Origin of the sequence: Burkholderia sp. MSMB1072, from assembly GCF_001524725.1 — a bacterium.
Taxonomy (GTDB): Bacteria; Pseudomonadota; Gammaproteobacteria; order Burkholderiales; family Burkholderiaceae; genus Burkholderia.
Genome location: NZ_LOYC01000047.1, coordinates 1 through 57082, shown reverse-complemented (window position 1 = coordinate 57082; position 57082 = coordinate 1). Strand labels below are relative to the sequence as shown.

Here is a 57082-nt window from a genome sequence, read left to right as displayed (position 1 = left end):
CGCAGGCATCATCAGCCGGGCAAACCGGCGGTTGAGGGCCGCACCGCGCGCGCCACGCGCCGCGAACGACCGCAGGGAGGCATGCCATCTCCGCAGGCTGCGATTGTACGCGACGCCGCGCCACGCACGCAATGCAGACGCCGGCGCGCCGCGAAACGACGGCGCGTGGCCGGTGCGCCGTCAGTCGCGCGGCGCGAGCGCGATCCGCGCGATCAACTGCGGCGCGATCTGTTCGAGCGGCAGGATCGCCGACGCCGCGCCGATCGCCGCGGCCGCCTTCGGCATCCCGTACACGGCGCTGGTCGCTTCGTCCTGCGCGATCGTATAGCAGCCCTTCGCGCGCATCGCCTTCAGGCCGAGCGCGCCGTCGCGTCCCATGCCCGTCAGCAGCACGCCCAGCGCATCGCCCTGCCAGCCGTCCGCGACACTGTTGAAAAACACGTCGATCGACGGCCGGTACGGCGTTTCGGCCGGATGCCGCGTATAGCCGAGCACGCCGCGCGGCGACAGCATCAGATGGTCGTTGGTCGCCGCGAGCAGCACCTCGCCCGCTTCCGGCACGCTGCCCTGTCGCGCGACGCGCACCGGCAGCCGCGTATAGCCGTCGAGCCATTCGGCCATGCCGTACGCGAATGCCTGGTCGACGTGCTGGACGATCACGATCGCGGCCGGAAAGTCGGCCGGCAGCGCGCGCAGCAGCGCGGTGAGCGCGGTCGGCCCGCCCGCCGACGCACCGATCGCGACGAGCGTCGGCTGTCCGCGCGCGGGCGCCGGCCCCGGCGGCACGAGCGCCGCGGTGCGGCTTTCGAGCAGCCGGCCGATCTGGTCGATCTTCGCGAGCAGCGCCTGCGGCGACGCATCGGTCGACAGCCCGAGCGCGAGCGTCGGCGTATCGACCGCGTCGAGCGCGCCGGCGCCCATCGCCTCGTACACCGACGACGTGTTCGCGCTGACGCTCGCCGTCACGATCAGGATCGCGCACGGCGCGCGCGCCATGATCCGGCGCGTCGCGGCGACGCCGTCGACCTTCGGCATCACGAGATCCATCAGGACGACGTCGGGCGGATGCGCGACGCAGAAATCCACGGCCTCGTCGCCATCGGTCGCCACCCACAGCACGCGATGGTCCGCGCGCAGCGCGATCACGCGGCGCAGCGCCTCCACGGCCAGCGGCAGATCGTTGACGATGCCGATGTTCATCGGTGCGCGTCCCCGATCAGGTCGTGCACGGCATCGAGCAGCGCCTCGTCGTGGAAGCTGCTCTTCGCGAGATAGTAATCGGCGCCGGCATCGAGCCCGCGCCGGCGATCCTCGTCGCGATCCTTGTACGACACGATCATCACCGGCACGCGCTTGAGCATCGGGTCGCTCTTGATCAGCGTGACGAGTTCGATGCCGTCCATGCGCGGCATGTCGACGTCGGTCACGACGAGATCGAACGCATCGCTGCGCACCGCGTTCCACCCTTCCATCCCGTCGACCGCCACCGTCACGTCGTAGCCGCGCTTTTCCAGGAGCTTGCGTTCGAGCTCGCGCACCGTCAGCGAATCGTCGACGACGAGCACGCGGCGACGCCGGTCGGCGAGCGCGAGTTGCGGATCGCGCGTGAGCCGCGCGAGCTGGCCGCCGCGCACGAGCTTGTCGACCGAGCGGATCAGGTCCTCGACGTCGACGATCAGCACCGGGTCGCCGTTCTCGAGCAACGCGCCGGCCGCGATGTTCTGGATCTTGTTCAGGCGGCTGTCGAGCGGCTGCACCACGAGCATCCGTTCGCCGAGGAAGCGGTCGACCGCGACGCCGTACAGCTCGGGTTCGCCGCCGACGACCACCACCGCGGTGGTGGCGCGCGCGACATCGGGCTCGCCCGCGTCGAGCAACTGGTGCGCGGCGACGAGGCCCGCGCGCCGGCCGTCGAACGGAAAATGCGGCTGCCCTTCGAGCACGTCGATGTCGTCGTGCGCGAGTTCGAGCGTGCGTCGCACATGCGCGAGCGGGAACGCATACGGCTCGCCGCCGACCTCGACGAGCAGGCTGCGGATCACCGACAGCGTGAGCGGCAACTGCAGCACGAAGCGCATGCCGGCGCCCGGCTCGTTGAAGATCCGCACAGCGCCGCGCACGCCGCGCACCATCTCCTGCACCGCGTCGAGGCCGACGCCGCGCCCCGACACGTCGGTCACCGCATCGCGCATCGAGAAGCCCGGCAGCAGCAGGAATTCGAGCAGTTCGGGATCGGACAACCGCGCGGCCGTCTCGTCGTCGGTCAGGCGCTGGCGCACGACGGCCGCGCGCAGCGCATCCATGTCGACGCCCGGCCCGTCGTCGATCACGCTGACGAGCAGCGAGCCGGCGCTGTGGCGCGCCTCGAGCGTGACGCTCGCCTCGGCCGGCTTGCCGCGCGCCTGGCGCGCGTCGGGCGAATCGACGCCGTGGTCGATCGCGTTGCGCAACAGGTGGCCGAGCGGCGCGTCCAGCAGGTCGAGGATGTCGCGATCGACCTGCGTGCCTTCGCCGACGATCGAGAAACGCACCTGCTTGCCGAGCGAGCGCGCGAGATCGCGGACGATGCGCGGATACGCGCGCGTCGCGTCGCCGAACGGCCGCATCCGGCATTGCAGCGCCTCGTCGTACAGTTGCTCGGCGATATGCGTGCTGCGCCGCTCGAAGCGGTCGAATTCGTCCATGCGCTCGGCGAGCGAGCGCTGCAGGTCGTTGAGCATGTGCCGCACTTCGTTCATCGACGCGAGCATGCCGGCGTCGAGATCGTCGGCGTACTGTTCGTACATCAGGTCGAGCGAACGGGCCGCGTCGCGCTGCGCGCGCTTCACGCGCAGCATCGATTCGGCGAACGGCTTGAGCCAGCGCGATTCGACCAGCGATTCGCCGGACAGACTCAACAGCCGATTCAGCGTATCGGCGCGCACGCGGCGCATCGCACCGGCGCCCGCCACGCGGCCGGCCTGGACCGGATCGGGCGCCGTGCCCGACACGGCGAGCGGCGGCACCGCGGCACTTGCCCCGACCGGCTCGTTCGCGGCGCCGTCGTGTTCGCGATACGGCACCAACGACGGCGGCACCGGCGGCGGCACGGCGGCCGGCGCCTGCATCGTCTGCGCGCCGTCGGCACCTGTCAGCGCCGCCGCGAACCCGTCGATCTCGGTCTGGGACACGGGCTGCCCCTGCGGATCGCCGACGCGCACCAGCAAATCGACACCGGCCAGCAGCACGTCGACGTGCGTGGCCGTCAGCGCGATCGTGCCGGCCTGCGCGGCGACGAAGCATTCCTCCATCCGCCCGGCGATCTCGACGCCGAGCGGCACGCCGACGATGCGCGCGGCGCCCTTCAGCGAATGCGCGGCGCGCATGCACGCTTCGAGCGCGACGGAATCGGGCTCGCCCGATTCGAGCGCGAGCAGCCGCTCCGACAGCGCCTGGGTCTGCGTGCGCGTCTCCTCGCGATACAGCTCGAGCAGCGACAGGTGGCTCAGGTCGTCATCGCCGCTCATCGCATGCTCCGTGTCACGGCGTCGAACAGACGATCGTCGTCGAGCAGCCCCACCGACTTGCCGCGCCACGACAGCACGCCGCGCGACAGGCCGGCGCTCGCGCGCCCGACCGTGGCCGGCACCGGCACCCAGTCGGAGGCGCCGAAGCGCAGCACGCCCTCGACCTCGTCGACCGGAAACACGACCGGTTCGCCCTGGTGCGCGGCCACCAGCAGCCGCGTGAAACGGCCGTCGCCGCCACTGCCGCTGCCGGTCTTGCCGGCATCGAGGCCGAGCAGCGCACCGATCGAGATCGCGATGCGCAGCGTGCCGCGGATGTTGACCACCCCGCGCACGGCCGAATGGCGGCGATGCGGCAGGGAATGGATCGGGCGCGTGCCGGCGATCTCGCGCAGCACGCCGATCGGCAGCGCGAGCCATTCGTCGGCCACCCGGAACGCGAGCGCCGCATGGCGCGTATCGCCGTCGTCGTCGCGCGCATGCGCGGTGCCGGACGCGCTCATCCGGCGCGTGACGTCCGTCATCTCGGCAACGTCGAGCGGACGCTCGAGCAGCTTCGCCGCGTGACTGGCGTAGACCGGGCAGTTCAGGCAGCGCAGGCAGTCGTTCAGCCGCTCGCACGAGCGGTCGCCGCGCGTGCCGATCCGGTTCCAGCAATCGTCGACGTCGAGCGTCGCGTCGTCAGTGGCAGCGGCGGCGCGGTTCATGAATTCCTCTGGTCATCGCGGTGTCGGTCCCATTCCCGTCGTCGTGTCAGCCGGCCGAACGCCGGGCGCGTTCGAGCAGCCATTGCGCGCCCGCACGATCGCCGCCGACGTCGAGCAGCGTCGCGAGATGCGTCAGCGCCTCGTGATGCGTGGGGCGCAGGTACAGCGCCTTCCGGTAGAAGTCGCTCGCCTCCGCGGCGCGCCCGCGCGCATCCGCGATCAGTCCGTTCAGGTAGAACGCGTCGGCATGCGGGCCGACGCGCGCCGAGAACTCCGCGAGCACGCGCTCGGCCTCGTCGAACGCACCCGCGTTCGCCAGGGCCTGTGCATCCTCCAGCGTCGGCGCATCCTCCCGCCTCAGCGCGTCGTCGATCGTCGGCGCGATGCCGTCGTAGGCCGGCGCGGCCGCCACGGCGGTTGCCACGGCAAGCTCGGCCCGTGCGTCGATTGCGGCCGTCGGCACGGCCGGCGCCGCCGCGAACGGCTGACGCACGTCGCCAAGCCAGGCGGGCGGCTCGACGGCCGCCACCGGGTGCAGCGCGGCGAGCGATGCGACCGTGACGCGCTCCGCGCGCCGGTACGGCACCGCCGCGGACAGCGACGCTGCCGGCCGGGCCGCGCATGCATCGGCCGCCGCCGCGCCGGCCGACTCGCGATGAAACGCGAACGCCAGCGGCACGCGCGCCGAGCGCATCCCGTGCCGCATCGCGACGCCCGTCTCCGCCGGCCCGACGAACAACATGCCGTCGTCGGCGAGACGCGCGTCGAGCGAGCGGATCACGCGATCCTGCGCGTCGCGGTCGAAATAGATCAGCACGTTGCGGCAGAACACGAAGTCGTAGCGAATGCCGTTGTCGGCAACCGGTTCGACGAGGTTCGCGTGACTGAACTGCACGCACGCGCGCACGCGCTCGTCGAGCAGCCAGCCGTCGCGGGTCGGCGTGAAATACCGCGTACGAAACTCCGTCGCCGTCCCGCGAAACGCATTGCGTCCGTAACAGCCGAGCCGCGCCTGCTCGATCGCGCGCGCGCTCAGGTCGATCGCGTCGATCGCGAAGCTGGACGGCTCGAGCCCCGCATCCAGCAACGCCATCGCCACCGAATACGGCTCCTCGCCCGTCGAGCACGGCGCGCTCAGCACGCGGATCACGCGGCCCGGCATCGCGGCGAGCCGTTCGGCGGCCTGCCGCGCGAGCGTGGCGAAGGCTTCGCGGTCGCGGAAGAACCACGTCTCCGGGACGACGAACAGCTCGATCAGCGCGCGCCGTTCGTCAGCCGACGCGTTGAGGTGCTGCCAGTACGCGTCGAGCGCTTCCGGCGTCACGGTCGGCCGCGCCGCCGACGGCACGCGCTCGCCGTCCGCCTGCAACGCATGCACGCGATCCGTCAGCGCCCGCATCAGGAAATCGTTGCCGAGCGAATCGGGGTCGATGCCGGTCTCGCGCAGCAGCCAGCCGCGAAATCGCGATTCGGACGCGTTCATGCGGATTCCTCCCCGTGGCCCGACAGGCCGTCGAACAGATACAGGCGGGCAACGTCGTCGATCAGGTCGGACACGGAGATCTGCTGCACGACGCCGTCGGGCGTGTTCGCGACCTGCCCGAGCCAGCGCGTGCGCGCGGTCGAGACGCCGCTGGCGCGGAACGCCGCGCGGTCGATCCGCATCGTCTGCGTCGCACGCTCGACGATCAGGCCGATCGTGCGCTCGCCATCGGCGTGACCGGCGCGATGGCGGACCATCACGAGCCGCGTCGAGCGCAGCGCCTGCGCGCGCCGCCCGAGCGCCAGCATCGGCACGTCGATCACCGGCACCGGCTGGCCGCCGCGCATCAGCAGCCCGGCGATCCAGTCGGGCGCGCCGGGCACCGCCTTCGTGACGGCGAGCGGCAGCACCTCTTCGATGCCGGCCGCGTCGAGCGCATAACGCTCGCCGTCGAGCTCGAACATCAGGAACAGCGCATGGGCGCCGTGCTGCGGATCGGCGCGCGTCACGCGTCGACCTTGAAGCGCGACACGCTGGTGCGCAACTGGTTGGCGACGAGCGTCAGGTCGTCGATCGCCTGCGACGACTGGCGCAGCGACTCGGCCGTCTGCTGCGCGGCCTCCGACAGTTGCGACAGCGCTTGCGTGATCTGCTCGGCGCCGTTCGCCTGCGTCTGCATCCCTTCGTTGACCATCTGGAAGCGCGGCGCGAGCGTCTGCACCTCGGCGATGATCTGCGACAGTTGCCCGCCGACCTGCTGCACGTCGAGCATCCCGCGCCGCACTTCCTCGGAGAACTTGTCCATCCCCATCACGCCCGCCGACACCGCCGACTGGATCTCCTTCACCGTCTGCTCGATGTCGTAGGTCGCCACCGCCGTCTGGTCGGCCAGGCGGCGGATCTCGGTCGCGACGACCGCGAAGCCGCGACCGTATTCGCCGGCCTTCTCGGCCTCGATCGCCGCGTTCAGCGACAGCAGGTTGGTCTGGTCGGCCACCTTGGTGATCGTCGCGACCACCTGGTTGATGTTCAGCGCCTTCTCGTTGAGGATCGCGAGCTTCGCGTTCACCGAGCCGGCCGCGTCCATCACGCTGCGCATCGTCTCGCCCATCCGCGTGAGCCCGCTCTGGCTCACGCCCGCAAGCGTCGCCGACTGCTCGGCCACGCCGGCCACCTCGTTCATCGTGCGCAGCAGGTCGCGCGACGTCGCGAAGATCTCGCGCGAGGTCGCGCCGATCTCGGTGGTCGTCGCCGCGGTCTCGTTCGCGGTGGCCTGCTGCTCGCGCGACGTCGCGGCGATCTCGGCCACCGACGTCGTCACCTGCATCGACGACTGCTGCGCGCGCGCGACCAGCTCGGTCAATTCGTCGGCCATCCGGTTGAAGCCCGTCTCGAGCGTGCCGAATTCGTCGCGACGGCGCAGGTCGAGGCGACGCGTCAGGTTGCCGGTGCGCATCACGTCGTGCACTTCGACGAGCCGCGCCATCGGTACGGTGACCGAACGGTACAGCACGTAGCCGAGCCCGAGCGCGGACAGCAGCACGAACGCCAGCGCGGTCGCGAGCACGATCTCGGTGTCCTGCACCGATTCGCGGATCAGCTTCGCGGATTGCTCGGCGAACTTGCGGTTCTCCTGCACCAGCACGTTCGCGTTGCGCACGACCTCGGTCCACGCGGGCTGCACCTTCGCGTAGGCGGCGACCGCTTCGTCTCGCGACGCGCGGCTCTTCCGTACCGCTTCGTTCAGCAGCGGCACGTAGTGATCGTAGGCGCCGCGGAACGCCGCGAAGCGCTGCCGGTCGTCGTCGCGGAACGTCGTGTTCTGGTAGTCCACCGACAGCGACTCGATGTCCTTCAGCACGTCGGGAATCCTGGCGAGATCGCGCTGCACGGCTTCGGGTTCGGTATCGACGAAGGTCGCCTGCTGCAGCAGCGTGAACGATTCGTTGACCGAGCCGCGCAGCGTCGACGCGAGGTAGACGCCGGGCAGCGAGTCGCGCTCGATGCTGACGGCTTCGGCGTTGATCGCGCGCAGTCGCTCGTACGACACGCCGGCTGTCACCAGCATCAGCACGAACAGCACGCCGAAGCTGAGCAGGATGCGATTGCCGAGCGTCAGCCGGGCAGCGCCGATCGTCGGATGCAGGCTTTCATTGGTCGTGCGGGGCGTCACGGTGGCCATGTTCGTTATGGGCTTTCTAAATTCAGCGTTGAAAAAATCCGCGCCCGCCTGCGCGCCGGGTGGCGCGCCACGAGCGCATCGGGGTCTCGCGGGCGGCGCGGCGCCGGCAGGCCGCGCCGCGAAATCACCGCTCCGCTTGCGCCGGCAGCCGAAGCGCGACCATGAAGCCGCGCGCCGTATTGCGCATCAGGATCTGGCCGCGATGCCGCGCCGCCGTCGCGCGGACGAACGCGAGGCCGAGGCCGAAACCGCTGCGCGCCGCGCCGTGCGCGGATTCGAGCTGCACGAACGACTCGGTCGCGGCCGTGCGCTGTTCCGGCGCGATGCCGGCGCCGGCATCCTCGACGCCGATCAGCCAGGCGCCGTCGTCGCCGCTCAGCGTGCAATGTACGTCCATCCCGGCCGGGCCGTACTTCAGCCCGTTGTCGATCAGGTTCGCGACCGCGCGCGTCAGCATCATGCGGTCGCCCATCGTCACGCACTCGGTATCGGGCACGTGCGCGATCACCCGGCAGCCGAGCCCGGCCGCCTTCTCCCACAGCTGGTCGACGGCGTCGAGCACGATCTCGTTGAGACTCACGACCTCGGGCGCGCGGCGCTCGGACTGCGCGCGGGTGAGGTGGATGAAGCCGTCGGCGAGCGCGAGCGCGCGCCGCGCGTGGCCGGCGATGCGCTCCATGATCGCCGGCATGTCGCCGTGTTCGGCCCGGTAGACGTCGAGCAGCGCGAGGATCGACGTCTGCGGCGAGCGCATGTCGTGCGACAGGAAATCGAGCGCCTCGTCGCGCTGCCGCGACATCAGGTACGAATTCGAGTGATAGCGGATGCGCGCGGTCAGCTCCATCGCGTCGGGAAGCTTCACCAGATAGTCGTTCGCGCCGGCGATGAACGCCTCGCGCTTGACGATCGGCTCCTCCTTCGCGGACAGCACGATGATCGGCACGCGTGCGGTGCCGGCGTCCGCGCGCCACGCGCGCACGAGATCGAGGCCGTCGATCTCCGGCATCACGAGATCCTGCAGGATGACCGTCGGCTTCACGTCGCGCGCGACCGCCATCGCCCGATGTGCGTCGGTGCACACGTGCAGGTCGATGTCGTGCTCGCTGCGCAACGCGCGACGGATCACCTCGCCGACGAACGGCTGGTCGTCGACGAGGAGGACCGATAACCCCGATTCGAGGCAATCCGAGGCATTATCACTGCTCGATTCTTTCATAAATACAGTTTCAAACGCCGAATCTCCAATCGATTCTTTCATAGGAGTTGTTTATCCGACTTGGACACTATCTTATATTGGCAGTTGTAAAACCCGCCTGATTTCGCCGATTTGGCCTGTCGGCACTGCCTTGCAGGGCTTCGGACGTCGCTTGTTTCCCCGTCGACGACCGTATTACCTCTGCATTCTTTCTCTCAATAAACATAACCGGCTGATTCTAAATGAAATTAGAACACAGCATCTATCTCCTTCCGGTTTAGTTTTGCCAAATATGCAGAAAGAGACGGAAACAGATAAATCAGATCATTTCCGGATTCGAAGGACGATAACGTTTGCGGGACCGCCACGACGAGGTTTGCATGCGCTGCAAGGCTCGGAGTCGGTCATATTGAGGGCCGGATTCGAATGCACCGAATCGGCGGATGGGAGGGAAAAATCGCGCGACGGGTGGCTCGACCCGCACGCGTTTCGGGGCCGGCACAACGCCGACCCGTGCGATGCGTGAGTTGACCGCCCTAGCCGCGCGCGTGCTGCGCGGACACTTCCTGCAGGTCGAGATCGCGTTCGAGCGTGTGCAGCATCTCGTCGTGGATGCGCCCGGACCGGTGCAGGCGCAACAGTTCGGCGCGCCCGGCCCGGATCGCGGCCAGCACCACGTCGTAGTGCGCGGCGCGCACTTCCGCCGGATACGCGGGCTCGTTCTTCGTGCGTTCGGTCAGCTCGGCGCGATACGTGTATTGCTCGAGCAGGCGCGGATGGATCACGACGCCGTTCTCGTCGCGCACGAGCGGCTGGATCGCCGCGAGTTGCGCGGCCTCGACGTACGCCCACGTCTGCGGCTCGCTCAGGTGGTGCGCGGCACGCTCGTCGCGCTGCGGCATGCGCAGCAGCCGGATCAGCGGCCCGATCGTCGTGCCCTGCAGCAGCACGGTGACGAGAATCACCGCGAACGATGCGACCAGGATCACGTCGCGGCCGGGCAGCGCCTCGGGCAGCGACAACGCGATCGCCAGCGTCACCACGCCGCGCATGCCGGCCCAGCTCATGACCGTCGCGGCCTTCCAGTCGGGCGCCGGCCCGCGCCGTGCGAAGCCGCGCACCGGCCACTTCAGCGCCTCGACCGCATAGATCCACACGAAGCGCGACACGATCACCGCCGCCAGCACCGCGAGCACGGGCGGCACCATCGTGCCGAGCACCTGCTCGAAGCCGCCGAGCCGATGGATCGCGCCGCGCAGCGACAGCCCGATCAGCACGAACACCATCGCCTCGAGCAGAAACACGATGACCTGCCAGAACGCGGTGCCGCGCGTGCGCACGGCCGCCGAGAACACCTCGTGCTGATGCCAGCCGACGATCATGCCGGCCGTCACCGTCGCGATCACGCCCGACACCTCGACCATTTCGCCCGCGATGTACGCGATCCATCCGGCAATCACCGCGACGGTGATCACGAGGTAGTCGTCATCGAGCAGCTTCAGGAACCACACGACGAGCTTGCCGATCACGAAGCCGACCACCACGCCGCCGAGCCCGAGCTCCGCGAAGCGCACGACCGCGTGCTCGAGGCTGAACGCGCCGGTGAGCGCGGCCGCGACCGCGAAGCGGAACAGCACGAGGCCGGCCGCGTCGTTCAGCAGGCTTTCGCCTTCGAGCAGCACCATCAGCCGGCGCGGCAGCGCGACGCGTTCGAGCACGGCCTTCGCGGCGACCGCGTCGGGCGGCGACACGATCGCGCCGAGCGCGAAGCACGCGGCCCACGGCAGCGCCGGCACCACCCAGTGCACGGCGAAGCCGACCGCGAACGTCGTAAACACGACCGCGCCGATCGCCAGCATCAGAATGCCGCCGACGTTGCGCTTGAATTCTTCCCACACGGAGAAGTACGCACCGTCCATCAACAGCGGCGGCAGGAACACCAGCAGCACCAGTTCCGGATCGAGGTTGATCGGCGGCAGACCGGGGATGAACGCGATGCCGATGCCACCGATCAGCAGCGCGGCCGCGGGCGGCAGCCGCAGCCGCTTGGCGATGCATTCGAGCGCGACGATCGCGAGGAATGACAACAGAACCAGCTTGAATGCCGAGACGGGGGACATGAATCGACCTCGTGAAGAATGAATTCGCGCGTTCCGGCGTCGTACCCCGGTCGGCAGTTTCGCGCGATTACATCACGAGGCGACGCCCGTAGTCGAGCCTGTTTCGGGCGGCCGCGCAGCGCACGCGCGGTACCGTGCCGCCCCGCGCGCCGCCATGAAAAACGGCACGCGGGCCGGCCCGATCGCCCGCCCGCGTGCCGTCGCGGCGCCGCGCCGCCTGCCGCGCGTTACCGACGCCGCACCACCATCAGCCGCGGCTCGGTCATGTCTTCGATCGCGTAGCGGACGCCTTCGCGGCCGAGGCCCGAATCCTTCACGCCGCCGTACGGCATGTTGTCGACGCGGAACGACGGCACGTCGTTGATCACGACGCCGCCGACCTCCAGTTCGTCCCACGCGCGCTGCGCATGCGTGAGCGAATCGGTGAACACGCCGGCCTGCAGCCCGAAGTCGCTGTCGTTCACGCGTGCCAGCGCGTCGTCGAAGCGGTCGAACTTCTCGAGGATCGCGACCGGGCCGAACGCCTCCTTCCGGTACAGGTCCTGCTCGCGGCCGACGTTTTCCAGCAGCGTCGCCTCGAACATCGCGCCGTCGACCTTGCCGCCCGCGACGATCTTCGCCCCCGCCGCGACGGCCGCGTCCATCCAGCCCGACAGCCGGCGCGACTCGGATTCGGAGATCATCGGGCCGACGAACGTCGACGGATCCTTCGGATCGCCCATCTTCAGCGAACGCGTCTTCGCGATCAGCTTCTCGCGCAACGCGTCGTAAAGGTCGGCATGCACGAGGATCCGCTGCACGCCGATGCAGCTCTGGCCCGACTGGTAGTACGCGCCGAACGCGAGCCGCTCGACCACGTAGTCGAGCCGCTCGCGCTGGTCGGCATCGACGATCGCGGCCGCGTTGCCGCCGAGCTCCAGCACGACTTTCTTCTTGCCGGCCTTCTCCTTCAGCGCCCAGCCGACGGCAGGCGAACCGGTGAACGACAGCAGCTTGAAGCGCTCGTCGGTCGTGAACAGGTCGGCGCCGTCGCGATGCGCGGGCAGCACCGAGAACGCGCCCTTCGGCAGGTCGGTTTCCGCGAGCACCTCGCCGATGATCAGCGCGCCGATCGGCGTGCGGCTCGCCGGCTTCAGCACGAACGGACAGCCGGCCGCGAGCGCGGGCGCGACCTTGTGCGCGGCGAGGTTCAACGGGAAGTTGAATGGCGAGATGAACGAGCACGGGCCGATCGGCACGCGCTTCGTGTAGCCCGTATAGCCCTGCGCACGCGCGGAGATCTCGAGGTTGACGATCTCGCCGTCGATGCGCACCGATTCCTCGGACGCGACGCGGAACGTATCGATCAGCCGCGTGACTTCGCCCTTCGAATCGTTGATCGGCTTGCCGGCCTCGATGCACAGCGCCTCGGCCAGCTCGTCGAAACGTTCGCGAAATCGCGCGACGCAATGATCGAGCACGGCCTGCCGCCGGTAGGCGGGCATCTCGCGCATCGGCTTCGTGGCGTCGACGGCCGCGGCGATCGCCGCATCGATCGCCTTCGCGTCGGCCAGCGCGACGCGCGTGGCGACCTTGCCGCTGAACTTGTCTGTCACCTCCAGATCGGTGTTCGCGTAGACGGCTTCGTTGGCGAGGTAGTACGGATAGGTTTCCTTCAACATGAAACGACTCCTTCCTGTGAACGGGGCATTCAGAGTTGCGCCGACAGGCGCTTGATCTCGCGGTTCAGCACGCGCTCGTTGTCGGAGTAGTCGATCGGCACGTCGATCACGTGCACGCCCGGCGACGAGAAGCACTCGCGCAGCAACGGCTCGAGATCGTCGGCCGATTCGACGCGATGCCCGTGCGCGCCGTAGCTCTGCGCGTACGACACGAAGTCGGGATTCTTCAGCGTCATCGCGAAATCGGGGAAATTCATGTTCTCCTGCTTCCAGCGGATCATCCCGAACGCATCGTCGCGCAGGATCATCACGACGATGTCGAGCTTCAGCCGCACGGCCGTTTCGAGCTCCTGCGAATTCATCATGAAGCCGCCGTCGCCGCACACGGCGATCACCTTGCGCTGCGGATGCACGATCTTCGTCGCGATCGCCGACGGCAGGCCCGCGCCCATCGACGCGAGCGCGTTGTCGAGCAGCAGCGAATTCGGCTCGTGCGCACGCCAGTAGCGCGCGAACCAGATCTTGTACATCCCGTTGTCGAGGCAGACGATGCCGTCGAGCGGCAGCGCGTTGTACAGGTCGTTCACGATCCGCACCGGATACATCGGAAAGCGCGGATCGTGCTGGCCCTTTTCCAGATGCGCGTCGAAATGCGTCTTGATCATCGCGAAGCGCTCGAAATCCCAATGCGGTTGCGGCCTCACCGCTTCCTTCATCTGCCACACCGCGTTCGCGATGTCGCCGACCACCTCGATCTGCGGAAAATAGACGGGGTCGACCTGCGCGCCGAGGAAGTTCACGTGGATCACGGTCTTGTCGTCGGTGCGCATGAAGAACGGCGGCTTCTCGATCACGTCGTGGCCGACGTTGATGATGCAATCCGCATGCTCGATCGCGCGATGCACGAAGTCGCCGTCGGACAGCGTCGCGTTGCCGAGCCACAGCGGGTGCGTCTCGTCGATCACGCCCTTGCCCATCTGCGTCGTGAAGAACGGGATGCCCGTCTTGTCGACGAATTCGAGCAGCATCTTGCAGGTGGTCTTGCGGTTGCCGCCCGCGCCGATCATCAGCAGCGGATGGCGCGCGGCCTGGATCGCGTCGACCGCGTGCGCGACCGCCTTCTCCTCCGCCACCGGCCGCCGGCTGTAGCTGCGCGGAATCGGCTTGCCGTCGCCCTCTTCGTGCGCGATGTCTTCGGGCAGCTCGAGGTGCGCGGCGCCCGGGCGCTCTTCCTCCGCGCGGCGGAACGCTTCGCGCACGGCCGACGGAATGTTGCCGATCGACACGATTTGCCGCGTGAACTTCGTGAGCGGCTGCATCATGTCGACCACGTCGACGATCTGGAAATGGCCCTGCTTGCTGGACTTGATCGGCTTCTGCCCGGTGATCATCAGCATCGGCATCCCGCCGAGCTGCGCATACGCGGCGGCCGTCACGAAGTTCGTCGCGCCCGGCCCGAGCGTCGCGAGACACACGCCGGTGCGCCCCGTGAGGCGGCCGTAGGTGGCGGCCATGAACCCGGCGGCTTGCTCGTGCCGGGTCAGCACGAGCTTGATCTTCGATCGCCGCAGCGATTCGAGCAGATCGAGGTTTTCTTCGCCTGGAATGCCGAACACGTACTCGACGCCTTCGGCTTCCAGCGCCTTCACGAACAGATCCGATGCTTTCATGGGGACTCTCGGTTATGCCGCCTGCCCGGCCTACGGACACGCGGCGTTCAGGACGCGCGCCGGCCTACGGCACGCGGACGCCTTACCTACTGGACACAGACCACGGCACTGCTCGCCGCGCAAGACGCAATACCAGATGCGTGCTGCGCGGCGGCGCCTCCGGATGCCGGAGGACGAACGGACCCGCCCGCGCGCGGCAAGCACGCACGGACGGCAAAGACGTTTTCGATTGTAGACGGATTCGCGAAATTCCGGCTTCGGCCGGATGGCCGACTCCGGCAGCGGAAAGATCGGCCGGACGGCCGGGAAACGTCCGGCGATGCCCCCGGCCGGGCTGTAATGGCAACGATGTTCAATTCGACAGACATGTGAACCATGGTTTACACATTGCCATTCATGCCCTACAGTTGCCCGGCATTCAGCATCCGGACCACCGACGCCTTCGACGCCTGGTTTGCCGGCCTGCCCGATCGCATCGCCAAGCGCCGCATCCAGGCGCGCATCGACCGCCTGTCGATGGGCAATCCCGGCGACTGGAAATCCGCCGGCGCGCCCCGTCGTCGAAATGCGCATCGATCATGGGCCCGGCTACCGCGTCTACTACGTCCGGCGCGCGACGATCCGGGTCATCCTGCTTGGCGGCGGCGATGAATCGACGCAACAGGCCGACATACGCGCCGCGCACGCAATGCTCGCGCACCTCGACATGGAGTGATCGATGGACAAGATCAAGACGCGGCCATGGGATTCGGCCGAACACCTGAAAACCGAAGACGACATGGCCGACTACTTCGACGCATGCCTGCAGGAAGCCGGCGACGATCCGGCCTTCATCGCGCACGCGCTCGGCGTGATCGCCCGCGCACGCGGCATGTCGCAGGTCGCGCGCGATGCGGGCCTGTCGCGCGAAGGGCTGTACAAGGCGCTGTCGCACGACGGCAATCCGAGCTTCGGCACGATCCTGAAAGTCATCAAGGCGCTCGGCCTGCAATTGCACGGCGCCAAGGCTGCCGCGTGACCTGGCGGCGCACGGCGTCGCGCTGCCCGCGCAACGTCCGTGCCCGCGTCAATGCAGCCAGCCGGCCGCCCAGCGCGGTGCGAGCGACACCCGATACGACCCTTGCCCGATCAGCCCGCCGGCCTGCGTGCCGTCGATGCGTCCGGTCGTCCGAATGGCATATCGGCCCCTTAAAGGCATCGAACGCCTCCATACTCGTCGGAACGACAGAAACCGGTGGGCACGCATCGGCGACGCCTGTCGTCACGCGTCGACCTCCATTGATTTCCAATCTGGTAGGTCTCCTGTTGTTCATCTCACGCGACAACGCTTCGGCGCGCGCATCGCCGAAGTCACTTCATTCCCATTGACGTATTACGCTAAACGTAATACTCTGACCGTAATGATCGATTCGTTCCGATGCAAAGACACGCAGTTGCTTTTCGCAGGAGAAACGCCCAAGCGCTTCCGCGCGATCGAAACGGTTGCCACCCGGAAACTGCAAATGATTGCCGCAGCGAAGGAACTGCGCGATTTGCGGGCGCCTCCCGGCAACAGGCTCGAGGCGTTGCAAGGCGATCGGGAAGGTCAGCACAGCATCCGCATCAACGAGCGATGGCGGATTTGTTTCGTATGGAGCGACGATGGCCCCGCCCAGGTCGAGATCGTCGACTATCACTGACTGGAGCTTCGCATGCTCAAGAACGGAATGCGCCCGATTCATCCGGGCGAAATCCTTCGGGAAGAATTCCTCGTTCCGCTGGAACTGAGCGTCAACGCGCTGGCGCTCGCGTTGAACGTGCCGGCAACGCGGTTGCACGAAATCGTCAAGGAACGGCGCGGAATCACGGCCGATACGGCCTACCGGCTCGGGCGCTACTTCGATACGTCGCCGGAATTCTGGCTGAACCTGCAAGCCACGTACGACCTCAAGACGCTGCCGACGCGCAGCGAGATCGACCGCAAGGTCGAACCGCGCGAACGCACGCACGCGTAGGCACGCAGTCCGCCGTTCGTTCGCGTGCCCGCGTCAATGCAGCCAGCCGGCCGCCCAGCGCGGCGCGAGCGACACCAGATACAACCCGAGCCCGATCAGCCCGCCGACCAGCGTGCCGTTGATGCGGATGTACTGGAGATCCTTGCCGATGTTCAGCTCGATCTGCCGCGACATCTCGCGCGCATCCCAGTTGCGCACCGTGTCGCGAATGTGACGCATCAGGAAATCGGCGAAATCGGGCGCCATCTCGTGCACGGCCTTCTCGACGTGCTCGTTCAGCGACGCACGCAGCGCCGGGCTCTCGGCGAGCCGCGCACCGAGCCAGCCGCCGAGCGTCGCGGCCTGCCGGTGCAGCGCCGAATCGGGGCGCGCGAGATCGGCCTTCAGCCACGCGCGCAACTGGTCCCACAAGTCGCGCACATACTCGTTGAACGCATCGCCGTCGCGAATATAGCGCTTGATCTCCTCGCCCTTCGCGATGAACGCGGGGTCGTGCTTCAGCCGTTCGGTCAGCCGCACGACCGTCCGGTCGAAGCGTTGCCGCAGCTCGTGCCCGGGATCGGCGGCGACGCCTTCGAGCACGCGGCTCACCGCGCTCGCGAGCATTCGCGCGCCGTTCTCGCCGAACCACTGCGTCGGCATGATCTTCTCGACTTTCGGGTATTGCGTCTTCAGCCATTCGACGATGAAGCCTGCGATCACCTCGCGGTTCTCTTCCTTGTCGAGCACGTCGACCACCTGTTCGATCGCGTCGTCGAGCAGCGCCTGGTGACGGCCGTCCTTCGTCAGCGTGTCGAGGATCGCGCCGGCGGATTGCGACAGGTCGACCCGGTCGATCACCGCGCGGAACGCATCGTGGACGAACGACTGGATCCGCGCGTCGTCGGTCATGTCCAGCGCGAAGCTCGTCAGCTTCGTCACGTAGCCGCCGAGCGCGTCGGTATTCGCCGGCTCGCCGAGCCACACGCCGAGCTTCTGCGCGGGATCGTGCTGGCGGATCTGCGCGGCGAGCGCGTCGGGGCCGAGGAATTTCTCGCGCACGAACACCGCGAGGTTGTCGGCGATCTTGTCCTTGTTCTTCGGAATGATTTCGGTATGGCGCGACACGAACGGGATCGGCACGCGGCGGAACAACGCGACGACCGCGAACCAGTCGGCGAGCGCACCGACCATCGCGGCTTCGGCCACCGCCTTGAAGCCGTCGACCCACGGGCCGCGCGGCAGCAGGATGGTGGCGACGAACACCGCGACGGCCGCCAGCAGCAGCCACAGCGCACGGCGCTTGCTTCGTTTCAGTTCGAGGGCTTTGTCTGGCGTCATGGAGGACGGGCGAATCGGCGATGCCGCTAATATCCCCGATTTCGCCGCAACCGACAAACCCGCCGCCGCGCCCGGCACGCCCGGCTCACCCAGCGCACACGCGCCGCGCGCGCCGCCGCTACATGAACGTCTTCAGATTGACCGCCGGATCGGCCAGCTTCGCCGGATCGGGCACCGCGCCCGCCGCGATCAACCGCCGCGACGCACCGATGTCGCGCCCGAGGTTCGCCGCGGCCACCGCGACGATCCTGCCGTCGTCGCCGAGCCCGAACACCGTGAACGGCCCGCTCGCGGGATCGCCGCGCACGACGGTCGTGCGTTCGCTGCCGAACAGCCCGAGCATCTGCAGGTTGCAATCGTACTGATCGGACCACAGCCACGGCAGTTCGGCATAGCGCTCGTCGGCGCCGAGCAGGTTCGCGGCCGCGACGGCCGGCTGGTTTTCGGCCACCTGCCACGATTCGATCCGTACGTGGCGCCCAAGCAGCGGATTGAAGTGCATCGTCACCTCGCCCGCCGCGAAGATCGCGGCATCGGCCGTGCGGCAGCCCGCGTCGACGCGTATCCCGTTGTCGACGTCGAGCCCGGCGGCCTGCGCCAGCTCGACGTTGGGCACGACGCCGATACCGACCACGACGATGTCGGCCGGCACGTCGCCGCGATCGGTCTCGACGACGGCGCCGCCGTCCGGCGCGCGGCGAATCGCGCGCGGCAGCGTCGCCATCCGGAAACGCACACCGCGCGCATCGTGCAATTGCCGCGCATACGCGCCGACGGCTTCCGGTAACGCACGCTGCAGCAGGCGCGCGGCCGGGTCGATCACCGTCACGTCGCAGCCGAGCTGGCGTGCGGCCGCCGCGACCTCGAGGCCGATGAAGCCGCCGCCGAGCACCGCCACGCGGCGTCCGGGCGCAAGTTGCGCACGCAACGCACGCGCATCCGCCACGGTACGCACGTAATGCGGCACGATACCTGCGTCGACCGGGCCGCCGAACGTCCGCACGCGCGAGCCCGTCGCGAGCACGAGCTTCGCGTACGGCAACGTCGCACCGTCGTCGAGCCGCACGCGCCGTGCGTCCCGCTCGATCGCTTCGACGCGCGCGCCGAGCCGCAGCTCGATGCGCTGCGCGTCGTACCACGCGGCATCGCGGATGAACGCACGCTGCTCGCCGCCGTCGCTCAGCAGCGCATCCTTCGACAGCGCCGGCCGGTCGTACGGCAACTCGCGCTCCGCGCCGATCATCACGATGCGCGCCGCGGCGTCGCGCTCGCGCAGCGCCTCGGCCGTGCGCCGCGCCGCATGGCCGGCGCCGACGATCACGAACGGATCAGCCGACATTGACTTCCACCTGTCCGTCGACGATCCGGATCGGATAGGTCCGCACCGGCTCGGTGATCGGCGCGCATTTCGGCGCGCCGGTGCGAATGTCGATCAGCCCCTGGTGCAGCGGGCATTCGACGCAGCCGTCCTCCACATAGCCTTCGGACAGCCGCGCATGCCCGTGCGTGCAGAGGTCGTGCATCGCGAACAGTTCGTCGCCGATCCGGAACACGGCGATCGGCTTCTGGCCGGCGACGCGCGCCGCCGGTTCGTCTTCGGAGAATTCGTCGAAAGCGCCGAGCGGATGCCACTCGGCCAGCGTTGCTTCGGTCATGTCGATTCCTTGCTTCTTCAGATCGGTCGGATCGGTCAGATCGGCGTCGCGAGCAGCGTCTGCACGCGCGACGTGTCGTAGATCACGCGCTTGGTCTTGTAGCGCAACCCCTCGGGCGTGCGCACGACCGTGTCGTAGTACTTGCCGGCCTGGTACACGTTCGATTCGCCGTTGCTGCGGGTCTGCACGACCACGTAGTTGCTCTCGGTGTCGATTTCGCCGTCGCGCTCGGCAACGATCGTCAGGCCCGACGTCATGTGCCGGTACGTATGCGCTTCGTAGATGTTCGCGTGCCGCAGCGACACCACGCGGTCGCGCAGCATCCGCTGGTTCGTGCAGTGCACGATCCCGACCGGCAGCCCGAGATCGGCGTTCTCCTTCGGCACGATTTCGTACGTGCAGTCCTCGGTGAACATTTCCGGCCAGTGTTCGAGCCGATCATTGTCGAGATGCCCGATGTAGCGGTTCTGGAGCATGTAAATCTCGAACCACGTCTTCATGTCTTCCGTCATTTTCTGCTCCTGCCTCAATAGCCCATCAGCTTCTGGTAGCCGACCCAGAACTTGCGGATCAGGCTCTCGGTGATCACCGTGTCCTGCTGGTCCGGATTGCCGCGCGACATCTCGATCACCGACGTCGCATCCGCGTCGCGCACCGTGCCGCGCTGCACGAGCTCGGTCGCTTCCGTGTCCTCCATCGAGATATAGCCGGCCGGCCCGACGAGGTTCGCCTGCTTGATGCGCAGCGCGCGCAGCTCGGGCGTGTCGTCCGTATAACCGAAGAAGTGGAAGATCAGCTCGAAGTTGTCCCGCCCCTTCGGCAGGATCTGGCGCGCGACCAGCGTGTTGTGGATCTGCTGGATCACGAGCTGCGGGAAGATCGGCTGGATATGGTTCGTGCAGTCCTCGTCGTATTCCGACACGAGATCGAGAATCGATTCGTCCTCCAGATGAAAGCCCTCGTCGAACGAACGGATGTTCTGCTGCTTGTATGCCGCCGACGTATCGTCGCCCGTCTTCGTCACCGTGATGATGCTGTGCAGCCCGTGGTTCGCGTCCGGAATCGAGCGCGCCTTCATCCCGACGCGGAAGATGTTGAAGGTCGTATGGAACAGGTGCAGCATGCTCGCGTGATACGGGTCCTTCACGTTCTCCATGTATAGCTTCCAGTTCGACTTCGAATACTGGCGCGTGCAGCCGAGATACTCGATCGGCTTGTGGAAGATCCGGTCGATCCACGGGCGCATCTGCTCGCCGAGATACTCGGGCAGCGGCGCGACCTCGTCGCTGAAGGTCGCGAACACGAGCCCGCGATAGCTGTCGACGCGCAGCTTGCGCAGCCCGTGCTGCTTCGGATCGAAGTCGCCCGGCATCCCGGTCATGCCCTTCTGGCCGCGCCGGAACGGCACGCCGAGCAGGTTGCCCTGGCTGTCGAAGCTCCACTGGTGATAAACGCACGTGTGCGAGCTCGCGTTGCCGCGCGACTTGCGGCACACCTGCGCGCCGCGGTGCGCGCAGCGGTTCACCCACGCGGACAGCGCGCCGTCCTCGGTGCGGGTGACGACCACCGGCGTATCGCCGACGAACGTGCTCTTGAAGTCGCCTGCGTTCGGGATTTCCGCTTCGAGCGCGACGAAATTCCACGTCGGCCCGCGAAAGATGCGTTCCTGCTCGCGTTCGTAGACCGCCTGCGAGCTGAACACCTTGTACGGCACGCGCGAGCCGTCGTCGTGCGGGAAGATCACGTCGGATGCGTCGCCGCGCGCGGCGAAAACGACGGGCGATTCTGTCTGCTCCATGTCAGACTCCTTGTCGATCCGTTGCGTTGAATGCATGGAGCCGATTTTTGAAACGCTAATATTCGGCGTCTATCCGGAAAGTGCGATTGCGGCGGCGCAATATCCACTTTCGGCGGATTTCTGCGCTAGCATGACGGCACACGCGACCGGCGCACGAGCGCGGCCCATTCGTCGGATCGAAGCGCGCGTCGTCCATACCAAGGCTGAGGCCCATGTCCCCAACGTCGTTCGAGCCGCTCGCGCTGCGTGCGCACCGGCTGTTCGAATCCCGCGATCTCGACGAGACGCGCGAGCGGATCTCGCGTGTGATGCAGCCGCACGCGCTGCTGCCGAACGGCCGCGTGCACGGTGCGTCGCACATGGATTTCGTCAGGCTGGGCGGCCTCGGGATCGGCACGATCGCGTTCGGCGACGCGATGCGCGTGCAGGTCGACGCCGTCGACGGCTACTACCTGCTGATGTTCTGCCTGTCCGGTCAGGCACAAGTGCGCGCGATGGGGCGGCAGCTCGGCGTCGACGGGCAGACCGGCGTGCTGTGCGCGCCCGGCGAGCGCTTCGACGCGATGCTGTCGGCCGATTGCGAGCAGTTCGTGCTGCGCATCGACGCGGCGACCGTCGGTTCGCTGACCGGCGATCCGCGCGCGACGCTCGACCCCGTGCTGCACATCAGCGACGCCGCGCTCGCCGCGTGGCGCCAGCAACTGATGCTCGTCGCGCGGTCGCCCGAGCTGCTCGAACGCGCGAACGCGAACCCGCGGGTCGCATCGCAGCTCGAGCATCTGCTGATCGACCTGCTGATCGAAGGTCACCCGCCGTCCGCGCTGCAGGCGTCGCATCGCGACCCAGCGCCGGGCTTCGTCCGGCGCGCGCAGGAATTCGTCGATGCGCACTATGCGCAGCCGCTGCAGCTCGCCGATATCGTCCAGGCCGCCAACGTGCCCGAACGAACGCTGCGCGACGCGTTCCTGCAATTCCGCGGCATGAGCCCGATGCAATACCTGCGCGCGACGCGGCTCGCGCACGCGCGCGAACTGCTGCGCGGCGCGGCGTCCGACCGGCGGATCGCCGATATCGCGCTCGATTGCGGATTTACACACCTCGGCCGGTTCGCCATGGCGTATCGGGAGAAGTTCGGCGAATCGCCGTCGGACACGCTCGACGGGAAGCGGTAGCCCGGACGCGCGGGCTTGCCGACCTTCCCGATCTGCCTGCCCTGCCCGGGCCGTCCGATCTCCCCGGCCTTCCCGGCCTTCCCGGCGTGCCCGACCCTCCGATGTGCCTGCCGCCTCGCCCGCAGTAGCCGCATGCCGATGCCCACCGACATCGCCGCGCAACGGACCCCGCACATGCGTCCGCTCGCCGCCGCCGGGCCGGACCGTTAGTTACAGTCGAGAGGCGGGCGGCTTCGCTATGCGGCCGGCACGATCATCTCCCGCGCAATCGCGCAGAACGCCGCCGTGGCAGCGCTTTCGCCGTGCAGCCGGCGGCTCATGATGATCGGCGACGTCGCGCCCGGCTCTGGCAGCCGCCGATAGACGACGCCCTTCACGCGCACGCCCTCCACGCTCTCCGGCACCAGCGACACGCCCACCTGGGCGGCGACGAGCCCGAGCGCCGTCTGCAGTTCGCGCACCTCGTGCACGGCCGCCGGCACGACCGCCCCGTCGCGCAGCGCCGACAACTGCTGATCGGCGAAGCTCGGCCGCGGCGTGCTCGGATAGACGATCATCGTCTCGTTCGCGAGATCCGCGAGCGTCAGCGGCCGGGCCGGATCGGCGAGCCGATGCCCGACCGGCAGCGCCGCGATCAGCTTCTCCTCGATCAGCGCCTCGCGCACCAGTTGGTCGTCGTCGAAGCGCAAGCGGCCGAACCCCACGTCGATCCGCCCGCCCTTCAGCGCGCCCAGTTGTTCGAGCGTGAACATCTCGATCAGCGACAGCTCGACGTCCGGCTGCGCCTCGCGAAACGCACGGATCACGTCCGGCAGCGCGCCGTACAGCGTCGACGGCACGAAACCGATCACGATCCGCTCCGACAGTTGCGCGAGCCGCCGCGTCAGCGGCCCGAGCTCGTCGGCCTGGTCGACCAGACGTTTCGCCTGGGCATAGAACACGCGCCCGGCATCGGTCAGTTTCAGCGGCCGCGCGCCGCGCTCGAACAGCGGCAACCCGATCTCGTCCTCGATCGCCTGGAGCTGGCGGCTCAGCGGCGGCTGCGTCATGTGCAGCCGCTCCGCGGCCCGCGTGATGTTCATTTCCTCGGCGACGGCGATGAAGTAACGGAGCTGACGCAATTCCATTTCATGCCTCAAAGGTATGGAAGTAGTCGGAAAGAGTGTTGGACGACGCGGGGCGGGAATTCCTACCATGTGCACCAACAGGAGGAATCGCATGATAGCAACCGCCGCCGCCATCGAGCGCATCGAGACGTTGCTGGTCGATGTACCGACGATCAGGCCCCACAAATTGTCGGTCGCCACGATGAATTGCCAGACGCTCGTATTGGTCCGAATTCGATGCACGGACGGTATCGAAGGCGTCGGCGAGGCGACGACCATCGGCGGCCTCGCCTATGGCGAGGAAAGCCCCGAAAGCATCAAGATCAACCTCGACGCCTATTTCGCGCCGCTGCTGCAAGGCATGGACGCGACGCGCCCCGGCGCCGCGATGGCGCGGGTGCGCAAGCTGTTTCAGGGCAACCGCTTCGCGAAGTGCGCGATCGAGACCGCGCTGTTCGACGCGCAGGCGCAGCGTCTGGGCGTGCCGCTGTCCGAGCTGTTTGGCGGGCGGCGGACCGATGCGGTCGATGTCGCATGGACGCTCGCGAGCGGCGACACGCAGCGCGACATCGCGGAAGCCGAAGCGATGCTCGAAGCCCGCCGCCATCGTGCGTTCAAGCTGAAGATCGGCGCGAACGCGGTCGCCGACGACGTGGCGCACGTCGTCGCGATCAAGCGCGCGCTCGGCGAGCGCGGCGACGTGCGGGTCGACGTGAACCAGGCCTGGAGCGAAACCGAGGCGATCTGGGCCGGCGCGCGGCTCGCCGACGCCGGCGTGAGCCTCGTCGAGCAGCCGATCGCCGCGACCAACCGTGCGGGGCTGAAACGCCTCACGCAGCTCGCGCAGGTGCCGATCATGGCCGACGAGGCGCTGCACGGCCCCGTCGACGCGTTCGCGCTCGCGCAGGATCGCGCGGCCGACGTGTTCGCGGTGAAGATCGCGCAATCGGGCGGCCTGCAGGGCGCGGCGAGCGTCGCGTCGATCGCCGCGGCGGCCGGCATCGAACTGTACGGCGGCACGATGCTCGAAGGCGCGGCCGGGACGATGGCGTCCGCGCAACTGTTCAGCACGTTCGACTCGCTGAAATGGGGCACCGAACTGTTCGGCCCGCTGCTGCTCACCGAGGAGATCCTCGTCGAGCCGCTGCGCTACCAGGACTTCAAGCTGCATCTGCCGGCAGCGCCCGGCCTCGGCCTCACCTTCGACTGGGCCCGCATCGAACGGATGCGGCGCGACGCCCGCTGATCCCCACACGACAACCGAAACCGGAGACACAGATGAACAAGCAAGCCATCGACGCACTGCTGAAGACCTTCGACGACGCCGCCGAGAAGCCCGGCAACCCGCGCGTGCGCGCGATCGTCAACCGGATCGTGAAGGACATCTGCTACACGATCGAGGACTTCGACGTGCAGCCGAGCGAATTCTGGACGGCCCTGAACTTCCTGAACGAAGCCGGCCGCGAATTCGGGCTGATCGCCGCGGGCCTCGGCCTCGAACGCTTCCTCGACGTGCGGATGGACGAAGCCGAGGAAAAGGCCGGCATCCACGGCGGCACGCCGCGCACGATCGAAGGGCCGCTGTATGTCGCCGGCGCGCCGGAATCGGTCGGCCATGCACGGCTCGACGACGGCACCGATCCGGGCCAGACGCTGATCATGCGCGGCCGGGTGCTCGGCCAGGACGGCGCACCGCTCGCGAACGCGCTGGTCGAGGTGTGGCATGCGAACCACCTGGGCAATTACTCGTACTTCGACCCGTCGCAGCCCGCGTTCAATCTGCGCCGCTCGATCCGCACCGATGCCGAAGGCCGTTACAGCTTCCGCAGCGTGCTGCCGGTCGGCTACAGCGTGCCGCCGGGCAGCAAGACCGAGCAACTGCTCGACCAGCTCGGCCGCCACGGCCATCGTCCGGCGCACATCCATTTTTTCGTTTCCGCGGACGGGTATCGTAAGCTGACGACGCAGATCAACATCGATGGCGATCCGCATCTGTGGGACGACTTCGCGTTCGCGACGCGCGATGGGCTGATCCCGCCGGTCAGGCAGGCGGAGGGCGCGGAAGGCAAGCCATACGGCGTCGACGGGCAGTTCGCGCTGATTGACTTCGATTTCTCGCTGCTCAAGGACAAGCAGGACGTGCCGGGGAGCGAAGTCGAGCGGCCCCGCGCGCAGGCGTGAGCGCCCGTCCCGTTCGACGAATCGACAACGTAAGGAGTGCAGGATGCTGTTTCATGTGGAAATGACCGTTCGCCTGCCGGCGGACATGGATCCGGTCAAGGCGGCGACGCTGAAGGCGGAAGAAAAGGCGATGTGCCAGCGGTTGATGAACGAAGGCGTGTGGCGGCATCTGTGGCGGATCGCCGGACAGTATGCGAACGTCAGTATCTTCGAAGTCGAAAGCGTGCAGCAACTGCACGACGTGCTGAGTCAGTTGCCGCTGTTTCCGTATATGGAGATGGAGGTGCGGGCGCTGTGCCGGCATCCTTCGTCGGTGCGGGAAGACGATCGGTAAGCAACGATGCAGCGCGACCGTGACCGACGGCCGCGAGATGCACGCCCCGGGCGGCCGGCGATGTCACGCAGGCCGCCCGGGGCGTTTTGCATTCGGCGACGGTGACCCGCATCGCCGCGCATCGACGTGCGCAGCTCCTGTCACGCGGCCAGATGCGCGGCGAACCCCACCGTCCCCGGCGCGATCTCCTCCTTCAGCGTCAGCGCCGGAATCTCGTAGTCGCCCGCGTTCTGGCGGCGGAACGGAATCGGCGGCGTGGTCCACAGATCGTCGAGACGCTGGCCGAGCGCCGTACACGTTTCGTCGAAGCGCGCGGCGTTCATCTTGCCCGTCCGATAGATCACGAACGGCGGCAGCACGTCGAACCCCGGGTAATACAGCACGCCGTGCTGGATCGGGAACAGCAAGTCGTCGATCGGTCCGTTGATGCCGCGCGGGCTGTAGTGCGGCTCCCATCCGCCCGTCGTGACGACGATCATCGCCCGCTTGCCGGCCAGCGAGCCTTCGCCGTAGCGATCGCCCCAGTGCGTATCGGAATGCTCGCCGACGCCGTACGCAAAGCCGTACGCATACACGCGCTCGAACCAGCCCTTCATGATCGCCGGCATCGAGAACCACCACAGCGGAAACTGCAGGATCACCGCGTCGGCCCACTTCAGCTTGTCCTGCTCCCGCGCGATGTCTTCGCTTTGCGTACCTGCCGCGAACGCGCGCTTCGAATCGAGCGACGGATCGAACCGCTCGTCATGCGTGCGATCGGTCACGTCATTCGCATCGAGTACCGCCTTCCAGTTCATCGCATACAGGTCGCTCACCTGCACCGCGTGACCGGCCGCTTCGAGATGGCCGACGGCGAAGTCGCGCAGCGCGCCGTTCAGCGACCGCGGTTCGGGATGGGCATACACGATCAGCACATTCATGCTCGTCACTCCGTGGATTGAATGACTGCAGGATGCCGCCTTCGACGGTATATTTGAAATGAATTTCGGATATTCCAGCTATAGCCATGAATAATCTCAGAAGGCTCGACCTGAACCTGCTCGTCACGCTGGACGTGCTGCTCGCCGAGCACAACGTCACGCGCGCGGCCGAGCGGCTGAACATGTCGCAGCCGTCGGTCAGCGTGCAGCTGCAGAAACTGCGCGACGTGTTCGGCGATCCGCTGCTGCTGCCGGGGCCGCGCGGGATGCGGCCGACCGCACGCGCGGAAGCGCTGCGCGAGCCGTTGCGCGACGCGCTCGAAGCGGTCGAGCGCACGGTGCTCCCGGCCGCGCCGTTCGATCCCGCGACCGCGACGAACACGTGGCGCGTGGCCGCGACCGACTACGGCGAATCGACGATCGTGCTGCCCGCGCTGCACACGCTGCGGTCGACCGCGCCCGGCACGCGGCTGGCCGTCATCGAGCTCGTACCGCCGCGCATCGAGCAGGATGCCGAACGAAACGGTGTCGACCTCGCGTTCCATACGACCGAAGGGTCGCCGCCCGGCATGCGGCGCCTGCCGCTGTTCGTCGAGCGCTACGTGCTGATCGGCCGTGCCGGCCACCCGAAGCTGAAGCGGCGCCCCACGCTCGCGCAGTTCGGCACGCTCGAGCACGTGATCGTGTCGCCCGACGGCGGCGGCTTTTTCGGCGTGACCGACGAAGCGCTCGCGAAAGTCGGCGCCGCACGGCGCGTCGTGCTGTCGGTACCGCACTTCCTGTTCGTGATGTCGGCCGTCGCGAGCACCGACCTCGTCGCGATGCTGCCCGAGCGGCTGGTGCGCGGCGTGCCCGCGCTGCGCGTGGTGGACGCACCGGTCGAGGTGCCCGGCTATGAAATGTCGATGCTGTGGCACGAGCGCATGCATCGCGATCCGGCGCATCGATGGCTGCGGGAAACGATCGCGGCGGCGGTGTAGATCGTTCGCCCGATCGACGCGATTCGCCGCGTCGATCGCCGACGCACGGAATCCTGCATTCGGGACTTGAAACCGCATCGAACACTGTATATATTTACAGTGCTTTTGCACCATTTGACCCGAATTCCGTCATCCACAGACGAACGGACTTTTGTGAGGCGACCATGTTCCAGGCTTCCGCATTCGATCCCGAGCAACCCGGCTTCAATCCCGTCCACTTCGAGCGCGCCGCGCAGCGAGCGGTCGTCGATCTGCAGCGTGTCGTCGGCGGCCCCGCGCAGCGGGCGCTCGGCCTGCGCCGCCGCACCCACCCGGCGGCCGTGCGCACGATGAGCTGGCAGGCGCTGCTGAACGTCGAAGAGCTGGCGTTCTCGAATCCCGGTTTCCTGAACCGCAACGATCCGGCCGTCGTCGACGCGTTCATCCGGCTGCGCGACAGCCGGCTGGTCGCCGCGGACGTCGAGGAGCCGGTCGACTGGCGCCGCGACGACGACGATCTGCCGGCCGTCTATCTGATCGTCAAGGCGATGCTCGAAGCGGAAGAGGAAGAGCGGGCCGAAGCGGCCTGAGCCGCGCCGGCGATCGCGGCCACCGTCGGCCGAGTTCGCGTCGCCGCCTTGCGCGGCCGTGCGGTCGGCACTGCGGCTCGCCGCAGTTCCGCACCGGCGAATCGGCGCATCGGGCGGCAAGCCGCGAACCGTCGCGCAGGCTGATCGTCGCCATGCGACGTACGCCGGAGCGACCGTCGCAGTGGCAACCCGTTACAGCCGCGCCGCCAGCCGCGCGCCCTGATCGATCGCGCGCTTCGCGTCGAGTTCGGCCGCCAGTTCCGCGCCGCCGATCAGGTGCACCGAGCGCCCGGCGGCCTGCAACGGCGCGAGCAACGCACGTTGCGGCTCCTGCCCCGTGCAGAGCACGATCGTGTCGGCTTCGATCAGTTCGTGATCGGTGCGCTGCTCGCCGTACGACACATGCAGCCCGCGCGCATCGATCAGCTCGTAGTTCACGCCGCCGATCATCTTCACCTGCTTCATCTTCAGCGTCGCACGGTGAATCCAGCCGGTCGTCTTGCCGAGCCCCTTGCCGAGCGGGGCGGCCTTGCGCTGCAGCAGCGTCACTTCACGCGCCGGCGCCGACGCCTGTGCCCGCGTCACGCCGCCGCGCGTCGCGGCCGGGTCGGTCACGCCCCACTCCGCTTTCCATTCGTCGAGATCGAGCGTCGGCGACTCGCCGTCCTGCACCAGATATTCGGCGACATCGAAGCCGATCCCGCCCGCGCCCACCACCGCGACCCGCCGGCCCACCGGCTGCCTGCCCGCGAGCACGTCGATATAGCTGAGCACGTTCGGCCCGTCCTGCCCCGGAATCTTCGGGTCGCGCGGCGCGACGCCGGTCGCCAGCACGATCTCGTCGTAGCCGCCCGCGATCAGGTCGCTCGCGTCGACGCGGCGGTTCAGGTGCAGCTTCACGCCGGTCAGTTCGACCTGCCGGCCGAAGTAGCGCAGCGCTTCATGAAACTCTTCCTTGCCCGGAATCCGCTTCGCCATGTTGAACTGGCCGCCGATCTCGGCCGCGCCGTCGAACAGGTCGACCCGATGGCCGCGCTGCGCGAGCACCGTCGAGCAGGCGAGCCCGGCCGGCCCCGCGCCGACCACCGCGATCCGCTTCGGCTGCGGCGCGGGCGTGTATTTCAGCTCGGTCTCGTGGCACGCGCGCGGGTTCAGCAGGCACGATGCGATCTGGTTCTTGAACGCGTGATCGAGGCATGCCTGATTGCAGCCGATGCAGGTATTGATCTCGTCGGCGCGGCCCTGCGCGGCCTTGACGACGAACTCGGCATCCGCAAGCAGCGGGCGCGCCATCGACACCATGTCCGCGCAGCCGTCCGCGAGAACCTGCTCGGCCACTTCGGGCCGGTTGATCCGGTTGGTCGTCACGAGCGGAATGCCGACCTCGCCCTTCATCTTCTTCGTCACCCATGCGAACGCGCCGCGCGGCACCGACGTCGCGATCGTCGGCACGCGCGCCTCGTGCCAGCCGATCCCCGTGTTGATGATGGTCGCGCCCGCGCGCTCGACCGCCTTCGCGAGCTGCACGGTTTCGCTCCAGTCGCTGCCGTCCGGAATCAGGTCGAGCATCGACAGCCGGTAGATCAGGATGAAATCGCGGCCGACCGCTTCGCGCGTGCGCTCGACGATCTCGATCGGCAGGCGCATGCGGTTCTCGTACGAACCGCCCCACCGGTCGGTGCGCTTGTTCGTGTGCATCGAGATGAACTGGTTGATCAGGTAGCCCTCGGAGCCCATGATCTCGACGCCGTCGTAACCGGCTTCGCGTGCCAGCGTCGCGCAGCGCACGAACGCGCGGATCTGCCGCTCGACGCCGCGCGCGCTCAGCTCGTGCGGCGCGAACGGCGAGATCGGCGATTTGATCTTCGACGGTGCGACCGCGAACGGGTGATAACCGTAGCGACCCGTATGCAGGATCTGCAGCGCGATCTTGCCGTCCTCCGCATGCACGGCACCGGTGATCTCGCGATGCCGGCGCGCGGCGGCCGACGTCGTCAGCATGCCGCCGAACGGCTTGGTCCAGCCGGCCACGTTCGGCGCGAAGCCGCCTGTCACGATCAGGCCGACTCCGCCGCGCGCACGCTCGGCGAAATATTCGGCGAGGCGCGGCAGCGTCTTGCGGCTGTCCTCGAGGCCCGTATGCATCGAGCCCATCAGCACGCGATTCTTCAGCGTCGTGAAGCCGAGATCGAGCGGTGCGAGCAGATGGGGAAAGGGAGTCGTCATGATGATCCGGCCAATAAGCGATGCCTGCCATCGTAGGCGCGCGCCGTCTTGAACGTGAGGGGCCAAACAGCCATAATGCTTGTCATTTCCGGCCAAATCGACATGACTTCCCCGTCTCGCAAGGATCGCCTCGGGCTGCGCCGGCCGACGATTCCGGTCGCCTATACGCGCCTGCTGCTGCAGGCGCTGACCGCACGCGGCGTCGACCTGGCCGCCGTGCGTGCGGGCACGGGCCTGCGCGACGCGGTGCTGGCCGAACCGGACGCACGCGTCGCGCCGTCGCAATGGGGGCGGCTAGTGCTCAACGCGATCCAAATCGGCGGCGATCCCGGCATCGGGCTCGCATTCGGGCTGCTGCTGAAGCCGACCGTGCACGGCTTTCTCGGCTACGCGACGCTGACCGCGCGGGACATCCGCGAAGCGCTGTCGGTCACGCAGCGCTACTTCCGGATGCGCAATCGCCAATACCGGCTGACCTATGCGGAAGACGAACGCGGCGCCACGCTCGAACTGCACGGCGTGCAGGCGAACCCCGTGCTGCAGCATCACGTGATGTTCGAATTCGTGCTCACGGGGCTCGCGCAGAATATCTCGCAGTGGTCGGGGCGCGCGTCACCGCCGATCCGGCTGCAATTCGCGTGGCCGGAGCCCGCATATTTCGCGCGCTATCGCGATACGCTGCCGCCGGTGGCATTCGGCTGCGCGGCCAATGCGCTGTGGATCGCACGCGACGCGCTCGACTGGCCGCTGCCGCTCGCCGACGAAGTCGCGCACCGGCAGGCGCTCGTGCAGGTCGAGCGAGAGTATGCGCAGGTGCGGCAGGAGGAAGGCGATCTGGTCGGGCGCGTGCGGGCGGAACTGGCGCGCGCGGCCGGCGATTATCCGGGGCCGGACACGCTCGCCGACGCGCTGCTCGTGTCGACGCGCACGCTGCGGCGCCGGCTCGAGGAAGCCGGATCGAGCTATCGGCAATTGCTCGACGAAGCACGGTTTCGCGACGCCAAGCAGTTGCTCGCCGCGTCGGATCTCGACCTGAAGACGATCGCCGAACGGCTGCAATTCACCGACCCGGCGAATTTCACGCGCGCGTTCCGGCGTTGGGCCGGGCAGACGCCGAGCGCGTATCGGGAGGCGGCGGGGGTGGCACGCGACTGATGCGAAACACGCGCGCAGCGCGTCAGCGGCCGATATGAATCCGCGCGCCGCCGTCCCCCTCGCCCGCTTCGATCCGCACGTCGCCCGTAGCGGCGGCGATCGCGTCGTACACATCGTCGCTCACGCACACCACCGGCACCGCGATCGCATACAGCTCGGCGGCCACGATCGCGCCGATCGAGATGATCAGGTCGCGCTCCTTCAGCACGATCGCAACCGGCCCCGTGCCGTTGCGCACCGCTTCCGCGAGCACGCTGCTGCTCGAGCTCGAGCCCTTCGCGTGCGGCATCACCATCACCTTGCCCGCCACGCTCGCGCCGGCCTGCGGATGCCCGCGATCGACGATCCTGCCCGCGCCCGAGTCGTAGCCGCCCCAGAAGCTCAGCGGCTTGTCGAGAACGAACGGGCGCGCACACGCGCTGCCCGGCACGAGCGTGTCGCCCGTCAAGAATTGTCCCGTCGCTTCAGTCATCGAATCGCACCTTGCCTTCGTATGCGGACCGCACGCATTCGCGCATGCTGCCGTACGCGACCGTCACGCCGATGTTCGCGGGCGCATACGACGCCCATTTCCCCGAGTTGGTCATCACCAGCCCCGACAACCGCTTCATCACCGGCGTGATGTACGTGCAGGTATCGACAACGATCTGGACACCGCGCGCGGCAAATTTCTCCGCGAGACCGGCTTGCTCCAGCTCCCACAAAATGAAGCGGCTCGTGTTCACGTAGAAATCGCAGGCCGGCTGGCCGTCGAACGCGTCGAGCAACGTGTCGAGCGTGCGGAATTCGGCCAGCGAAAAATGCGGCGTACCGAGCGCGACCGCGACGAGCGCGTCGCCGGCCGCGCCGTGATTCAGCGTGCGGCGAATCTCGTCGAGATCGGCCATCGTGATGTCGATCGTGCGTTGCGCCGCCTGCCCGTGCAACGCGGCATCGAGCGTCGGCGCTTCGGGCGTCACGCCGACCGCATGGAACAGCGCGACGGCACCGCTCGACGCGGCGGCCGCGCCGAGCGCCTTGAGCTCGTCCTCGGTGGTGTCCGCCGGCAGCCCGACGATCGCCGGCACGACGGCGCCCGCGAACTTGCCGACCGCCAAACCGAGCGCGGCGAAATAGATGTCGCGCGACGGCAGGCGGCTGAAGTCCGGCGCATTGAACACGATCCGCGCGGCGCGGTTCGCGTCGACATGCAGCCCCGCATACGGCGCACGCCCGGTGATCGCGGCGGCCAGGTCGAGAAAATCGCCGTAGCGGCTCGTGCGCGCGCCGAGCACCGAGTTCGCGAACACGATCGCATTCGATTCGGCCCACGCGATCTGCTCGCCCATCGCGGGGCGATTCTTCAGTTGATACGGCGCACACGTGAAGCTCGATTCGCAGCCGAGCAGCACATGCGCGTCCATCAGGCGCTGCGCATCGCGCTGGATCGTGCGGTCGCCGTGGTACAGCTCGGGATGGATCAGGTCGAGCGACCCGACGTTCAGCGTGGTCGGCACCGCAACCTTCGCGCCCGTCTCGACGAAATAGTCGACGAAGTCGAGGCTCGCCTGGCCGTGATACAGACAGCCGTCGATGTGGGCGGACGTAATGTCGATCAGGTGCGGCGCGGACACCACGTGCGCCGTACGCGCAACGATTCGCATCGCGCGGGCGACGCCGTCGCCGAAATCCCCGCGCAACATCGCGTCGTCGCGGTCACTCAACTGCAGCATCGACTGCTCCTCTGACTCGTGCCGGCGGCGCCGGCCCTGAAATGGGTCAGAGGACTCTACAACTGGAAACAAAAACTGTCCAGATCACTCGAAAACCGGACACCATTAAAACCAATCTTCACAACCAAACGCTTCCTGCCGTACCAATGGCTCGGTTTTCGCACCAGTCGATCGCCACAGCGAGCCGCCAGCCGCGCCTAGCGTTCCGCCGTCAGGCTGAACAACTCGTTGCGCAACGCCTTCGCGCGATCGCGGCCGAACTGCGCGTCGAATTCGTCCTGAGCGGCCTGCCACGCGATTTTCGCTCGTGCGAACGTGCGCTCGCCGAGCTTCGTGAGATGGAGCGCATGGGCACGCGCATCGTGCTCGGACGCAGCCGTCGCGACGAAGCCGTCGCGTTGCAACGGCTTCAGCGCACGCAGCAAGGTCGTGCGGTCCATCACGAGCGTATCGGCGAGTTCGCTCATTACCAGGCCGGGCCGGTGCGTGAGGTTCGCCATGATCGAGAACTGCGCGGGCGTGACGCCAACCGGGGCCAGATGGCGCTCGTACAGTTGCGTGACGAAGCGCGCCGCCTGGCGCAGCGCGAGGCAGTTGCAGGTCTGAGCAATCGAGGTGTCGTTCATGTTTCGCAATCTATATGTGCATATGCATAAAGTCAATGTACACTCCGTCGTAACACTGGCCGGCGGCCGGCCATCGCGTCAAGGAGACGGACATGGACTACATCGACAAGCTGCGGATCTTCCGGTCGGTGGTGGAAATGCGCAGCTTCACGCGCGCCGCGGACATGCACGGCCTTGCGCGGCCGGTCGTGTCGCGTGCGGTCGCGGATCTGGAGGCGCGCTTCGGCAGCCGGCTGCTGCACCGGACCACGCGCCAGGTGTCGCTGACCGAAACGGCCGAGCGGATCTACGAGCGTTGCGCGGCCGTACTCGACGAGCTCGATGCCCTCGAAGCGCAAGCGCAGACGCACACGCGCGAGCCCGAGGGGTTACTGCGCCTCGTCGCGCATACGACGGCCGCGCTGAACCGCCTCGTGCCGCTGATCGCCGGCTTCAAGACCGCGCATCCGAACGTGCGCCTCGACGTCACGCTGACCGAGCGCCCGGTCGATCTGGTCGGCGAAGGCTACGACATCGGCATCGTCGTGCCGTACATGCTGACGAGCGAATCGACCGTCGTGCGGCTGATCGAGCGCATTCCGGTCGTGATCGTCGCGACGCCTGCGTATCTGCACGCGCATGCGCGCCCCGAGACGCCGGCCGACCTCGCCCTTCATCCGTTCGTGCCGATCTCGCCGTCGCTGCGCCGCCCCGCGCTGTCGTTCCGCGTCGACGGCGACACGCTCACCGTGCCGTTCCGTTTCGACATCTCGTCGAACAGCCCCGTGTTCAACCGCGAAATGGTGATGCACGACTTCGGTATCGGCATCGTCCCGAAAACGCTCGTCGAAGCCGAACTCGCGTCGGGCGCGCTCGTGCAGTTGCTGGAAGGCGCCGATCTCGTCGATGCGTTCGTCGACATCAAGCTCGCCTACGCGAATCGCGCGCTGCTGCCCGCGAAGGTGAAGGCGTTCATCGACTACACGGCCGCGTATTGCGACCGCGAAGGCTGGAGCGTGCCCGCGGCGGCTTGACCCGGCGCGCGAACGCGCGTTGCCGGCGCCGATTGGTACAGCCACGACACCAATCTGATCCCGCCGCGCCGCTCGCTTCGCGCCGTCCCGCCACCTAACATGTGCACATGCACAAGACCACGCTCACCGACGACGATTGCTTCGCAGTCCGGCAAGCCGCCCGGCGGATCTCGCAGTTCTACGAGCGTTACCTGTCGCGGGCGGGCGTCACGCCGTCGCAGTACAGCATCCTCGCGCTGCTGCGCGACCGGCCCAGCCTGACGATGGCGACGTTGTCGAACGTGCTGGTGATCGAACGCACCGCGCTGCTGCGCGCGCTCAAGCCGCTCGTCGGCGCGGCGCTGGTGACGGGGCGCATCGAGCCGCCCTGCCGTGGCCAGACGTTCGCGCTGACCGCGGACGGCGAAACGAAGGTGGCCGATGCGCACGTGCACTGGCTCGCCGCACAGGAAGCGTTCGAGCGGTGCTTCGGGCCGACGCAGGCGGCCCGCCTGAGAGACGAATTGTTCCGGATCACGCACAACCTGCCGGAACGCTGACCCCTTCCCCGATCGACGTCGTGCCGTCGATCGCTTTGAAAAGTGCATATACATAGGTGAATCGATGGATACGACCCAAGCCGCTGCCTCGTCGCGCGAAGCAGCCACAACCGAGCGGCCGGCGAAGCAGCAACGCCGCGTGCCGTGGATGCGCATCGCAGTGGGCGCCGTCGTCGTCGTGGTCGCGGCCGCCGTGCTCGACTGGCTGTTCGTGCTGCGCTTTCAGGAAAGCACCGACGACGCGTATGTCGGCGGCGACGTGACGGTGCTCGCGCCGAAGGTCAACGGCTTCGTCGACAAGATCCTCGTGACCGACAACCAGCGCGTGAAGGCCGGCGACGTGCTCGTGCAACTCGATGCACGCGACTACGACGCGAAGCTCGCGCAGGCCGGCGCCGAAGTCGACAGCGCGCGCGCCGCCGTGACCGAACTCGAGGCGAAGCAGCAACTGCAATACGCGGTGATCGGCCAGCACGCGGCGGACAAGAACGCGTCGTCGGCCGAACTGACGCGCGCCGCGTCGGACCGCGTGCGCTATCGCGAACTCGTGAAGTCGGACGCCGTATCGAACCAGATCGTCGAACGCGCGGATGCCGATTACTCGAAGGCCGGCGCGGCCGTCGAGCGCAGCGACGCCGCGCTGCTCGCCTCGAAGCGGCAGCTCGACGTGCTCGGCGCGCAACTCGCCGATGCGCGCGCCCGCGTGAACACCGCGCTCGCCGCGCAGCGCGTCGCGGCGCTCAACGTCGAATACACGACGATCCGCTCGCCGGTCGACGGCTACGTCGGCAACCGCACGGGCCGCGTCGGGATGCTCGCGAACGTCGGCGTGCCGCTGTTGACCGTCGTGCCCGCGTCCGGCCTGTGGATCGACGCGAACTTCAAGGAAGACCAGTTGCGCAAGATGCGCGCGGGCGATCGCGTCGACGTCGCGCTCGATGCGTCGAGCACGCGCCTGCACGGCCGCGTCGACAGCCTGGCGCCCGCGACCGGCGCGACCTTCAGCGTACTGCCGCCCGAGAACGCGACCGGCAACTTCACGAAGATCGTCCAGCGCGTGCCCGTCCGCGTGCATCTCGATCCGCAGCCCGGCATCGAGCAAGTGCTGCGCCCCGGCTTGTCCGCGGTCGTGACCGTGCATACCGACCACAAGCACTAAGCGGGAGCCGACGATGACCACCGCGTTTTCCGGCGACCCCGCGTCGCAACCGACGAAGCAGCGCGTGTTCGCGTTCGCGCTGATGTGCGTCGGCTTCTTCATGGCGACCCTCGACATCCAGATCGTCGCGTCGTCGCTGCGCGACATCGGCGGCGGGCTGTCCGCGAGCCAGGACGAATTGTCGTGGGTGCAGACCGCGTACCTGATCGCCGAGATCATCGTGATCCCGATGTCGGGCTGGCTGTCGAAGGTGATGTCGACGCGCTGGCTGTTCGTCGCATCGGCCGTCGGTTTCACGATCACCAGCATGCTGTGCGGGCTCGCGTGGGACATCGACTCGATGATCCTGTTCCGCGGGATGCAGGGCGCGCTCGGCGCCGCGATGATCCCGACCGTGTTCACCACCGCGTTCGTGCTGTTCCCCGGCAAGCAGCGACTGATCGCGTCGACGACCATCGGCGCGCTCGCGTCGCTCGCGCCGGCGATCGGCCCGGTGATCGGCGGCTGGATCACCGACCAATGGTCGTGGCACTGGCTGTTCTACCTGAACCTCGTGCCGGGCATCGCGGTGGCCGCGCTCGTACCGCGCTACGTGCATATCGACGAGCCCGACCTCACCCTGATCAAGCGCGGCGACTATCTCGGCATCGCGCTGATGTCCGGCTTCCTCGGCTGCCTCGAATACGTACTCGAAGAAGGCCCGCGCAAGAACTGGTTCGGCGACGACGCGATCGTCATCTGCGCGTGGATCTCCGGCATCTGCGGCTTCCTGTTCATCGTGCACGCACTGACCGCCGACGATCCGATCGTCGACCTGCGCGCGCTCGCCGTGCGCAACTTCGGGATCGGCAGCCTGCTGTCGTTCGTGACCGGAATCGGGATCTTCGTGACCGTGTTCCTGACGCCGCTGTTCCTCGCGCAGGTGCGTGCGTTCAGCTCGCTGCAGATCGGCATCGCGCTGCTGTCGGTCGGCGCGTTCCAGTTGATCGCGCTGTGCGCGTATGCGTTCGCCGCGCGCTACTTCAGCATGCGTGCGCTGCTCGTGTTCGGGTTGATCTGCTTCGGCCTCGGCTGCTACCTGTACACGCCGATCACGCACGACTGGGGCTGGCGGGAATTGCTGCTGCCGCAGGCGCTGCGCGGCATCGGCCAGCAGTTCAGCGTGCCGCCGATCGTGACGATGGCGCTCGGCTCGCTGCCGCAGTCTCGACTGAAATCGGCGAGCGGGTTGTTCAACCTGATGCGCAACCTCGGCGGCGCGATCGGCATCGCGGTGAGCGCGACGATGCTCAACGACCGGCTGAATTTTCATTACCTGCGGCTGAACGAGCACGTGAGCGCCGGCGAACCGCAGGTCGCATCGCTGCTCGATCGCCAGGCCGCGTACTGGGGATCGGTGGCCGGCAATACGTTGAATACCGCGCAGGCCGGCCTCGCGAACCTGCATCGGCTGATCTATCGCGAAGCACTGACGCTCACCTATGCGGATGCGTACTACGCACTGTCGCTGTGCTTCGTCGTCGCGCTGCTTGCCGTCGTGTTTTCAAAACCCATTACGTTGAATACGCCGCCGCCGGACGCGCACTGAGGCCAAAGGATCATCATGAAGAAGCTACTCGTCGCGCTGGCCATCAGCGCATTCGCCGCAGGGTGTGCGGTGCAGCCCGCGCAACATCCGGCGTTGAACGAATCGGTTCGGACGCTCGCGCCCACCGCATGGGATACCGACGTGCCGCGCGCGGACATCGACGCCGCCGCTTGGTGGGCGCAATTCCACGACCCCGTGCTCGACCGGTTGATCGCGACCGTGCTCGACGGCAACCTCGATCTGCAAGCCGCCGCCGAACGCGTGAAGCAGGCGCAGGCGCTGACCGTGCAGAAGCGCGCGGCGCTGCTGCCCGAACTCGACGCGACCGCCCATGCGGCCGACGCGCGGCAGAACACACCGCCCCCGCTCGGCTATGTGCGGCAGGCGGGTGCGGGGCTCGCACTGAGCTGGTCGCCCGACGTGTTCGGCGGCGAACGGCTCGATTTGCTGGCCGCTCGAGCGGAGCTGGTCGGGCAGAAGCATGCAGAAGATGCGATGCGGCTCGCGCTCGCGGCCGATGCGGCATCCGCGTATGTCGATCTGCGCTGGGCGCAGCAGGAATTGAAAATCCTGCAGGACAACGCGAGGATTCGGCAGCATGCGCTCGAACTCACGCGCAAGCGACAGGCGTTCGGACTGTCGACGGAACTCGACGTGACCCGTGCGCAGAACCAGCTCGATGCGCTCGAAGCCAGGATTCCGCCGACGCAGGCGCAGATATCGCATCAGCTCAATCTGATCGCCGTGTATTCGGGGCGGACGCCGGAATCGGTCGATCGGCTCGTGCTGGCGCAGGCCGGGGAGATTCCGGCGCCACCGGTCGGTGTGCCGGGGACGTTGCCTTCGCAAGCGTTGTTGCGGCGGCCCGATGTGCTGACTGCCTACGCTCAAGTCGAGCGGCGTGCGGCACAAGTGGGCGTGGCGAAGGCCGAGCGCTATCCGAAGTTTTCGTTGAACCTGACGGACGGCATTCTGGCGGCTTCGTATCTCGGGTTGCCGACGTTGACCGATAACCTCTTCAGCGCGGCGCTGAGTGCGACGAGCCCGATCTTCAACGCGGGACGGATTACCGCCGATATCTCGCAGAGCGAAAGCCGGATGCGCGAGTCGGAACTCGGATTACGGCAGACGATGCTGCAAGCGTTGCGGGAAGTCGAGGATGCGCGCGCGAATCTCGTCAGTTCCGACGAGGCGACGCGGAGGCTGGGTAGCGCATTGGCGGCTTCCGATAAAGCGCTTGGGTTGGCGAATCAGCTTTACAAGGGCGGTGCGACGGATTTTCTGGACGTGCTGTCGGCGCAGGAGGTCTATCTGCGCGATTCGGATTCGCTCAATCAGGTCAAGCGCGAGCATGCGCTCGCAGCAGTTGCGTTGTATCGGTCGCTTGGGGGTGGGTGGAGCAGGAATGAGGGGGCGGGTGGGACGGAGGTGGAGGCGGTCGCGAAGAACTGAAGCCGATGCCTGATACGGATGCTGGCCGCGGATGACCCGCACAGCTCGACGAGCTAGTATGCTGAAGCAGCCACCCAGCGCGCACGACAAGCTCGAATGCCGGCAAGTTCCGAGAGGATGTTCACCTAATGTGCTCGCTTGACGACAGACAACCGGACCCTCCGAGACCCAGAGGGCTGCTACCAAGGCGATAACGGCAGTCCTCGCCGCGACTGTCTGGTCAAGCGACACTGGACATCCGCACCATCAACCAACGAAATCCAAGGGAAGTTACGCTCGTCCCGATTTCTATGCCTCCGTGTACGAGGTCGACTGCGACGCTATGAGTTTTGGAGACGGTACGCACTTGCAGATGCAAAGGTCATCGCTTAGAGCGGCCTGGCGCCCATCAGGACCAGTCATCGAGTGGCGTGGACCATCGCATTTGATCACCCCGACTGAGCCACAGGCGGGGCACATGACCGGATCGTTTTCGTAGGCCTGCTCTCGACCATTCAGGAGGTCGCCAGAGTCTCCCCCCTGCACGACACCGCCCGTAGTCGTGGTATCTCCCTTGACGATATCGAAGCGTTTCATGGTCGAGTCCTGATCACTTCGGACCGCGATAGTGGAAGCTCGCAAGGATCGAATCCCACGCTTGCATGGCCTCTGCCTGGTTGACGGGAGACGTTGCCTCTGAGGGGGGCGTGCCATCGTCGGGCGCCGCGCCGAAAAGCAGTTGGATAGTCAGGTTTGGCTTCGACAGATCGCCTGGAACACCGGGAGAAAGCAAATAGAAGTGATAGGCGTGGATGCCGTCGCCCTGGATATGCACGGCGAACTCAGCGGCTTTCATACCGGCAAAGTCGCGAGTTCCTTTGCGAAGTACATCCACATTTCCTGCGTATTGTTTGAGAGTGGCGTCGTCTTTCGATAGCCGATCCAGGGTCGTATTTTTCCGATCTCCTTCGGCAGATTCCCGCATTGTCACAATAAGGTTCGATGGACGCCCGTGGACCAGGCGCGCAGCGATCGAGGCGTCGAACCCGGGCAACGGCTTCCCACTGATCGCTCCGCCTCGGAAACAGAAGGCGCCATCGGACGGAACGTCCCAATCCGACCTCGGTTTGATGTTCTTCAGAATTTCGGAGGCGTTCGAGATTGCCGATTGATCGTAGGTCGCACCGAATCGATTCTTCAAGACGAACAACGTGTCGTTCGCTTCAGCATAGCCCTCAACGTCATAGACGAGATCCTCAGGCCTGTCGTCGTAACGACCGTAGATAAAGAGCCGGGAAGCTGCACTCGGCTCGACGGTCTGATGTAGCCACGGCGTCTTCGTCGGCGCGAATGCCTTGTGCGGATCTTCACGCATTAGCGTGCGCAGTTCCTGTTCCCGCTTGCTGACGCGACTGTCAAACTCAGACTTGCTAACGTTGGAGACGGGCTCAATGGTATAGCCCATGTACTTGTAGTCCTGGACGTACACGTCGGCCGTGCGGGGAAGATCGACCGCAAATCGACCAATACACCAAGGACGAGTGTCGATCATAACCGGTTGAGACATAGAGGACTCCGATGGTTTCTGCGGTGTACAGGCGACCGCGCCAAGCGTTGCGATCGCCAGCGGAAGAATGCTGCGATGAATTCGACGGATCAAATTTCCCATGCTCACGTTTGTATCGACTTCACGATCTTCACTACACTGTATAAGGTCGCCCACCGAGCCCAAGGATGGCCGAAACAGCCTTGATGGTCGAAACCACGCTGCTCGAAGGCGACTTGCACACCCTCTGCGACACCCCCTGGTATGCCCGGCTTGAGGCCGCGGGCAACTGCTTCACCCGACCATGACGGGACAGTCCCGTCGCCAGGAATGAAGCCGTGCGCTAGAGCATCACGGTCATCTTTGGACTTCTTCATCGCGGTCAGCGTCACCGCCGTATCCTTCACCGAGATACGAATCGTACCAACGCCGTCGTCGCTCAAGAGCTTTGCGTTGATCACATCTGCCTCGGTGACACCTTGGGGAAAGTCACCTTGCCAGATCACGTTACCAAACGTCCGAAGCGTATAGGCGTCTTCGCTGCGTTCGACTCTCTTCGGAAGGTGAACCGTCATCCCGGTCCGGGCGTCCTTGAACGCTTCCTTCTGGTTCTGGTCCAGTATTCCGTTTCCATAGAACGCGTACGTGTTCCTATGGTACCTGTTGACCAGCTTCGTTTGTCGCTTAACGACTTCCACCATCGTAGACCTGAATTCCTGGGCGACAGAGATTCCAGGGGAGTTAGTTTTCAACCGCTCTTGCGTGATGCCGGCAGGATCGAGGACGGAGGGCGATTGATCGGGGACCAATGAATACCAGTTCGTCGTGCTGTAGAGCGAGATTGTGTCCCCCGGCCGCGGTAGCGACATCACGGTTTGGCGCTTCATATTCTGGAAGATCCACCACGGCTCGGACCCGTGATAATCAGGCATCGGCAGCAATTCCAGTGGTCCCTGAGCGTTGGCGGTAATTGCCAGGAACTCGTGGGCGCTAAATCCGGCTAGGAGCTTGTTCGCCAAGGCATCTTCACCCTGTCCGCCCGCGCGAAACCGGCGCGCGGCAAGTGGCGCCCCGGTCGCAGGCTGCGCACCGTGGATAACGCCGTGCATCAAGCCATCGTTATTCGCAAGAACGCACGCCATCCGTGCAACCAGACCACCCATGGAGTGGGTGATGATGATTGCTTTCGTCACTTTATTCTCCGCGCAGATCTCCTTGATCCCCATCAGCCGCTGCTTTTTCCCGTTCTTCGGGTTGGCGCAGTCAACGCCGTTGACGACATCGGACGCTGATTTTTCGTTTGACTGGAGCCAGTTGTAACCAATGGCGTAGACCGGATAGCGGTATTTAGCAAATTTCTTGAACTTTTCCGAGTCGGCTGTGATGATGTCCGCCGCTGCTCCAAAGGCACCGTATGCTTTTGGGTCGGTGCCAAGTAGCGGTTGAACAGCGAAATCTTGACCATTCTTATCTGGTGCAACCCAATAGCCGGAGATTTGGCCGTTGTAATACGGGTGATTTAGCTGTTTTTCGAGCCACGCAAGTGATGAGTGGTAGCTGTCCATATGGACGCTGCCCCAACCACGTCGACGTGCCTCATCGTTTCCTATGTCACATCCATTGGCATTCACACGCCCCCTTGGGGAGACAACCGCCTCGGTGGGATCGTAGTTCTTCTGCTTGTCGTTGTTGTCCTGAAAAAAATACGTATGGGCAGCGAAAATGCCCTTGGAGGCCAGGTTGTTCGGCGGAGACCATACCTCTTCCCCTGTCTTTTTGCTGACCAGGATTGATCCCATGACCCCCGGAATGAAAATGACCGGAATCGCGGGTCGCGGATCGCAGTGAACGATCTTATTCCGCCAATCCGAGTCGGGCGTCAGTGTCGCGTTTGTGCATTGCTTTCCGTCGGCTCCATGGGTCGCATTCAACGTCACCGCGTCGGGTTTTTCGGCATTGCTACCGTTGCTATTGCTCATACCTGGTTCTCTTATTCAGTCGTTCGGTCAGCGGCGTGCGGCTCGTCGCACATTGAGCGCTCTACAAACCGGAGCTGGGGAACGGGAGAATTCGGATCTGGACATTCTCGACGTCGTGGCTTCGCTGCACCGCAGTCCTTCCAAGCTCGTCGGTTGTGCCGCTGATGACCGTGCCATCTCCACGCACAATCTCGTACGGATGGTTCGCAAGTGCTTCCCCGGTGATCTTGTTGTGCAGGATGTAGGGGTCGTTAAAGGCCGTCTTGGGCAAACTGTTCATGTGTTCTGCCACGGAGCTCGGGCCCTGACGGCTAAATGCCGCAGACTTAATGGTCCGCGCGCCACGCGTCCCGTCTTCGATTCCATCGGCGTTCAGGCGAATATAGGAGCCGCCGCACTTCAAGATGATCTCGGCCTTCGCTTCGATCGTCACTCGACCCTGATTACTCGTGACGGTGATATCTCGGTCCGCAAATAGTGACAGGGCATCCGATTGCGCTGCGATCTCGACCTTGCCTTTGGCCGCGAACAGCTTCATGCCGGCCTTCTGGACGAACAGGCTGATTTTCTCGACAGCAGCAGCGACAAGCGACTTGCCGGCGGCAACGCTCGTTGTCTCGCCGCTCATCAGCGTGAGTTGCCTGTCGGCGGAGAGTTGTGCGCTGCTTTGTGTCGAAACCGCGACGCCGGCCGGACTTGCGATCAGCACGACGGGCTTGCTGAAGCCGTTCGCTTCACCGGTGCCGCCGCCATCCGTGCGGCCTCCAGTTCCGGTCGGGCCAGTCAGCGGTTGGCGGGTGGCCGAGACAAAATCCTTAAGCGCTTTCTCGCCGTCCTCCAATGATTCCGCTTGGGCGGTAGTACTTGCGTTCGATAGGGACTCGATCAGCAGTTGGGATCGACTGAACTGGTCGGTCGGTTGATCAACCGCCAGCGGTTGCTCGTCGGCTGCCGGATGGCTGGACACGTACAGGCCTTGGCCGGCTCGAATAGCGCCGTAAGCGGTCGACTTGAGGTCGAATCCGTTACCTAGAAGAGCGCCGCGCGTGTTGTCTTTCTGTTGAATCAGATAGCCGAGGTGCAAATGCGAATCGTAGCTCGTCGAGTACAGATGCACGCGGCTCTGGCCAGTCGAGTCGTCCATCACCAACTGATTGAAGCCACCGCCGCCGTACTCCTTTGACCGAAAGCCGGAAAGGAGGCCGTTGGTATGCCAAACCGGCTTCGTAGCGCCGCCGTACATGCGCGAGATAATCACGGGGCGGTCACAATCTCCTTCCATGAAGCCAACGACGACCTCGTCGCCCTTGCGGAGAGGGTGGACGCCCCCGCGCATCGCGCCCGCATCCGGAAACGACGGTCTCACCCAGATCGATGCGCGCTCTGTGCGCTCATCACGACGGTTCCAAAAGAACCATACCTTTACTCGGTTGAGCTCGTCGGTATATACCTCTTCTTTCGCGGGTCCGGCGACGATTGCGCTCTGTAACTGCATCACTGGCTTGGCGTGCTCAAGGGGGCTGCGGTATGGAACATCGCGTCGTTGCGCTTCTACACTCACGTGATAGAAGCCCGCGCTTCCGTCGACGTGCACGACGGTTGCCCCCGTCCTAGCGTTGGCAAGCTCGCCGGCGAGGCTTTCGGCGACATCGGTAACGTCGTCCATTCCCGGAAGATTGTTGCGGATCAGCCAGTCGACACCGATCAGGACAAACTCCCGCTCTTCTTTTGGCCCGGCATCGTGAAGAGGGTGGCCCTGCAGCTCGAACCGGTAGCCCGCCATAGCGCAGCGCAACCCGCCAGATCCGTGGAATCGCTTCATCCGCGATCGACGTTCTTCGAGGCGGACCCTTGCTTGCGCTTCGCCATGGTCCGAATCCGACCAACCATAGGAACCGGGATATTCGTATATCTCGCCGTCGGTCGGCAAAGTGTTGTGGATGTCGGTGTCGCCTTGCACTTCGCGCGGAAGATCCGGACGCATATAGTCCGGCGAGCGACGCGTTAGCGAAGCACTTTCAATCTGTAGCTGCTCCTTCCACTGCATAAAGCCATCAGCCTCTTCACCAATAGCCGAGCGGCCGAACTGGACCGTGGCCTGCCGCAGTTCAGGCAGGGAATACGAGTCGTCGATCAATACCATCGAGTGGGCGCGACCATTCGGCGCCTGCTCGAAATAGAAGAAGGTGCCATTCTCCTCCAACGTTCGGTGTACGAAGTTAATATCGTACTCCCATTGAACGCGGTTGGAATAATTCGGCAAAGGGCGGCGCAACTCAAATCGAAATGAGCCGCGCGCTTGCGAGTGCTCGTTGAAGACGTCCGCGAGAATCTCGTCGCCCTTTTTCTCTTGCCAGTCACGCATATCGCGTCGCAACCGGAGAAAATACAACCATGACGAGAAGCGTAGGCGGAAATAGGTTAGCGAACCATCCGCACCGGTCCGGCTGAATTGGTGTACGTAACCATGAATCGGCATGTACGCACCATTGGACTGCTGGATCCAGAGCGTGATCCCCTTTCCGATCAGCGCGTCTAGTTTAATCTGGGAACCGCGCGCCGATACTGTATCCACGATGAACTCGTAGTCTCGCCCGAGTCGAGACGATCCCTTGACGTACAGTGGCAGTAGCCAGTCCACACCAAGCGGCGTATCGAGCTTGACGAGGCGATTGTACTGTGCGTCCCCGAGACGCAAGGCTTGGTATAACGTGCTGTGGCCCATACTGCATGCCCTTTTGGTTTTTGGATGGGGCGGTGGTTACCTCGCGCAAACGCGACAGCGACGTCGAGCGCTTGCGCCCATGCGATTATCGCAATAATCGCGATAATGTAGTACCCCTGCCTATACATCAAATGCCCCGTAGCGGCCGACAGTTTACGTCGAATATGACAAAACCCTAACAGCCACAAAAATATCTCGAATCTTTACTCTAATCCTCGCTCGGATATCGCACCGTATCCGAGCGAATTGGATGACGGTGCGCGGCAAATATCAAATCATAGTGATGATAGCGGATTTACCGCCAACGCCCCTTAAAAATTGTTAAATCCTTCGGAGTCGGCTGTCACTCATTGCCGGCGCGCGCAGCAGCTTGTCTGTAAGCAGTGGTCTTCTGCGCGATGCGGCTCATATGCGCACGCTGAATGTGCTACTAAATCGAGCAACCGATGTTGGGCACGGTGTGTTGGCACCACTCTAAAACGCTTTTCAGGAGACCCGGTAGCTACTCGCGTTGCGCTTGACTGGGCCATCGAGCGAGATGGAACACCGTGTACCGGTCGGCGAGTGCGCTAGTCGATACGTCGTTGAGTGTGGGTTGCCCGACATGCCACTCCCGCTGCACGAAATCTGGCCACAAGCCTTGCCCAATCATTAACGGCCGCCCAAAAAACGCAACGCCTCCAAACGCCCCGGCTTTTGTCAAAACCAAATATCCAGTCCAGTTTCCGGCAGTTTTAGTCTTGTTTCTTTATAGTTTTGGGCGGGCGGCGCAGCCGCCCCCGTTCGGACAGTGGGTTTTACATGAGTAGACTGAGTGCTTGGTTGTAGTCGGCGAGTAAGATTGAACCTGTCCACACCTTTAAGCAAGCATGACCCTGTTCAAGTTACAGTGGCGGCCGCTTCAGCTTCACCCAGCGCTGCACCGACGCCCGCTCCCACTGCGCACGAGCGTAGTCGGCAAGGCGCTGCGGCACCGGATCCCCATTCAGCACCAGACGGTTCAGCATCACCGCCTGATCGACGTCGGCAATGCTCCATTCGCCGCACAGGTTCGCCGCGCCCGGCGCGAGCAGCTTGTCGGCAGCCGCGAACGGCTTCTGCGCGGCGGCCTGCGCGAGACTCGACAGCGGCTCGCTTGACGGCCCGTAGAACAGCACTTCGGTCGACCGTTCCGTGCGGATCGGCATCAGGTCGCTGTGCAGCCACGCCTGCACCTGCCGCGCCCGCACACGCTGGCGAGGCTCCGCCGGATAAAGCCGCGTGCCCGGAAATGTTTCGTCGAGATACTCGGTGATCGCCGACGACTCCGACAGCGCAAAATCGTCGTGCACGAGCGTCGGCACGCGTTGTGTCAGCGACGTCGCCGCATAGTCGGGCGCGAAATGCGCGCGGTTGCCGAGATCGAGGGTCACCAGTTCGTAAGGCAGCGATTTTTCCTCGAGTGCGACGAACACCGACATCGCGTAAGGGCTCGTGTATTGCGCATCCGCGTAGAGACGAAGATTACCGGTTGCACTGCTGGGTCCTTGTGGGTGCGGAGATCGGCGACTACGGGTTCGCGCGCCGACGGGCTACGGGTGGGCCATTGCGGAGCGTATTCGACAGATTAGCAGCGGCGGGAAAGGTGTCGTTGGGTGTTTTGTTTGCGCTGCCGCTGCGCGATCATTCGGTGGCCGGCCAACGGTACCCGATTACTTCATGCAACGGGTACGCAAGCTCGCGAACCTCTTCCAATTGATTGCCGCCGAACAGATGCACATGTTCGGCGTCGTGACGCAGGTAGAAACCGACGTGCCCTTTCCAGCTCGCCGGATCATCGCGCGTCAGGATCGCGATGCAGCCGTAGACCGGGCGCTCCAGCGGTTTGCCCCATTCGAGCCACGAGCGCGCCAACGCCGAGCCTGTACCGCGGAATCCGGCGTGCACCATGCACCAGTTCACGAACGACGAGCACCAGGAGATTTTGTCGTCGTAGCCGACCAGGTTCGTCTGGTTGTTGTACTCGACGATGCGCGGGTTGATGCTGCCCGGCGGATGGCGGCGAATGCCGAGTTCGGCCAGCGCGACGGGCATCCAGGGCGGGTGGGCGTCGGCGGCTTTCACTTTGCTCTCAGGGTTCGATAGGGTCACGTCGTTCTCGGGCACGTGTCGGTGTCGTTTCACGCAATCTTCGCACGAATAGAACGAATCCACAGCGCCCTTTGCAGGGTGCGATTTTCGTCGAGCGCGCCCGTATCATGTCGGCAGCGCCATCGACTCCGCCAACCGCCATGCGCATCACGCCTCTGCCGCCCCTTCAGTGCCTCATCGCGTTCGAAGCCGCCGTGCGGCACGCGAGTTTCACGAAAGCCGCCGCCGAACTGCACCTGACCCAAAGCGCGATCAGCCGCCAGATCCAGCAGCTCGAGGAATTCCTCGGCCGCTCGCTGTTCGTTCGCGAACACCGTTCGCTGCGGCTGACGATCGCCGGCGAGCAATACGCGGCGCAAGTCCACCATCTGCTCACGCAATGCGCGCAAGCCACGCACGACGTGATGAAACCGTACGGCGATCTCGAACTGACGATCGCGTGCTCGTCCGGCGTCGCGCTGCTCTGGCTCACACCGCGGCTGCCGCACTTTCGCGCCACGTATCCCAACATCAAGCTGCGCCTGATCGTGCGCGACGGCCTTGCCTCGATGTCGCCCGCGGAATTCGACGTGGGCGTCTACTACGTGCGCCAGCAAGCGCCGGCCGAATACACCGCACGCCGTCTGTTCGACGAAGAAGTGTTCCCCGTCTGCGCGCCCGGCTATCTGGCCGGCCGCACGCTCGACGCGGCCGATCTCGCGAACGAAACGCTGCTGCGCCTCGAAGACGGCCAGCGCCAATGGATGTCGTGGTCCGAATGGTTCGACTTGAACGACGTCGACCGGCAGAAGGCGCAGCCGCAGGACATCACGATCAACTCCTATCCGCAGATCGTGCAGATGACGATTCTCGGTCAGGGCGTGTCGCTCGGCTGGCGCTACATGATCGACGCATGCATCGACGCCGGCCTGCTCGTGCGCGTGACGGACGCGTCCGCGAGCCACGGCGGCGGCTATTACGTGATCTCGCCGAACGACCGCGCGCAGAACCAGGCCGCCCGCCTGTTCACCCGCTGGCTGTTCGAACAGGCGGAGCAGCAGATCGCGTCCTGAATACCGGGCGCGACGCATGCGTGCAGCGCATGCCTGCATGCGAATCTTTCGTTTCAGAAAAAAATCCGGCGTTCCTTAGCATGGGATTCGTGCGGGGCAGCCGTCCCGTCTTCTGACCAAGGAAGAGACCATGCAAGGAACGCTTTCTCCGCGCGCCGCGCCTGCCGTCGATGCGGCGGTGCAACAGCGCCGCCGCGCCATCGTCGCGACCGTGATCGGCAACGGTCTCGAATGGTTCGACTTCACCGTCTACAGCTTCTTCGCGGTGATCATCGCGAAGCTGTTCTTCCCGACCGGCAACGAACTGACGTCCGTGCTGCTCACCGTCGCGACGTTCGGCGTGGGCTTCTTCATGCGGCCGGTGGGCGGCATCGTGCTCGGCGTCTATGCCGACAAGGCAGGCCGCAAGGCCGCGCTGTCGCTGACGATCCTGCTGATGGCGGCCGGCACCGCGCTGATCGGGATCGCGCCCACCTACGAACAGGCCGGCATCGCCGCGCCGCTGTTGATCGTCGTCGCGCGATTGCTCCAAGGCTTCTCGGCCGGCGGCGAGATGGGCGGCGCCACCGCGTTCCTCACCGAATACGCGCCGCCGGAGAAGCGCGCGTATTACTCGAGCTGGATCCAGTCGAGCATCGGCTTCGCGGTGCTGCTCGGTGCGGCGACCGGCACGTTCGTCACGACCTCGCTCGACACGCAGGCGCTGCATAGCTGGGGCTGGCGGCTGCCCTTCCTGCTCGGAATCATCGTCGGGCCGGTCGGTTACTTCATTCGCAGCCATATCGACGAGACACCCGCGTTCAGCGCCGTCGAATCGCAAGCGAAGGAAAGCTCGCCGCTGAAGGAAGTGCTGCACACGTATCCACGCGAGACGTTCGCGAGTTTCTCGATGGTCATCCTGTGGACCGTCTGCACCTACGTGCTGCTGTTCTACATGCCGACCTATTCCGTGCGCACGCTGCATCTGCCGCAATCGATCGGCTTCACGGCCGGCATGGTCGGCGGGCTGATGATCATGTGCTGCTCGCCGATCGTCGGGCGACTCGCCGACGCGTGGGGACGGCGCGTGTTCCTGTCCGGCTCGGCGCTCGCGATCCTCGTGCTGGCGTGGCCGATGTTCTCATGGATCAACCATGCGCCCGGGTTCGCGTCGTTGATCGTGTTCCAGGCCGTGTTCGGCGTGCTGATTGCGAGCTATACGGGGCCGATCCTCGCGGCGTTCGCGGAGCTGTTTCCGACCAAGGTGCTGTCGACCGGGTTATCCGTTGCGTACAACTTCGCGGTGACGATCTTCGGCGGGTTCGCGCCGTTCCTGATCACGTGGCTCATCGCGCGCACCGGCAGCAACATGGCGCCCGCGTTCTACGTGATGCTCGCGGCGGCCGTCAGCTTCGTCGGCACGCGCTTCGTGAGGGATGCGAAGCGTGCGGCCGCAACGAATCGATAAGGATTTTTTCCCATGACCATTACCGTGCTTCAAGGCGGCAACATGCTCGACCTCGAACGAGGCGTGTTGCTCGAACATCATCATGTCGTGATCGAAGGCGAGCGGATCGTCGAAGTCACCGATCGGCCGGTGGATTTGCCGAATGCGCAGGTGATCGACGTGCGTGGCAAGACCGTGATGCCGGGGTTCATCGATTGCCATGTGCATGTGCTGGCGTCGAATGCGAACCTGGGCGCGAATGCGACGCAGCCGAATATTCTCGCGGCGATTCGATCGCTGCCGATTCTCGATGCGATGTTGTCGCGGGGGTTTACCAGCGTGCGGGATGCCGGGGGCGCGGATTGGAGCCTGATGCAGGCGGTCGAGACGGGGCTGATTCCGGGGCCGCGGATTTTTCCGTCGGGGAAGGCGTTGTCGCAGACCGGCGGACATGGGGATTTTCGGCCTCGGGGGGATTTGCTGGAGCCTTGTTCGTGTTGCTTTCGGACGGGGGAGATTGCGCGGGTGGTCGACGGCGTTGAAGGTGTGCGGCTCGCGGTGCGTGAAGAAATTCAGAAAGGCGCGACGCAGATCAAGATCATGGCTTCTGGTGGCGTAGCTTCGCCGACTGATCCGATTGCGAATACGCAGTATTCGGAGGACGAGATTCGGGCGATCGTCGACGAGGCCGAAGCTGCGAATACTTATGTGATGGCCCATGCGTATACGGGGCGGGCGATTGCGCGGGCCGTAAGATGCGGCGTGCGGACGATCGAGCACGGGAATCTCGTGGATGAAGCGGCTGCGATGCTCATGCATGAGCGGGGGGCGTTCGTGGTGCCGACGCTGGTGACTTATGACGCGCTGGCTCAACATGGGGCTGAGTTCGGGATGCCGGCGGACTCCATCGCGAAAGTGGCTTCTGTGCAGCAGAAAGGACGTGAATCGCTTGAGATCTATGCAAAGGCAGGCGTGAAGATGGGGTTCGGGTCGGATCTGCTCGGCGAGATGCATGCGTTTCAGTGCGGGGAGTTTCGGATTCGGGCGGAGGTGCTTGGGAATCTGGAAGCGCTCAGGTCGGCGACGACCGTGGCGGCGGAGATCGTCAATATGACGGGAGCGCTTGGGGTGGTTGCGGTGGGGGCGATCGCGGACCTCGTCGTGCTCGATGGGAATCCGCTCGAGGATATCGGGGTCGTGGCTGATGAATTGGCGCGGATCGAGTATGTGTTGCAGCGGGGAGCGGTTGTGAAGCGGCGGGCTGGCGCGCGGTGATGTGAGGCCGTTCGTTCGGCTATTTCTGCAGGCGCGGTGCGGCCTTCCGGGCCTTGCGTCGTGACAGTTGTTGAAAGTCGCCGGACGTGTGAATCGCGACGTTCGCGGCAATGGCCGGGGCTGTGTCGCCCCGGCGGTCAATCGCATTCGAGAAACGCCTGCGTTCCACTCGCTAGAGCCACGTCAAGCGACCCTTGCAGGCGTTATAGCGGCGGCGGTACCCAATCAGGATCGTGGTATGGCTGCTCTCGCAGCGCCAACTGACCGTAGTCCGGCGTGATCGTGATCGTCCGATTGGCATCGCAGACCCTCAGGTACACACGGTCGCCCGGCTTGAATCCGAAGATCTTGAAATTGATATCGATCGCCTTCATCCACGGCAGGTACGGCCTGCCTCGCTTGGGAAGGTCCGGGTAGTTGCGAAGGACCAGCTCAAACGTCTTCTGCATGTTGACGGGTTTGTTCTTTCTACGACGTGGCTTAGTATTGGTGTCAGCCATTTCCGACTCCTGTATTGAGTTGGTGGTGGTCAGCGGGTCGTATGGGTTGCCGCCCATGCGGCCCGCGCTTTTTTGTTGCCTCGGGTTTTCCTTTCTTTCTCCCCTCTTCGCTGAGCCTTGGTGGCAAGATCGATTTTTCGACCATCGGTGCGGAGGGGGGCCGCGGTCAATTCCCGACGGTGAGAAGCAAGGCTTCGTGACCAGTGTAGTCGGGCTGGTATCTCTGAATTAAGGAATTGAGGGGGATTGGCCGTTAGGCATACGTGTGTGCGCAACACAAGACGAACGCTGCGAATTCGTCAGGTTACGTTGCTGCATGTTCATCGAGATCGCTAAAAAACGCAGCAGATAGAGTTGACCGTTACTGACCCGTTGGCCCTTGGGCGCCTCCTTCATCAGTGGTGGCTTTGCGATATACAGCAGCCGGTCCGGTCGCCGGCGCGCCATAGCGAATACAACCGGAGAGTAACTCGGATGCCCTCCCAATCCTGCCAACAGCGATTTCGTTAATGGAGCGCCGCCTATAGTATGATATATTTTCCTCAATGCCAGTGATTCTATGGTGAGGCAGGTCAGGCTCAGATGAGCTATAGTGCATAAATCAAATAAATTATGGTCGGGGCCATGGCTACCTTTGAGATAGAAGAAATACGCCGACGGATCAGTGACTTTTTAGATCGTGGCAAGAATGATGATGATGTGATCGCCTTATTGCATCACGGCATTAATTTTTGCGCAATAGAATGCGAACTTGTTGACTACAAGGAATCTTCTTTTGGCGATGCCATCGCACTAGCCAAAGGAATTAAGCATATTGTTGCACTCCACAATACCTTCGGAGGCTATTTAATAGTGGGAGTTTCCGAAGTAACATCCGATCAATTTTTTGAGATGAAGGGATTTGATTCATCCCAGCTCGACATAAAGCAAGTAAAAGATAAAATATTTAGCTATACGGGATCCCATATCAACATCTCTGTCCATCGCTTCACGGTGGAGGGGTGTGACGGATTCTCAATATATGTGCCAAAGCGGGTACCGGGCGCCAAACCGGTAGCATTTGGGAAGAACGGCCCAGCAATAGAGAAGAAAGGTCTCATATTTGAATCGGGCGATGTGGTCTTCAGGTCGGGGGACAATACGCGCATGGCGCGCGGCGACGAGTTCGAGTTTTTGTACAGCCCTCGGCAAAATCCTTACGTTGATTCGACTCGCCTCTTCGATATGTTTAGTGAGGTTTCGAACCCACTTCCTCACAATCTCCCAGACAGGAATTTCATTTGCCCCAAGTTTGTCGGGAGAATCGACGTTTTGAGGAAGCTATGGACATGGCTATCCGATCAATTCTCGTATGCAAAAGTCCTTGCTGGCGAAGGCGGACTGGGAAAAACGTCAATTGCTTACGAATTTTGCGAAAGGATATGCCGCGTCTCGCCTCCCAACATAGAGCGTGTTACGTGGGTAACTGCTAAGAAGCAGCAATTCTCGGGGGATAAAAATGATTTCATCGGTGTCCCCGAAACCCACTACAGCAATTATAAAGAGCTGTTGGTTGTTCTTTGTCGAGAATGCGCCATTCGTGAAGAAGAAATCGATGGGGCAGACGAAAGATTGCTGCAATCGTTTCTTCGGGAAGCGATTGCTATTGTGCCGACATTGTTTGTCATCGATGACGTAGACTCGCTGTCGTTAAATGACCAGAAGCGGGTTATGGAACTCGCTTGGCAGCTTGGAAGTCAAGGCTCCCGATTTCTACTGACTACCCGGCGCAATCTCTCATTCTCCACGGACTTAACAATCGAGCTGGAAGGGCTTGCGGGGCAAGAATTTCTTGACTATGTCGCAACTCTCCGAGAGCGATACAAGGGTCCTGAGCTGAAAGAACCGGAAATTCGGTCCTTGAGAGACACTACCAAAGGATCACCTCTTTTTGTCGAATCACTGTATCGATTAGTGCGACGCGGAGTTCCATTCTATTCCGCAATTAAGGAATGGAAAGACAAATCCGGAAATGAAGCTCGCGCAGCAGCATTGAAGCGCGAAATCGAAGCGCTACCGGAAGAGGCTAGACGCGTTCTGTTCGCCGCGTCAATCTTAAGAAATTGCTCACGCACAGAGTTGGAAGAGGCAACGAGTTATACTGGCGAAACCATTAGCGATTCATTAGACGAACTGTCCTCACTATTTCTTGTATATGCGCCACCGATTTCAACAGAACCCCGATTTGAGGTTTCCAACGCTACACAAAGCGTTATACAAACCATAAAAACGACTCTTGTTCCTGATCACGTTAAATTCGAGGCACATGTTCGCTCGCTTCGCCGACACGATGCGGAGATTAAAACTCAGAGGAACAATCAGATCGTGGCTGCAGCGATCAATGAGGCGCTTGCGTTCTTACGAGCGTCAGACGTTGCCAGCGCGTTAAAAACAGTAGTCGCCGCTCAGCGTAAAACCCGTTACCACGCTGACTTGTACGTACTGCAAGCACGCTGCTTTATCTCTACGCTTCCCAAACGGGCGAGTGAAGCACGTGTGGCTGCACGCAAAGCCTATCATGGCGGAAACCGGAAACCACTTCTGTTCGGTCTGTGGTATGACGCGGAAATGTCATTGAAACACTGGGTCGGGGCTGCGGACGTCTGTGATTTGGCATTATCTAACTCAATACAGCCTAGTGATGATTGGCAGTTCAAACGAGCGGCTGCGAATTTTCAGTTAGGAAGCCAGCAGCAAACTGCAAGGTCTCCGGAGCTGGCGCTTCGATCGTTTTCTCGAGCGGCAGATGATATTTGGACGGCGATAAGTACCGCGTCAATCGATAGGAAAAATCCATCGAATGCGGAAATTCTCCATGCCACGCATGATGCAATTTTTTCGACAATTGAATCGTCCGATGGAGAAGATGCAATTCCCGCACTACTTGATGAAGTATTGCTCGCGATCAAACGAGGCGACCATCGCTGGCGAGTTTTCGACCGCCTTGCTAAGACTTGGTCAACTTTATATAAGTCTCAGAATCGTCGGCAGGGACGTAATATGGAGCTGCGAAATTTGCTTCGTGACCGGGCGGCGTTGGTTGACCGTGCGTTCGAGGAAGTACAGGCGTCAAGCAACGGAGCAGGACCTTTCATTAAACTTTTCGCTCCTATAAAGGAGAGCATCAGGGAGGCAGCTGCCTAACCTCCACGAAAACTCCTTTCTTGTATCATATGACAATTGGCGATCTTAGTTGATGTGATTTACTTGAAGTTGTATAACAACAAGGGGCGTTGCATCGATGGGTTGAATCCACAAGGTTCAGAAGCCGTCTGAAGACGGCTAATCGATCGTTGCGGCAGCACCCATCGAGCGAGTCCGCGCTTACGGTGATTTCACATGGCCCGAGATAAGCAGACTCACGAGGCGATTAATTGATGAGCCACATTAAGTGCGGCTGCTTCTATAGATAGAATCCACCAACCGGCTTCCTGCGCCGACGACCTTTGCCAGAACTTTCAGTTGTTCTTGGCATGCAAGAACTTGAGATGGGTTGGGGTAGTTCAGCGAATGATCAACCTCACCCCAAATCTCCTCAAACAATGTCCTCACTTGAATTTCACAGCAAAATGGCGAATCTTCTCGCGGCCTTACTACATAATGCACACTCGTATAGTGACTAGCCTTGATTTCAACAGGTATTTGAAGAGATTCAAAAAAAACGCGAGACTCTGGATCCCAAGTGTAAGCTTTCGGAACCTCGTACAAGACCCAGTCCTTTTGAATATACAGCTTATCTCGAATTAGTTGATTTATGACTCTAAACTGATCTTGATAAAGATGAAGAACACGAACCCCCGCCAAGTCAGTTATCCGAGAGAATAGATTTTCTTTTGTTATAACACCATCCACCATCTTTCTTTTAATTTTTTCTTCCAGGTGCTCTCTATTTTTTATTCTCGATTTAACTGAATGAACAATCGGAAGCGGCGGAGCAGTGAGGGCTTCGTGACGTTCAAACCAGCTATGAACACCATGCATGAAGATGGATAAATCATGCTTGGTCTGATCGAAATGCTCAAGAATCGACTGCAGCTCTTTTTTCTTCATGGCAAGCCACCGACAATTCAAGAATTCAACGACTTCATTCTCAGCAGCAAGGCCTTGGCGAACATTTCGTAGTCCGCCTTGGTATCCTCGTATGCACGCCGATTTCCTCCGATAGTATTTGCATCCGCCGAATCAAGGCCTTTTAGTTTTGGTATTTTCCAGATCGGAGCGTGGTATTTTTGCGCCATGTTCGGAAGAGTGTTATGTGTGTGCATAACTGCGGTCTCGCCAACCGGCTGAGACAATTCTTCTAACGATAGGTGTTCTCGGATCTCGGGGCGCACGAACTCCTCAATCGCTCCTGGTATTTGCATTGCATAATTGTAATGCGCCGTAGCCAAATTCCATGGCTTCGTGG

47 protein-coding genes, 3 pseudogenes and 1 riboswitch (1 of these 51 cut by a window edge) are annotated in these 57082 nt (G+C 64.4%); of the genes and pseudogenes, 20 read left to right on the top strand and 30 right to left on the bottom strand.

The window, feature by feature from the left end; all coding sequences use genetic code 11:
- Window positions 1–101: riboswitch (Fluoride riboswitch) on the bottom strand; it reaches 5 nt to the left of the window's first position.
- Window positions 102–180: 79 nt separating this feature from the next.
- From WS89_RS23345 to WS89_RS23300, 10 genes are all read right to left on the bottom strand, one after another.
- Complete coding sequence (locus WS89_RS23345; protein WP_034205305.1) at window positions 181–1200, bottom strand: chemotaxis response regulator protein-glutamate methylesterase; 1020 nt, start codon at window positions 1198–1200, stop codon at window positions 181–183.
- Complete coding sequence (locus tag WS89_RS23340) at window positions 1197–3506, bottom strand: hybrid sensor histidine kinase/response regulator (RefSeq protein ID WP_034205306.1); 2310 nt, start codon at window positions 3504–3506, stop codon at window positions 1197–1199. The genes WS89_RS23345 and WS89_RS23340 overlap by 4 nt, the downstream gene beginning before the upstream one ends.
- Window positions 3503–4213, bottom strand: coding sequence for a chemotaxis protein CheW (locus WS89_RS23335; protein ID WP_059793808.1), 711 nt, complete (start codon window positions 4211–4213; stop codon window positions 3503–3505). The genes WS89_RS23340 and WS89_RS23335 overlap by 4 nt, the downstream gene beginning before the upstream one ends.
- A 46-nt stretch (window positions 4214–4259) precedes the next feature.
- Window positions 4260–5696, bottom strand: a complete 1437-nt coding sequence (locus WS89_RS23330; protein ID WP_059793806.1) for a CheR family methyltransferase — start codon at window positions 5694–5696, stop codon at window positions 4260–4262.
- Window positions 5693–6205 (bottom strand): chemotaxis protein CheW, encoded by a 513-nt coding sequence (locus WS89_RS23325; protein ID WP_059501295.1) that lies wholly within the window; start codon window positions 6203–6205, stop codon window positions 5693–5695. Before WS89_RS23325 ends, WS89_RS23330 begins: the two co-directional genes overlap by 4 nt.
- Window positions 6202–7878: a methyl-accepting chemotaxis protein gene (locus WS89_RS23320; RefSeq protein ID WP_059501297.1), complete on the bottom strand. Its 1677-nt coding sequence runs from the start codon at window positions 7876–7878 to the stop codon at window positions 6202–6204. Before WS89_RS23320 ends, WS89_RS23325 begins: the two co-directional genes overlap by 4 nt.
- 124 nt (window positions 7879–8002) lie before the next feature.
- Window positions 8003–9136 carry a hybrid sensor histidine kinase/response regulator gene (locus WS89_RS23315; RefSeq protein ID WP_059501299.1) on the bottom strand — a complete coding sequence of 378 codons (1134 nt, stop codon included), beginning with the start codon at window positions 9134–9136 and terminating at the stop codon, window positions 8003–8005.
- Window positions 9137–9609: 473 nt separating this feature from the next.
- Window positions 9610–11193, bottom strand: a complete 1584-nt coding sequence (locus WS89_RS23310) for a Na+/H+ antiporter (RefSeq protein ID WP_059793803.1) — start codon at window positions 11191–11193, stop codon at window positions 9610–9612.
- A 227-nt stretch (window positions 11194–11420) separates the two neighbouring features.
- Window positions 11421–12854: an aldehyde dehydrogenase family protein gene (locus WS89_RS23305; protein WP_034205313.1), complete on the bottom strand. Its 1434-nt coding sequence runs from the start codon at window positions 12852–12854 to the stop codon at window positions 11421–11423.
- 29 nt (window positions 12855–12883) lie between these two features.
- Window positions 12884–14524, bottom strand: a complete 1641-nt coding sequence (locus WS89_RS23300; RefSeq protein ID WP_034205314.1) for an acetolactate synthase large subunit — start codon at window positions 14522–14524, stop codon at window positions 12884–12886.
- Window positions 14525–14920: 396 nt separating this feature from the next.
- Between WS89_RS23300 and WS89_RS23295 the strand changes: the two are divergent.
- The 4 genes and pseudogenes from WS89_RS23295 (at window position 14921) to WS89_RS23280 (ending at window position 16518) form a co-directional block, all read left to right on the top strand.
- Window positions 14921–15239 (top strand): annotated as a pseudogene (locus WS89_RS23295) (type II toxin-antitoxin system RelE/ParE family toxin).
- Between the two features lie 3 nt (window positions 15240–15242).
- Window positions 15243–15542: an addiction module antidote protein gene (locus WS89_RS23290; RefSeq protein ID WP_006490972.1), complete on the top strand. Its 300-nt coding sequence runs from the start codon at window positions 15243–15245 to the stop codon at window positions 15540–15542.
- Between the two features lie 382 nt (window positions 15543–15924).
- Entirely contained in the window at window positions 15925–16203 is a 279-nt protein-coding gene (locus WS89_RS23285) for a type II toxin-antitoxin system RelE/ParE family toxin (protein WP_059501305.1), read from the top strand.
- Window positions 16204–16215: 12 nt separating this feature from the next.
- On the top strand, window positions 16216–16518 hold the full coding sequence (locus tag WS89_RS23280) for a HigA family addiction module antitoxin (RefSeq protein WP_059501307.1): 303 nt from the start codon (window positions 16216–16218) through the stop codon (window positions 16516–16518).
- 33 nt (window positions 16519–16551) lie between these two features.
- Here the strand turns inward: WS89_RS23280 and WS89_RS23275 are convergent, their stop codons facing one another.
- From WS89_RS23275 to andAc, 5 genes are all read right to left on the bottom strand, one after another.
- The gene (locus WS89_RS23275) at window positions 16552–17838 is read right to left on the bottom strand and encodes a DUF445 domain-containing protein (protein ID WP_059793802.1); all 1287 of its coding nucleotides are present in this window, start codon (window positions 17836–17838) and stop codon (window positions 16552–16554) included.
- Between the two features lie 118 nt (window positions 17839–17956).
- The gene (gene andAa / locus WS89_RS23270) at window positions 17957–19177 is read right to left on the bottom strand and encodes an anthranilate 1,2-dioxygenase system ferredoxin--NAD(+) reductase (RefSeq protein ID WP_059793799.1); all 1221 of its coding nucleotides are present in this window, start codon (window positions 19175–19177) and stop codon (window positions 17957–17959) included.
- Window positions 19167–19493, bottom strand: a complete 327-nt coding sequence (gene andAb / locus WS89_RS23265; RefSeq protein WP_006479527.1) for an anthranilate 1,2-dioxygenase ferredoxin subunit AndAb — start codon at window positions 19491–19493, stop codon at window positions 19167–19169. Before andAb ends, andAa begins: the two co-directional genes overlap by 11 nt.
- Before the next feature lie 35 nt (window positions 19494–19528).
- Complete coding sequence (gene andAd / locus WS89_RS23260) at window positions 19529–20005, bottom strand: anthranilate 1,2-dioxygenase small subunit AndAd (protein WP_059793797.1); 477 nt, start codon at window positions 20003–20005, stop codon at window positions 19529–19531.
- A 14-nt stretch (window positions 20006–20019) separates the two neighbouring features.
- A complete protein-coding gene (gene andAc, locus WS89_RS23255) occupies window positions 20020–21291 on the bottom strand; it encodes an anthranilate 1,2-dioxygenase large subunit AndAc (RefSeq protein WP_059793796.1) in 1272 nt (423 codons plus the stop codon).
- 212 nt (window positions 21292–21503) lie between these two features.
- Here andAc and andR point away from each other — a divergent pair, with 212 nt between their 5' ends.
- The gene (gene andR / locus WS89_RS23250; RefSeq protein WP_059501317.1) at window positions 21504–22463 is read left to right on the top strand and encodes an anthranilate 1,2-dioxygenase regulatory protein AndR; all 960 of its coding nucleotides are present in this window, start codon (window positions 21504–21506) and stop codon (window positions 22461–22463) included.
- A gap of 236 nt (window positions 22464–22699) precedes the next feature.
- On the opposite strand, the gene WS89_RS23245 is transcribed toward andR, so the two are convergent.
- Window positions 22700–23590, bottom strand: coding sequence for a LysR family transcriptional regulator (locus WS89_RS23245; RefSeq protein ID WP_059793794.1), 891 nt, complete (start codon window positions 23588–23590; stop codon window positions 22700–22702).
- 91 nt (window positions 23591–23681) lie between these two features.
- Here WS89_RS23245 and WS89_RS23240 point away from each other — a divergent pair, with 91 nt between their 5' ends.
- From WS89_RS23240 to catC, 3 genes are read left to right on the top strand one after another with little or no spacing between them, the layout of a single operon-like run.
- On the top strand, window positions 23682–24815 hold the full coding sequence (locus WS89_RS23240) for a muconate/chloromuconate family cycloisomerase (RefSeq protein WP_059793792.1): 1134 nt from the start codon (window positions 23682–23684) through the stop codon (window positions 24813–24815).
- A gap of 32 nt (window positions 24816–24847) precedes the next feature.
- A complete protein-coding gene (gene catA, locus WS89_RS23235; protein WP_034205324.1) occupies window positions 24848–25750 on the top strand; it encodes a catechol 1,2-dioxygenase in 903 nt (300 codons plus the stop codon).
- A gap of 43 nt (window positions 25751–25793) precedes the next feature.
- On the top strand, window positions 25794–26084 hold the full coding sequence (gene catC / locus WS89_RS23230; protein WP_059793790.1) for a muconolactone Delta-isomerase: 291 nt from the start codon (window positions 25794–25796) through the stop codon (window positions 26082–26084).
- A gap of 140 nt (window positions 26085–26224) precedes the next feature.
- Here catC and WS89_RS23225 read toward each other — a convergent pair whose 3' ends face one another.
- Window positions 26225–27004 carry an NAD(P)H-dependent oxidoreductase gene (locus tag WS89_RS23225; protein ID WP_059793788.1) on the bottom strand — a complete coding sequence of 260 codons (780 nt, stop codon included), beginning with the start codon at window positions 27002–27004 and terminating at the stop codon, window positions 26225–26227.
- Between the two features lie 86 nt (window positions 27005–27090).
- Between WS89_RS23225 and WS89_RS23220 the strand changes: the two genes are divergently transcribed.
- The gene (locus WS89_RS23220; protein WP_059501329.1) at window positions 27091–27984 is read left to right on the top strand and encodes a LysR family transcriptional regulator; all 894 of its coding nucleotides are present in this window, start codon (window positions 27091–27093) and stop codon (window positions 27982–27984) included.
- A 164-nt stretch (window positions 27985–28148) separates the two neighbouring features.
- Window positions 28149–28553 carry a DUF2471 family protein gene (locus WS89_RS23215; protein ID WP_034205328.1) on the top strand — a complete coding sequence of 135 codons (405 nt, stop codon included), beginning with the start codon at window positions 28149–28151 and terminating at the stop codon, window positions 28551–28553.
- Between the two features lie 192 nt (window positions 28554–28745).
- Here the strand turns inward: WS89_RS23215 and WS89_RS23210 are convergent, their stop codons facing one another.
- Entirely contained in the window at window positions 28746–30779 is a 2034-nt protein-coding gene (locus tag WS89_RS23210) for an NADPH-dependent 2,4-dienoyl-CoA reductase (RefSeq protein WP_059793786.1), read from the bottom strand.
- 75 nt (window positions 30780–30854) lie between these two features.
- On the opposite strand from WS89_RS23210, the gene WS89_RS23205 reads away from it, so the two are divergent.
- Window positions 30855–31934 carry an AraC family transcriptional regulator gene (locus tag WS89_RS23205; RefSeq protein ID WP_059793784.1) on the top strand — a complete coding sequence of 360 codons (1080 nt, stop codon included), beginning with the start codon at window positions 30855–30857 and terminating at the stop codon, window positions 31932–31934.
- Between the two features lie 22 nt (window positions 31935–31956).
- On the opposite strand, the gene WS89_RS23200 is transcribed toward WS89_RS23205, so the two are convergent.
- The 3 genes from WS89_RS23200 to WS89_RS23190 all read right to left on the bottom strand — a co-directional run bounded on the left by WS89_RS23200 (window position 31957) and on the right by WS89_RS23190 (window position 34272).
- The gene (locus WS89_RS23200; RefSeq protein WP_059793782.1) at window positions 31957–32406 is read right to left on the bottom strand and encodes an aconitase X swivel domain-containing protein; all 450 of its coding nucleotides are present in this window, start codon (window positions 32404–32406) and stop codon (window positions 31957–31959) included.
- Complete coding sequence (locus WS89_RS23195; protein ID WP_059793780.1) at window positions 32399–33646, bottom strand: aconitase X; 1248 nt, start codon at window positions 33644–33646, stop codon at window positions 32399–32401. The genes WS89_RS23200 and WS89_RS23195 overlap by 8 nt, the downstream gene beginning before the upstream one ends.
- A gap of 197 nt (window positions 33647–33843) precedes the next feature.
- The gene (locus WS89_RS23190) at window positions 33844–34272 is read right to left on the bottom strand and encodes a MarR family winged helix-turn-helix transcriptional regulator (RefSeq protein WP_059501340.1); all 429 of its coding nucleotides are present in this window, start codon (window positions 34270–34272) and stop codon (window positions 33844–33846) included.
- Window positions 34273–34364: 92 nt separating this feature from the next.
- Here WS89_RS23190 and WS89_RS23185 point away from each other — a divergent pair, with 92 nt between their 5' ends.
- The 5 genes from WS89_RS23185 (at window position 34365) to WS89_RS23165 (ending at window position 40023) form a co-directional block, all read left to right on the top strand.
- On the top strand, window positions 34365–35285 hold the full coding sequence (locus tag WS89_RS23185) for a LysR family transcriptional regulator (RefSeq protein ID WP_034205335.1): 921 nt from the start codon (window positions 34365–34367) through the stop codon (window positions 35283–35285).
- Window positions 35286–35392: 107 nt separating this feature from the next.
- Window positions 35393–35824 (top strand): MarR family winged helix-turn-helix transcriptional regulator, encoded by a 432-nt coding sequence (locus WS89_RS23180; RefSeq protein WP_059793779.1) that lies wholly within the window; start codon window positions 35393–35395, stop codon window positions 35822–35824.
- 64 nt (window positions 35825–35888) lie between these two features.
- Complete coding sequence (locus WS89_RS23175) at window positions 35889–36983, top strand: HlyD family secretion protein (RefSeq protein WP_059793776.1); 1095 nt, start codon at window positions 35889–35891, stop codon at window positions 36981–36983.
- Window positions 36984–36996: 13 nt separating this feature from the next.
- Window positions 36997–38571 (top strand): DHA2 family efflux MFS transporter permease subunit, encoded by a 1575-nt coding sequence (locus WS89_RS23170; RefSeq protein ID WP_059793775.1) that lies wholly within the window; start codon window positions 36997–36999, stop codon window positions 38569–38571.
- A gap of 15 nt (window positions 38572–38586) precedes the next feature.
- Window positions 38587–40023: an efflux transporter outer membrane subunit gene (locus WS89_RS23165; protein WP_059793773.1), complete on the top strand. Its 1437-nt coding sequence runs from the start codon at window positions 38587–38589 to the stop codon at window positions 40021–40023.
- Between the two features lie 288 nt (window positions 40024–40311).
- Here the strand turns inward: WS89_RS23165 and WS89_RS33050 are convergent, their stop codons facing one another.
- The 6 genes and pseudogenes from WS89_RS33050 to WS89_RS23140 form a co-directional block, all read right to left on the bottom strand.
- A complete protein-coding gene (locus WS89_RS33050) occupies window positions 40312–40599 on the bottom strand; it encodes a PAAR domain-containing protein (protein WP_082741953.1) in 288 nt (95 codons plus the stop codon).
- A 13-nt stretch (window positions 40600–40612) separates the two neighbouring features.
- Window positions 40613–41671, bottom strand: a complete 1059-nt coding sequence (locus WS89_RS23160; protein ID WP_257128215.1) for a T6SS immunity protein Tli4 family protein — start codon at window positions 41669–41671, stop codon at window positions 40613–40615.
- Between the two features lie 2 nt (window positions 41672–41673).
- Window positions 41674–43527: an esterase/lipase family protein gene (locus WS89_RS23155; RefSeq protein WP_257128214.1), complete on the bottom strand. Its 1854-nt coding sequence runs from the start codon at window positions 43525–43527 to the stop codon at window positions 41674–41676.
- A gap of 61 nt (window positions 43528–43588) precedes the next feature.
- Window positions 43589–46252 carry a type VI secretion system Vgr family protein gene (locus WS89_RS23150; RefSeq protein ID WP_059793766.1) on the bottom strand — a complete coding sequence of 888 codons (2664 nt, stop codon included), beginning with the start codon at window positions 46250–46252 and terminating at the stop codon, window positions 43589–43591.
- A gap of 884 nt (window positions 46253–47136) precedes the next feature.
- Window positions 47137–47754: pseudogene (yfcF, locus tag WS89_RS23145) on the bottom strand (glutathione transferase); the annotation flags it as partial.
- A gap of 160 nt (window positions 47755–47914) precedes the next feature.
- Window positions 47915–48325 carry a TIGR02594 family protein gene (locus WS89_RS23140; RefSeq protein ID WP_059501399.1) on the bottom strand — a complete coding sequence of 137 codons (411 nt, stop codon included), beginning with the start codon at window positions 48323–48325 and terminating at the stop codon, window positions 47915–47917.
- A 197-nt stretch (window positions 48326–48522) separates the two neighbouring features.
- Between WS89_RS23140 and WS89_RS23135 the strand changes: the two genes are divergently transcribed.
- From WS89_RS23135 to WS89_RS23125, 3 genes are all read left to right on the top strand, one after another.
- Window positions 48523–49434, top strand: a complete 912-nt coding sequence (locus WS89_RS23135) for a LysR substrate-binding domain-containing protein (protein ID WP_059793762.1) — start codon at window positions 48523–48525, stop codon at window positions 49432–49434.
- A 130-nt stretch (window positions 49435–49564) separates the two neighbouring features.
- The gene (locus WS89_RS23130) at window positions 49565–50881 is read left to right on the top strand and encodes an MFS transporter (protein WP_059793760.1); all 1317 of its coding nucleotides are present in this window, start codon (window positions 49565–49567) and stop codon (window positions 50879–50881) included.
- Window positions 50882–50893: 12 nt separating this feature from the next.
- Complete coding sequence (locus WS89_RS23125; protein WP_059793758.1) at window positions 50894–52135, top strand: metal-dependent hydrolase family protein; 1242 nt, start codon at window positions 50894–50896, stop codon at window positions 52133–52135.
- A 203-nt stretch (window positions 52136–52338) separates the two neighbouring features.
- On the opposite strand, the gene WS89_RS23120 is transcribed toward WS89_RS23125, so the two are convergent.
- Window positions 52339–52635 (bottom strand): hypothetical protein, encoded by a 297-nt coding sequence (locus tag WS89_RS23120; RefSeq protein ID WP_059793954.1) that lies wholly within the window; start codon window positions 52633–52635, stop codon window positions 52339–52341.
- A 624-nt stretch (window positions 52636–53259) separates the two neighbouring features.
- On the opposite strand from WS89_RS23120, the gene WS89_RS33045 reads away from it, so the two are divergent.
- Window positions 53260–55818 (top strand): ATP-binding protein, encoded by a 2559-nt coding sequence (locus WS89_RS33045; protein WP_179949884.1) that lies wholly within the window; start codon window positions 53260–53262, stop codon window positions 55816–55818.
- 243 nt (window positions 55819–56061) lie between these two features.
- Here the strand turns inward: WS89_RS33045 and WS89_RS33040 are convergent, their stop codons facing one another.
- Both WS89_RS33040 and WS89_RS34295 read right to left on the bottom strand, forming a co-directional pair.
- A complete protein-coding gene (locus tag WS89_RS33040) occupies window positions 56062–56724 on the bottom strand; it encodes a RelA/SpoT domain-containing protein (RefSeq protein ID WP_082741951.1) in 663 nt (220 codons plus the stop codon).
- A 17-nt stretch (window positions 56725–56741) separates the two neighbouring features.
- A pseudogene (locus WS89_RS34295) lies at window positions 56742–57082 on the bottom strand (ParA family protein); the annotation flags it as partial.

Excerpts from the sequence above, each read along its gene's own strand:
- WS89_RS23120 (WP_059793954.1), bottom strand. The coding sequence starts at position 52,635 with ATGGCTGACACCAATACTAAGCCACGTCGTAGAAAGAACAAACCCGTC.
- WS89_RS23305 (WP_034205313.1), bottom strand. The coding sequence starts at position 12,854 with ATGTTGAAGGAAACCTATCCGTACTACCTCGCCAACGAAGCCGTCTAC.
- WS89_RS23245 (WP_059793794.1), bottom strand. The coding sequence starts at position 23,590 with ATGGAATTGCGTCAGCTCCGTTACTTCATCGCCGTCGCCGAGGAAATG.
- catC (WP_059793790.1), top strand. The coding sequence starts at position 25,794 with ATGCTGTTTCATGTGGAAATGACCGTTCGCCTGCCGGCGGACATGGAT.
- catA (WP_034205324.1), top strand. The coding sequence starts at position 24,848 with ATGAACAAGCAAGCCATCGACGCACTGCTGAAGACCTTCGACGACGCC.
- WS89_RS23335 (WP_059793808.1), bottom strand. The coding sequence starts at position 4,213 with ATGAACCGCGCCGCCGCTGCCACTGACGACGCGACGCTCGACGTCGAC.
- WS89_RS23275 (WP_059793802.1), bottom strand. The coding sequence starts at position 17,838 with ATGACGCCAGACAAAGCCCTCGAACTGAAACGAAGCAAGCGCCGTGCG.
- WS89_RS23135 (WP_059793762.1), top strand. The coding sequence starts at position 48,523 with ATGCGCATCACGCCTCTGCCGCCCCTTCAGTGCCTCATCGCGTTCGAA.
- WS89_RS23340 (WP_034205306.1), bottom strand. The coding sequence starts at position 3,506 with ATGAGCGGCGATGACGACCTGAGCCACCTGTCGCTGCTCGAGCTGTAT.
- andAd (WP_059793797.1), bottom strand. The coding sequence starts at position 20,005 with ATGACGGAAGACATGAAGACGTGGTTCGAGATTTACATGCTCCAGAAC.
- WS89_RS33050 (WP_082741953.1), bottom strand. The coding sequence starts at position 40,599 with ATGAAACGCTTCGATATCGTCAAGGGAGATACCACGACTACGGGCGGT.
- andAc (WP_059793796.1), bottom strand. The coding sequence starts at position 21,291 with ATGGAGCAGACAGAATCGCCCGTCGTTTTCGCCGCGCGCGGCGACGCA.
- WS89_RS33045 (WP_179949884.1), top strand. The coding sequence starts at position 53,260 with ATGGCTACCTTTGAGATAGAAGAAATACGCCGACGGATCAGTGACTTT.
- WS89_RS23175 (WP_059793776.1), top strand. The coding sequence starts at position 35,889 with ATGGATACGACCCAAGCCGCTGCCTCGTCGCGCGAAGCAGCCACAACC.
- WS89_RS23125 (WP_059793758.1), top strand. The coding sequence starts at position 50,894 with ATGACCATTACCGTGCTTCAAGGCGGCAACATGCTCGACCTCGAACGA.
- WS89_RS23180 (WP_059793779.1), top strand. The coding sequence starts at position 35,393 with ATGCACAAGACCACGCTCACCGACGACGATTGCTTCGCAGTCCGGCAA.
- WS89_RS23290 (WP_006490972.1), top strand. The coding sequence starts at position 15,243 with ATGGACAAGATCAAGACGCGGCCATGGGATTCGGCCGAACACCTGAAA.
- WS89_RS33040 (WP_082741951.1), bottom strand. The coding sequence starts at position 56,724 with ATGAAGAAAAAAGAGCTGCAGTCGATTCTTGAGCATTTCGATCAGACC.
- WS89_RS23190 (WP_059501340.1), bottom strand. The coding sequence starts at position 34,272 with ATGAACGACACCTCGATTGCTCAGACCTGCAACTGCCTCGCGCTGCGC.
- WS89_RS23170 (WP_059793775.1), top strand. The coding sequence starts at position 36,997 with ATGACCACCGCGTTTTCCGGCGACCCCGCGTCGCAACCGACGAAGCAG.
- WS89_RS23310 (WP_059793803.1), bottom strand. The coding sequence starts at position 11,193 with ATGTCCCCCGTCTCGGCATTCAAGCTGGTTCTGTTGTCATTCCTCGCG.
- WS89_RS23225 (WP_059793788.1), bottom strand. The coding sequence starts at position 27,004 with ATGAATGTGCTGATCGTGTATGCCCATCCCGAACCGCGGTCGCTGAAC.
- WS89_RS23130 (WP_059793760.1), top strand. The coding sequence starts at position 49,565 with ATGCAAGGAACGCTTTCTCCGCGCGCCGCGCCTGCCGTCGATGCGGCG.
- WS89_RS23195 (WP_059793780.1), bottom strand. The coding sequence starts at position 33,646 with ATGCTGCAGTTGAGTGACCGCGACGACGCGATGTTGCGCGGGGATTTC.
- WS89_RS23140 (WP_059501399.1), bottom strand. The coding sequence starts at position 48,325 with ATGCCCGTCGCGCTGGCCGAACTCGGCATTCGCCGCCATCCGCCGGGC.
- WS89_RS23160 (WP_257128215.1), bottom strand. The coding sequence starts at position 41,671 with ATGGGAAATTTGATCCGTCGAATTCATCGCAGCATTCTTCCGCTGGCG.
- andR (WP_059501317.1), top strand. The coding sequence starts at position 21,504 with ATGTCCCCAACGTCGTTCGAGCCGCTCGCGCTGCGTGCGCACCGGCTG.
- WS89_RS23215 (WP_034205328.1), top strand. The coding sequence starts at position 28,149 with ATGTTCCAGGCTTCCGCATTCGATCCCGAGCAACCCGGCTTCAATCCC.
- WS89_RS23330 (WP_059793806.1), bottom strand. The coding sequence starts at position 5,696 with ATGAACGCGTCCGAATCGCGATTTCGCGGCTGGCTGCTGCGCGAGACC.
- WS89_RS23300 (WP_034205314.1), bottom strand. The coding sequence starts at position 14,524 with ATGAAAGCATCGGATCTGTTCGTGAAGGCGCTGGAAGCCGAAGGCGTC.
- WS89_RS23150 (WP_059793766.1), bottom strand. The coding sequence starts at position 46,252 with ATGGGCCACAGCACGTTATACCAAGCCTTGCGTCTCGGGGACGCACAG.
- WS89_RS23315 (WP_059501299.1), bottom strand. The coding sequence starts at position 9,136 with ATGAAAGAATCGATTGGAGATTCGGCGTTTGAAACTGTATTTATGAAA.
- WS89_RS23205 (WP_059793784.1), top strand. The coding sequence starts at position 30,855 with ATGCTTGTCATTTCCGGCCAAATCGACATGACTTCCCCGTCTCGCAAG.
- WS89_RS23240 (WP_059793792.1), top strand. The coding sequence starts at position 23,682 with ATGATAGCAACCGCCGCCGCCATCGAGCGCATCGAGACGTTGCTGGTC.
- WS89_RS23320 (WP_059501297.1), bottom strand. The coding sequence starts at position 7,878 with ATGGCCACCGTGACGCCCCGCACGACCAATGAAAGCCTGCATCCGACG.
- andAa (WP_059793799.1), bottom strand. The coding sequence starts at position 19,177 with ATGTCGGCTGATCCGTTCGTGATCGTCGGCGCCGGCCATGCGGCGCGG.
- WS89_RS23185 (WP_034205335.1), top strand. The coding sequence starts at position 34,365 with ATGGACTACATCGACAAGCTGCGGATCTTCCGGTCGGTGGTGGAAATG.
- WS89_RS23200 (WP_059793782.1), bottom strand. The coding sequence starts at position 32,406 with ATGACTGAAGCGACGGGACAATTCTTGACGGGCGACACGCTCGTGCCG.
- WS89_RS23285 (WP_059501305.1), top strand. The coding sequence starts at position 15,925 with ATGATCGATTCGTTCCGATGCAAAGACACGCAGTTGCTTTTCGCAGGA.
- WS89_RS23345 (WP_034205305.1), bottom strand. The coding sequence starts at position 1,200 with ATGAACATCGGCATCGTCAACGATCTGCCGCTGGCCGTGGAGGCGCTG.
- andAb (WP_006479527.1), bottom strand. The coding sequence starts at position 19,493 with ATGACCGAAGCAACGCTGGCCGAGTGGCATCCGCTCGGCGCTTTCGAC.
- WS89_RS23165 (WP_059793773.1), top strand. The coding sequence starts at position 38,587 with ATGAAGAAGCTACTCGTCGCGCTGGCCATCAGCGCATTCGCCGCAGGG.
- WS89_RS23220 (WP_059501329.1), top strand. The coding sequence starts at position 27,091 with ATGAATAATCTCAGAAGGCTCGACCTGAACCTGCTCGTCACGCTGGAC.
- WS89_RS23155 (WP_257128214.1), bottom strand. The coding sequence starts at position 43,527 with ATGAGCAATAGCAACGGTAGCAATGCCGAAAAACCCGACGCGGTGACG.
- WS89_RS23210 (WP_059793786.1), bottom strand. The coding sequence starts at position 30,779 with ATGACGACTCCCTTTCCCCATCTGCTCGCACCGCTCGATCTCGGCTTC.
- WS89_RS23280 (WP_059501307.1), top strand. The coding sequence starts at position 16,216 with ATGCTCAAGAACGGAATGCGCCCGATTCATCCGGGCGAAATCCTTCGG.